Genomic DNA, 49,976 nt, shown 5'->3' on the forward strand with positions numbered 1-49,976 from the left:
TCCATCGTCAAAATTTTGGCAATCTTGGCGATGATTGGCTTTGGTTCCTATTTACTTGCAACGGGTACAGCAGGACCACAAGCAAGTATTACCAATCTTTGGGCATTGGGCGGTTTCTTCCCATTTGGTGTTGAAGGGTTGATCATGGCAATGGCAGTGATTATTTTTGCTTTTGGCGGTATTGAATTATTTGGAATCACTGCCGCAGAAGCGAGAGATCCTGATAAAACTTTGCCTAAGGCTGTGAATCAAATTATTTATCGTATTTTGATTTTTTATATCGCAACACTGTTTATTTTGTTTGCCTTGTTCCCTTGGAACAAAATGGCGGAAGGTGGAAGCCCTTTTGTCATGGTCTTTGCTTCGCTGGATAGTCAAGGCGTAGCGACTTTGTTGAACTTCGTGATTCTTACTGCAGCAGTTTCGGTCTATAACGGAACGAGCTATTGTAGCAGCCGTATGTTATTGGGCTTGGCTCAACAGGGCAATGCACCGAAATTTCTTAAACATATCAATAAACGTGGCATCCCAACCAATGCAGTGCTTGTTTCTGCATTTGTCACTGTTTTATGTGTATTGTTGAATTATGCATTTCCAGAAAAAGCATTTGGTTTGTTAATGATGCTCGTGGTTGCCGCGATTGTGATTAACTGGGTGGTGATTTCATGGACACATCTAAAATTCCGTAAAGCTATGCTAGCGCAAGGGCAAACCACCAAATTCCCTAGTATTGCTTATCCATTCAGTAATTATCTGTGCATGATTTTTATGTTCGGTATTCTTGTTGTGATGTCATTTACCCCTGATATGCGCATCGCCGTAATGATGATTCCTGCTTGGATATTGTGTTTGATGTTTGCCTACTATCTAAAACAAAAAAAGTTAAAGAATGCGCATCGCAATGTAGCTTTAAATTCAGATCTATAAGCAACGATTGGTTAAATCTTATAAAAAGGGTTAAATGAAAATTTAACCCTTTTTTGTTTTGATAAGATTGAGCCTACATTTTACTGATTGGTTTGATTTTTTAAGAATTGTATTAGTTGAAGTAGATCATCAGTCTGTAATTGCGCTCGCATTTTCAATATTTGCTTTTCATCAAGGTCATAAAGCCTTAGGGAGAGTAGTTGTGCAATCTCTTGCTCAGTAAAGCGATATTTAATGAGCTTCGCAGGTACACCGCCCACAATTGCATACGGTGGGACATCTTGGGTGACTACTGCACCTGTTGCAACAACAGCACCTTCACCGAGTTTTACGCCTTGCATGATCATGGCACGACTCCCAATCCAACAACCATCCGCAATGACTGTATCCCCGGCAGGTAAAAAACTACGGGTATCAAAAGGAAATGTTGAGATCCAGTCAGGACGGTGTAACTGATTCCCTCCCATCATGATTACGGATTCAGCACCAAAACAAACGAAGTTACCGATATACAATTGGTCAATCGGCTTTTCAGTAGTGGATGCTTTGTCATGTAAATAACGCACTACACAACGCTCAAAACCTTGATCCCAATACGCTGAGTAATAGGAGTAATTACCTTTTATATGAATGTTTGGATTTTTAACAGTTTTGGAAATAAATTCAAATTCACACCAGTGTTTTACTGGTGAATTTATCGAGTTAGGCATTCTAAAGGTTGCTTGATGTGCGGAGAGTGTTGTGACTATTTTATATGAGCTTTATAGGATTGAGCTATATAAATTCAATAAAATAGCCTAAGTAAATCAGCATCATTTCCATGTTCTATCTTTAAAAAGTGAGAAATATCTGAATGATATTTCAACTTGGTTTGTTTTAAATAAGTTTTAAATGAAGCAAATGCGAGCCATGCGTATGACGAATATGATCTGCACGATGGTTAAAATAGCGCTCAGTGATCTGTTGACCTGATAAATCTTCCAAGACTTGATATCCCATTTTGATCACTGCCTGATGTAAAGCATCTGAACCAAAAGCACCGATCAAAGGTTCTTTAAGAAATTGAGTAAATTGAGTTAAAGCAAACGCACCAAACCGTTCTATACCTTGTAATTCTCTATAATCAATCGAGTAGTCCATAACCACTTCACTTTGTTTATGTGCAATGGATGCAATATTTTTCAAAGTGGCTAATGTGGTTTGCGGTGTTAAATAATGCGTTGTGCCTAACCAAGAGAAAAAAGCAGGGTGTTTAGATTGGAAACCACTTCGGGTTAAAACTTCAGAAAGCTTTTCTTTTTCAAAATCAATGCTGACAAATTCAACATTTTCAGGCAATTGTTGGGATGTAGAAATCTTCTTTAACTTCTGTATTTTGGTCTTCTGTGTATCAGGATGATCAACTTCGAATATTTTAAGTTGCGGATATTGAGCTGCTAAACGTAAAACAAATGAATCTAAGCCTGCACCGACCAAGACATATTGATGAATTTGATGGTTCTCAATTGCATGTTGTAAAAGATCTTCACAATATCGTGAACGACCAACCACTTGCCCAGTCAATTTACCAAAGGTTTGATTCATCAACTTTGAATTAAGCGTTTTGCAAAACAAGGCATTATTCAGTAATACCCGCCAGCGACTATTGGTCATTGCTAAAGCGTACGGATCTGAAAATACAGGATCGCTAGCGTTCAAATGGTGGTTGGCACGCAGAGCAGCCGCTGCTTCTGCTGTGCGACTTACACGCCCAGCTTTCATATTGTTCCTCAAGAAATTTTTATTTTCCATCAATCTAATGCAAATAGATTATTTAACAATGGCAATAAATTTGGACAAGGTGGTGATAATTGCTATTTTTAAGGCATCAGATATTTCTCTGTATAGCCAATTTGTTAAAAACTCATCCAGGAAAATATAATTTATCCTGAGTGAAAAGATTAAAAAATTATAATATATAATTGAAAAATATATATTTTATTTTTTTTGTTTTAGCTCTAAAGTGTAAATTGATTTGCGCAAGCGATGCCTTCTTTACAATTGCATTTGAAGATTAGTTTTTGACAGGTTGTTTGAATTATTGTTGTTGTAGAATCAAATATTATTCTGGAAAAGAAAAAGGGCTGAATAATCAGCCCTCAATATGATGAGTAGTTTTACTTAGATATACTCAACACTGACCACTTCATATTCGACTTCGCCTTGAGGCGTGACGATTTTTACTTCATCGCCTTCATTTTTACCTAAAAGACCACGTGCGATAGGAGAGTTCACTGAGATTTTATTAATTTTAAAATCTGCTTCATCATCACCTACAATCTTATAGGTTTTCTTTTCTTCAGTATCTAAGTTTTCAATCGTAACTGTTACACCAAAAACAACACGACCTGTTTGCTCAAGTTCTTTTACATCGATCACTTGGCAAGCACCGAGTTTACCTTCAATGTCTTGGATACGACCTTCACAGAAACCTTGTTGTTCACGTGCTGCGTGGTATTCTGCGTTTTCTTTTAAATCCCCATGTTCACGAGCTTCTGCAATTGCAGCAGTAATACGTGGACGATCAACAGATTTCAACTGTTGTAATTCTTTCTCTAAGGCAACCTTGCCTTCGGGAGTCATAGGATAACGTTGCATTGTTGTCCCTCAGTTTCGTATTTAAAAAAATACTGGTTTAGAAATGAAAAAAGCCCGCCACCGATAAGGTGACGGGACTTATCGGAAACGAATTAACCTAGTGTTTGCAAATCTTGCAAGCGATATACATCCATTGGCAATTGAATTGCTAAAGCTTGGCATACAGCATCAGCACCATTCAAGGTTGTTGTGTAATACACTTTACCTTGGAGTGCAGAGCGACGGATTGAGAATGAATCCTGCTGAGCTTGTTTGCCTTCAGTGGTATTGATAATGAGGTGAATCTCGCCATTTTTCAAGCGGTCAACAATATTAGGACGACCTTCTGTGACTTTGTTCACACGTTCACATTCAATACCAGCGTCTTTAATGACATCATAAGTACCGCCAGTTGCGATAATTTTGAAGCCTAAATCCACCAATTGTTTCGCAATACCTGGTGCACGAGGTTTGTCTGAATCACGTACTGAAATAAATACATGTTTCACTTCACCTTCAGTCGGCTTTCCTGGTAAACGATCATTAGAGCCTAACACAGCTTTGTAGAAAGCTTCACCAAAAGTTTTACCAACACCCATAACTTCACCAGTAGATTTCATCTCTGGTCCAAGAATTGGATCAACACCTGGGAATTTATTGAATGGGAATACTGCTTCTTTTACTGCAAAATGAGTTGGGATAATTTCTTTTGTGAATCCTTGAGATTCTAAAGATTGACCCGCCATACAACGTGCAGCAACTTTTGCTAACGATTCACCAATACATTTCGATACAAATGGTACTGTACGAGATGCACGTGGGTTAACTTCAAGAATATAAACATCGTTGCCTTTTACAGCAAATTGAACGTTCATCAAACCAATAACGCCAAGCTCTTTCGCCATAGCCACTGTTTGACGACGCATTTCGTCCTGAATCTCTTGAGAAAGAGAGTAAGGTGGAATCGAACATGCTGAGTCACCAGAGTGAATACCTGCTTGTTCGATATGCTGCATAATTCCACCAATCACAACATCTTTACCGTCAGATACGCAGTCAACATCAACTTCTGTCGCATCATCAAGGAAGTGATCGAGTAATACAGGTGCTTCGTTAGATGCTTGAACCGCATCACGTAAGTAGCGCTTAAGTTCATCGTCATTGTAGACGATTTCCATTGCACGACCACCAAGCACATAAGAAGGACGTACCACCAATGGATAACCCACTTTAGATGCTTCAGCCATACCTTCTTCAGCAGATTTTACAATGCTGTTGCTTGGTTGGCGAAGATTCAAACGTTGAATCATTTGTTGGAAACGTTCACGGTCTTCTGCACGATCAATTGCATCAGGAGATGTACCAATAATTGGAGCCCCAGCTTCTTCCAAAGCACGTGCCAATTTCAATGGTGTTTGACCGCCATACTGTACAATGATGCCTTTTGGCTTTTCAGTACGCACGATTTCAAGTACGTCTTCCAGTGTGATTGGTTCAAAGTACAAACGGTCAGAAGTATCATAGTCTGTTGAAACAGTTTCTGGGTTACAGTTGACCATGATGGTTTCATAACCATCTTCACGCATAGCAAGCGCAGCATGTACACAGCAGTAATCGAATTCAATACCTTGACCAATTCGGTTAGGACCACCACCGATGACCATAATCTTGTCTTTGCTAGACGGATTAGATTCACATTCTTCATCATAAGTTGAATACATATAGGCTGTATCTGATTCAAACTCAGCAGCACAGGTATCAACACGTTTGTAAACTGGATATACACCCAAGTTCCAACGATGCTTACGGAATTGCTTTTGCGAAATACCCATTAAGTTTGCGATACGCAAATCAGATAAACCTTTACGCTTAAATGAACGGATATTGTCAGCGTTTAAGTCACCAAAACCTAAAGTTTTAATTTGTTCTTCAGTCTTGATGATGTCTTCGATTTGGATCAAGAACCAACGATCAATATTGGTTGCAGCGAAAACTTCTTCTAGAGTAAAGCCATGACGGAAGGCATCAGCAACATACCAAATACGATCTGGACCAGGTACTTTAAGCTCAACTAAGATTTTATCTTTTGCGCCTTCTGTACCCACAGCGATTTGTTCATCGAAACCACAAGTACCGACTTCAAGACCACGTAATGCTTTCTGTACAGACTCTTGGAAGTTACGACCAATCGCCATCACTTCGCCCACCGACTTCATCTGTGTTGTCAATGTTGCGTCAGCTTGTGGGAATTTCTCGAAGTTGAAACGAGGAATTTTAGTCACTACATAGTCAATTGCAGGCTCGAATGATGCAGGTGTAGTACCGCCAGTGATGTCATTTTTCAATTCATCAAGGGTATAACCGACTGCAAGTTTCGCTGCAATTTTTGCAATAGGGAAACCTGTTGCTTTAGATGCAAGAGCCGAAGAGCGAGATACGCGAGGGTTCATCTCGATCACGACCATACGACCGTCTTTCGGATTAATACCGAATTGAACGTTTGAACCGCCGGTTTCTACACCAATTTCACGAAGTACCGCTAAAGACGCATTACGGAGTAATTGGAACTCTTTATCAGTCAGTGTTTGTGCAGGCGCAACAGTGATTGAGTCACCTGTATGGACACCCATTGGGTCAAAGTTTTCAATGGTACAAACAATGATACAGTTGTCGTTTTTGTCACGCACAACTTCCATTTCGTACTCTTTCCAACCAATCAATGATTCATCGATCAACAATTGTTTAGTTGGCGAAAGATCGAAACCACGCTCACAAATTTCAATAAATTCTTCTTTGTTGTAAGCAATACCGCCACCTGAACCACCCATCGTAAATGATGGACGAATGATGACAGGGAAACCAAAACGCGCTTGAATTTCAAGTGCATGTTCCATACTTTCAGCAACATCGGCACGAGGACATTCTAAACCGATCTTACGCATTGCGATGTCGAACAATTTACGGTCTTCAGCTTTTTCAATCGCTTCTTTGGTTGCACCGATTAATTCAACATTATATTTTTTTAAGATACCGTTGGCATCAAGTGCAAGTGCACAGTTCAATGCCGTTTGACCACCCATAGTTGGAAGAACAGCATCTGGGCGTTCTTTCTCAATGATCGCAGCTACAGTCTGCCACGTAATCGGTTCAATATACGTTGCATCTGCCATTGTTGGATCAGTCATAATGGTGGCTGGGTTAGAGTTCACCAAAATAACACGATAGCCTTCTTCACGAAGGGCTTTACATGCTTGTGCACCTGAGTAATCGAACTCACATGCTTGTCCGATGACAATCGGACCCGCACCAATAATTAAGATACTTTTAATGTCTGTACGTTTAGCCATGGTCGCTTCCTTAATTACTTCTTAGATGCTTCAATAAGTTCGATGAAATGATCGAACAATGGGGCACAGTCATGTGGACCAGGGCTTGCTTCAGGGTGACCTTGGAAGCTAAACGCAGGTTTATCTGTACGATGAATCCCTTGTAGAGTTTGATCGAATAAAGATTTATGCGTTGCTTTAAGATTTGCAGGTAAAGTTTCTGCATCTACAGCGAAGCCATGGTTTTGAGAAGTAATCATCACTGTACCGTGGTATTGACTTTGGTCATCGATGTTTTGTACAGGATGGTTTGCACCATGGTGACCATGCGGCATTTTTACTGTTTTAGCACCAGATGCTAAAGCAAGAATTTGGTGACCTAAACAAATACCAAATACAGGCAGGTTTGTAGTTTCAACAATAGTCTTCACAGCTTCAATCGCATAATCACATGCTGCTGGATCGCCAGGACCATTTGAAAGGAACACACCATCTGGATTAAGTGCGAGCACTTTTTCAGCAGGGGTTTGAGCAGGAACCACAGTCAACTTACAACCGCGATCTACAAGCATACGTAAGATGTTGGTTTTGACACCATAATCGTATGCAACTACATGAAATTTAGTTTCAGGTTGAGAGAAGCCTTTGCCTAATGTCCATGAACCTTCAGTCCATTCAAAACCTTCAGGATCGCAACATTCTTTAGCAAGGTCTAAACCGTTTAAGCCACCAAAGGCACGTGCTTGAGCAATTGCTTCTTCTTCAGTGATGTTTTCACCTGCAAGAATACAACCGTTCTGTGCACCTTTGTCACGTAAGATTCGTGTTAATTTTCGTGTATCAATATCAGCAATGGCAACGACGTTATGTTGTTTTAAATATTCGCCAAGAGATTGATTTGCGCGGAAATTGCTGTGTAATAAAGGAAGGTCACGAATGATGAGACCATTCGCCCAGACTTTATGAATTCGACCTGATTCAGTGTCTTCTTCATTACAACCAGTATTACCGATATGAGGATAAGTTAAAGTTACAAGTTGCTGTGCATAACTTGGATCAGTCAAAATTTCTTGATAACCAGTCATGGCAGTGTTAAAAACGACTTCACCAGTCGTACTTCCCGTAGCGCCGATCGATGTACCTTTAAAAACAGTACCGTCAGCAAGGGCTAAAATGGCGGGGGTGCTCAAACCATAGCTCCTGAACTAAAACCACAAAAATAGGGCTGTAAAAAAGCGAGTAGACGAAAAAAAAGGAAGGCTAATTAAATCCTACCCTCCTCATGTCTGCTCGCTTATAACTTAACAGCGCATTATACGCATGAACTGATTAAAAGTCCATTTTATTTAGGTGGATATTGTGAGATAAATGCCTTGCTATTTTTTACTAGTTCTGCTTTTCATATGAATTTTTTGAAATTGTAAGTATTTAATAATTGTCAGACAAATCAAAATCTAAAATTTATTTCTTCACGCTATCTTATTGTTTCGTATTCTAGGGGGAATCAATATGACGATATCTAAAGAAAGTGTGACTGAAAAAGTAACAAAAGATACAGCAGCTTTGAAAGAGGTTGTAGCTGAAACTGCGGAAAATTTAGAGAAACTGGGCAAAGATGCGCAGCAAAAAGTCTCTCAAGCTGTGGCGGATACTCAGAAAAAACTGGAAGCTGAAACAGAGCAACTGAATGAACAGGTTCAAGATCAAGTCCAAAACTTCAAACAAGATTTGGTACAACGTCTTGATGTAATCAAAACCCAATTTTCTACTTCACAAAAAGACTTGGTTGAATTAGCTGATTTCTTAAAATCGGAATTAAGCCTTTTGGTGAAAGAGTTGACTGAAGTAGGTAAAGAAATTCGTGAAGATGTTTCACAAATTTCCTCTAAGCATAAAGTTCAGCTCACTGAAACACTAAAACGTTCTAAAGAGCATACGTTGGAAGTTTGGCATAAAGTTACGACAAAGCAATAAGTTGTTGTTTGGGCTGTAAATAAGCAACTATACCTAAATAAAAAGTGAGGCAAATGCCTCACTTTTTATTTAAAAGACAATTCAACAGTGACGATTAAAAGGTATGTAACCAGTCGCGTTTGTTGTGAAAGTCAGCTTGCTGTCCGCTATGCTGCATGGCGAAGAAGTGTTGACCTTGTGTGGTATTCAAAACAGCACTGAGTCCTATAAATAGATCAGACCACTTGAGTTTATGTGCAAGCATAAACTCAGTCAGATCTAAACTCACATTTAATCCATAATGTGTACGCTTAAGCTGATTTAATTCAATATCGTATGCAACTACAGGAGGCATATTCTCAGGATAGCGATATTCTTCAAATTGATAGGCTTGCCAAGCTTGAGAAGGGGAGAGGTTAACTTCTCGATATTGATCTTCGCCCTGCACGCCAATAAAAATTTCAAAACAGGTATTTTCCCAAAGAAAATCTTGACGCGGATGTGCTGTAACAGGTTCAGGGTATACAATAAATTGATTGGGATCTCTTAACCAATAACCTACATTTAAGGTGTAGGGATTGACCTGCTCAATCGCACCCACTAAAGAGATACTTTGAAAACGACGATCAAAAGCATTCAGTTCGTAACTTGCCATGAAAATAAATCTTAATTAGAAAGATGAGCGTGACGAACCAAATTAGAGAGTTTTTGATTTTGTTTGGCTGCTTTTTTGTAAAGCAAAGCAATTTTACCGATGGTTTGCACCACTTCTGCGCCAGTTGTTTCAGCTATTTCAGTGATGGTTGCTGTGCGTGCTTCGCGATCTTCGCCCGCAATTTTAACTTTAATTAACTCATGATCATTTAAAGCACGGTTTAATTCTTCAACGACACTTTCAGTCAAGCCTTTATCACCAAGCATTACAACTGGATTTAATGCATGTCCGATTTGACGTAAACGTTTACGTTCTTGGATAGATAGAGTCGCCATAAAAAATAACCTGATTTTAAAAACGACTTAGTATAACAAAAGCCATATCGCTGCGCTGTAAATTCTGTAGAAATATTCGATGAAGCTTATTCAAAAAAACATATCAATATCTATCGATTTTAATCCATATGTATACTGCAATGAGAATATTTTTCACGTACAATCACAAGTTAGTTATCTGTTTAGATCAAGAGAGTTATGGCTACACGCATTACCAACCAGAAGTTATCCAAAAGTAGTCGTGCGTGGATGAGAGAGCATTTAGATGATCCTTTTGTGAAAAAAGCACAAAAAGAAGGCTATCGTGCTCGCGCAGCATATAAACTTCTTGAAATTCAAGAAAAATATAAAATGATTAAACCCGGAATGACTGTAGTTGACTTGGGAGCTGCACCAGGAAGCTGGTCGCAAATCGCAGGAAAACTGGTCGGTGATAAGGGTTTAGTGATTGCTTCAGACATTTTGGAAATGGACGCTTTACCAGATGTTACTTTTTTACAAGGTGACTTTAGAGAAGAAGAAGTTTTCGAAAAATTGTTAAATATTTTAAATGGACGCACTGTAGACGTTGTAATTTCAGATATGGCCCCCAATACATCAGGTAATAGGGCTGTAGATCAACCTCGCCAGATTTATTTGTGTGAACTTGCGTTAGATTTTGCCAATAAAGTTTTAGGACCTAAAGGGCAATTTGTAGTTAAGGTTTTCCAAGGCAGTGGATTTGATGAGTTCCGAAAGCAAGTCGTGGACAGTTTTGATGTATTGAAAACAGCAAAACCTGCTGCTTCACGTGCACGTTCAAAAGAAGTTTTTTTAATTGGACAGGGTCGTAAAAAAGTTTCGCAATAGCGGGCATTTTTAAGGTATGTTCGTAGTTCGTAATGAATTGCCAACAAATGCTTGCCAAGTTGTTAAAAATTGTGCATTTTGTACCTTTTTAATCTTTATTGCGAAATTCATTACTCGCTTTTTGTTACGATCAAGCATGATTGAGCCTGATCAAAATAGTTATATATGGGAATAAAGCTTTGAGCGATTACTTCAAAAATGCCGTATTGTGGCTGGTCATACTGGGTGTGCTGATCTTAATCTTCAGCAATCTCAGTGACCGCAGTAAGCCTTCTGCGATGAATTATTCTGAATTCGTCACAGCGGTGAATGCTGGTCAAATTAGTAAAGTCACAATTGATGGTGAAAGAATAAGCGGCGAAAAAAAGAACGGTTCGAACTTTGAAAGTATTCGCCCAGCAGTTCAAGATCCTGAACTGATGCCTACACTCATCAAAAATAACGTTGTTGTTGAAGGTACTGCACCTCAACGTCAAGGTTTGTTGATGCAACTTCTCATTGCAAGTTTCCCTGTACTCTTAATTATTTTATTGTTCATGTTCTTCATGCGTAACATGGGCGGTGGTGCAGGCGGTAAAAATGGTCCAATGAGTTTTGGGAAATCGAAGGCAAAAATGCTTTCGGAAGACCAAATCAAAGTAACATTTGTTGATGTTGCAGGTTGTGATGAAGCGAAACAAGAAGTTGTTGAAATCGTAGATTTCTTAAAAGACCCTGCAAAATTCAAACGCTTAGGAGCAACAATTCCTAAAGGCGTGTTGATGGTTGGTCCTCCAGGTACAGGTAAAACTTTACTTGCGAAAGCGATTGCGGGTGAAGCAAAAGTTCCTTTCTTTAGCATCTCTGGTTCTGATTTCGTTGAAATGTTTGTAGGTGTGGGCGCTTCGCGTGTACGTGATATGTTTGAACAAGCGAAACGTCATGCACCATGTATCATCTTTATTGATGAGATTGATGCTGTTGGTCGTCATCGTGGTTCAGGTACTGGTGGTGGTCATGATGAGCGTGAGCAAACATTAAACCAGATGTTGGTTGAAATGGATGGTTTCGAAGGTAACGAAGGTATTATCGTTATTGCTGCAACCAACCGTGCCGACGTACTTGATAAAGCATTGTTACGTCCTGGACGTTTTGACCGTCAAGTGATGGTGGGTCTTCCTGACATCAAAGGTCGTGAACAGATTTTGGCAGTGCATTTGAAGAAACTTCCATCTGTGACAGGTGTTGATCTTAAAGTACTTGCACGTGGTACACCGGGCTTCTCTGGTGCGCAATTGGCAAACCTTGTCAATGAAGCAGCATTATTTGCTGCACGTCGCAATAAGAACACTGTCGATATGCATGACTTTGAAGATGCTAAAGACAAGATCTATATGGGACCTGAGCGTAAGTCGATGGTAATTCGTGAAGAAGAACGTCGTGCGACCGCTTATCATGAAGCAGGTCATGCGATTGTAGCAGAAATTCTTCCGGGTACAGACCCAGTACATAAAGTAACCATTATGCCGCGTGGTTGGGCGCTTGGTGTGACTTGGCAGCTGCCAGAACATGACCAAACCAGCCATTACAAGTCTAAGATGTTGAATGAACTTTCTATCTTATTCGGTGGTCGTATTGCAGAAGAAGTATTCATTAACCAGATGTCGACAGGTGCTTCTAACGACTTTGAACGTGCAACTAAAATGGCACGTGCAATGGTTACCAAGTACGGTATGTCTGACAAAATGGGTGTGATGGTTTACGAAGATGAAAACCAAAATGGTTTCTTTGGAAACGTAGGTAGTCGCACTATTTCTGAAGCAACTCAACAACAAGTTGACCAAGAAGTACGTCGTATTCTTGATGAACAGTACAAAGTTGCACGTGATATTCTTGAAAATAATAAAGATATTGCGCATGCAATGGTGAAAGCCTTGATGGAATGGGAAACTATTGATCGTGATCAAATCCGTGACATCATGGAAGGTCGTGAGCCGCAACCACCTAAGGTTTATGTTGCTGATAATCCAGTGATTGATGTGACGCCTACAGATGGTCCGTCAACTCCGCCACCATTACCGGCAACCTGATTGGAATAAATCAAAAAGAGTCTCATACGAGGCTCTTTTTTTATGCAAATACAATTTATTATTAAAAGAATTTATCTTGAAATGGAGTGTAATTGTTAAACTAATGCAAATTAATCATGGAGAAGCGACATGCAATTGGTGTCACTGCCGAATAAAATTTTGCGTTGCGGGCGTTTGAGTTTAGATCTATCAAAAGCGCATGTCATGGGGATACTGAATGTAACTCCAGATTCTTTTAGTGATGGTGGGCTACATAATCAAAAAGATCAAGCCATTGCATATGCTAGACAAATGATTGATGCAGGTGCAACTGTGATTGATGTCGGTGGTGAATCTACACGACCTGGTGCATCAACTGTAGCAATCACTGAGGAAATCCAACGCGTCATTCCTGTAATTGCTGAGCTTGCCCAATATGACGTGGTGATATCGGTTGATACTTCGCAACCAGAAGTGATTCGTGAAGCAGTCAAGGTCGGCGCACATATTTGGAATGATGTAAGAGCATTAACTCGTCCAAATGCATTGCAAACAGCTGCAGAACTAGATATTCCTGTGATTATTATGCATATGCGTGGTGAACCAACAACCATGAACCAACTGGACCAATATCAGGATGTAACTCTGGATGTAATTAAGGAACTTCAACAACGTGTCGATCAAGCGATACAATCAGGAGTTAAGCCTGAAAACATCATGATTGATCCCGGTTTTGGTTTTGCTAAAAATGCGCAACAGAACTTAAAATTATTGAATGAGTTTTATAAATTAAACGCAATGGGATATCCCATTTTATCCGCCTTATCACGTAAGCGTTTTATTGGAGAGGCTTTAGGTGGAGCAGATGCTCAAAATCGTGCGATAGGTAGTGTCGCTGCGCATTTGATGAGTATTCAGCAAGGTGCATGTATGGTACGTGCACATGATGTGAAAGCAATGTCAGACGCCATTCAAATTTGGCAGGCAATGCGTACCGCGATTTAGCGATAGGTGTTTTAAATTGAATTTGATTGGATCAAACGATCTTTCTTCAAAGATATAAGTATGACGATTGAAGCGCATTTCTCTCTCTAATCAGAAAAGTGATATAAAAAATAGCATTAAGGTCGCAAGTAGATTTGGTGAATTGTATGGTTTGTGTTATATAAGCGCGTGAATTGCTGTTTTATTTTAGGTTGCTATGTTTAACGATCTACTTCTCCCAATGTTCGATGATGAATATTATCCCGATATTCTAGTTGCCGAAATAAAGCAACTCATTGAACAATTTGCTAAAAAGGTGGCTAAAACCAGTTTTAGCGATGCTGAAATTTATTCTTTGGCAAATCTGACTGTGACTGAAATTAATGAAATGAAGCCTCAGTTTGAAGACTTAGACTCCTCACTGGATGATACTGCAGCAGATTATATTGCTGAAGCGTTGATGATGGTGATACAGGATCAAGGTTATCTTGATCTTGAAATGGAAGAGCTGGTTGCAAATAGAGAGTGGTAAACACTCTCTTTTTTATTGCAAGATTTGAATCTTGGAAACATTAAAATTCGATAGTTGCTATAGTGCTCTATGATTATAAAATTAGTTTGGGTCTTATTTTATTCAAACATCTTCATCTATAAAAAATTAAATCTTTAATTTAGCGACGATTAAAATATTGTAGGTAGATTACAGGATAATTTTATCGCTTGAATATGCTAATTTTCTGATAAAAACATAAATATGTATTAATTTTAAACATTTAAATATCAATTGTTTAAAGTGTGAGCATTAGTTTATTTAAGTGCTTGACGTAGGGTGTATAACTTTAGATAATGCGCACACAGTTTATGGCTATGTAGCTCAGTTGGTTAGAGCACCGCACTCATAATGCGGGGGTCACAGGTTCAAGTCCCGTCATAGCCACCATTTTTATAGACCATGCTCACCGCATGGTCTCTTTTTTTGTGTCCTCAAATTTTTTAGCGCGAAACCCTATGTCGAGCACATGAGTTTAAAAAATTTGTGTGATCAGGCTGAATTAAATCAAACATTATTTTAATAAAGCTTGAAATGTTTATAACGAAAACAAGAGAACTGAAATTGTTACATGAGGATGTTCAATTTATCCAACACATCGTAGTTATATATTAGCCTTTTACCAATGTATGTGTCGTGATGGTTTTTTAAATAAGGGCAAGCTTTATCAACCATGAAATTTCTAGTGCTACATATACATATCCTCAATCTGTTGAAAGCAGTTACAGTAAAATATAATTTGCTTTGACTCACAAAATCCATGATATGAAAATGTTGTTTGATGATATTAAGCTTTTATTAATGTAATGTGAATTCGATACAATTAAATCTTCAACTCATTGAAAGATAATAAATCTATGTGGATTTTTTCTGGATTTTCATCCGGTAATCCCCCCTCAAAATAATTGAACTCAAAAGTAGAAAATCGAATAATCCTGTTCAAGGAGATTTTTTATGAAAACATCTAAATATTCAGACAGCTTAATCATGAGTATTTTAAAACAAGCTGAATCAGGAACACCTTTGCCTAACTTATGCCGTGAACATGGAATGAGTTCCGCTACATTTTATAAATGGAAAGCGAAATATGGAGGTATGGATATTTCAATGATGACACGACTTAAAGAATTAGAAGCTGAAAATGCTCGTCTGAAACGTATGTATGCTGACGAACGCCTTAAAGCAGATATTCTTCAGGATGCACTGTCAAAGAAGTTATAAAGCCTGCACAACGTAAATCTCTTGCTCAGCGAGCCGTTGAACAATTTAAGATTTCAGTGAGTAAAGCCTGCCTCATCTTTCAACTTAGTCAAACCTGTTATCGTTATAAAGCTCAATTAGATGAGCAAAATAAGATGATTGCAGACTGGCTACTGAAGCTCACCAACGAGAATAAGACTTGGGGCTTTCAGCTTTGCTTCTTGTACCTACGTAATGTCAAAGGCTACTCATGGAATCATAAACGTGTTTATCGAATTTATAAGGAGCTTGAGCTTAACCTACGAATTAAACCCAACAAACGCATTCAGCGAATAAAGCCTGAACCGCTTACAGTTCCATCGGCACCAAATGAATCGTAGTCAATGGACTTTATGCATGACCAACTGAGTGATGGTCGCAGTTACCGAATCCACAATGTTATTGATGATTATAACCGTGAAGCATTGAATATATTGGTTGATTTTTCTTTGCCAGCTCAACGAGTACTGAGGGGATTGGATCAATTAATTGCATGGCGAGGTAAGCCAAAGCGTATTCGTAGTGATAATGGACCCGAATATGTTAGTGATTTGATGGAAGCATGGTGTACTCAACATGGAATTGAGCATGTATTTACCCAACCAGGACATCCACAACAGAATGCTTATGTCGAACGCTTCAACAGGACAGTTAGATATGAATGTTTGAATCAATATTTATTTCGAGAGCTTGAAGAAGTTGAAGACTATACAACGATATGGCAACACTTTTATAATCATGAACGACCACATATGTCAGTTGATGGTAAACCACCTAAATTTAAACAATGATAAGGGCTTTGGTTTTCTACTTATTAAATCAATTAAAAATGGGAGTATTACCATCCGATTTTGGATGAGGAGCGGAGCTCCGCAAGGGCTCGCCATACTTGTTTTGGTATGAGGAGCGAAGCTCCGTAAGCGCAACCATCAATATAGTTTTATTTCTCTTGATCAATAAAATGAAGGCGATCAATAGATTGTTTGATGATCTAAAGCTTGCACTGCCACACTTTAGTGCTAAAGTTTAAATTGTTTTGCGTAGGCGATGCCTCACTTTTCAGAGATGAAAAGTGACAAAAATCTTTCGTTGAGCGAGGGTTACATCCTTTACCCCCGCTCAACATGGCGACTCACGATAGCAAGACCATCAATGATTCAAAAAGTACAAAATAAATGAATCATCCAAATCACTTGTATGAATAATCAGGCGGTTTGACTGTATCATCTTTCATCAAGGATTTTTATTGAACTCAGGTTAATGTACTTTATATTGATGATTTAAATCGCTTAACTGAGACGTTGTCTATAGAAAGACGATCTATGTTTTATCAATGGTTAGGCTTTTTCAGCAAGAAAATTTTCTATAAAGCGCTGGGTTTGTGGATCTAAGTAGAATGGTGCAATCAAAGATTGGATGATGCTGTCTAACAAGCCGTGCTGTTCTAATGCACCTAATGTATGTGGAATAAAGCGATCTGCTTCAATGAATAAGTCATTTTTATCTAGACCTACAGAGTGTAATAATTCCTGTAGACTGTATTCACCAAAATATTCATAAAATGCTTCTACTACATTAAGAATAACCTGTTGCATATATTCTGTTTCGCGAAGCTCTTTCCATGTTTCATAAACCAAGATAAAGAACTCTTCAAAATCTATGGATTGAAGTTGAGAAAACGTTTCTTTTAAGGAGCGTTGTTTGATTTCAGTCCAGATGTGTGTCGCGATATCTGCTAAATCCTCATTGGGAAGCATAATAATCGTGCTGAGTTGTTTGCGTATTGCTGACGCAAGTTGGTTTTCTAATTTTAATTCAATATTTTGCTGTTGGTCTTGGATAAAGCTCATGACTTTGGAACCAAGACGATTTTGTTTAACTGTGTAGTGGCGAAGCTGATTAAGCCAAGGTGTGTTACTTTCAACAATTTGATTGGCGAGTTGCAAGCTGACCTGTTGAATCTGTGGATTATGTTGTAAATTTTCTTGAAGATAATCTCGGAGCTGTTCAAGTTCTAAAATTTTGAACATCCATAATTCAAATGATTCATCTGAAAGTAAATCATTGATAACGGTTTGGCTACCAATTGCATATTGATGAATTTTTTGCGCAACGACACCAATAAACTCAAGAATATCAGCGCCCAAATTTAGTTCAAATGCATATTTTTGAACCACTGAACAGAGTTGTTCAAGTTGTATCACGTCTTTTAAAAGAATTTTGTCAGCATTCTGATAAGTTTGAGAAATAAAATTTTGAATGAATTGAGGATTTTTTTGATCAAGTAATTGTTGTTTGGTATAACGCACTTGCTCAAGCAAAAGTGCTTGAGCAAGTTCCTGAGCAAAGCTCGCTGGGAGTGAATTATTCACATTCACGAGGCTTATACACCAGGTTTCCAGCCATTTACAATCGGGTAGCGACGTTCGCGACTAAATGCACGTGAACTGATGCGTGGTCCAATTGAACCTTGACGGCGTTTGTATTCATTGCGATCAACAAGACGAATTACTTTTTCGACCACTTCACGTTCAAAGCCCTTGGCGATGATGTCCTCTTGGCTTTGTTCTTCTTCGATATAGGCGTATAAAATCGCATCGAGTATATCGTAAGCAGGTAGTGAATCTTGGTCTTTTTGATCTGGACGAAGTTCAGCTGAAGGTGGACGGGTAATCACACGTTCAGGAATTACAGGCGTTTCAGAAATGCTGTTACGATACTTCGCCAATTCAAACACGATGGTTTTATAAACGTCTTTCAGTACTGCAAAACCACCCACCATATCGCCATATAAAGTACAGTAACCGACAGAAAGTTCAGATTTATTGCCTGTTGAAAGCACTAAATTACCAAATTTATTAGATAAACCCATCAACAGTGTGCCACGCGCACGAGCTTGAAGGTTTTCCTCTGTTGCATCAGCAGGTGAGTTGCCAAAGAAAGGATAGAGCGTTTGCATGAAACTGTTTACAATTGGATGAATTTCAGCAATACCAAATGTCACTCCCATACGCTTTGCTTGCTCAGTAGCATCTTCAACACTGATTTGAGAGGTATAAGTATAAGGCATCATTACCGCTTGAACTTTATCCGCACCAATTGCATCAACAGCAATTGCAAGCGTTAAAGCGGAGTCAATACCTCCTGATAATCCAAGAATTACACCAGGGAAGCCTGAGCGTTGCACATAGTCACGTGTTGCTAAAACTAAACCTTGGTAAATCTCAGCCATGGTACTTAAAGCAGGTGCAGTTTCGACGACTTGATAGCTTTTGTTTTCGATTTGGTATTCTGTAAAGTAGAGGTCTTCAATGAAGCTCGGTGCTTGTAATGCAACTTCGCCTGATTGGTTAATCACAAAACTTGTACCATCAAAAATCAGATCGTCTTGCCCACCGACTTGGTTGACGTAGACTAAGTGCAAATTCAATTGTTTCGCTAATTCTTTCAGCGTTACGATACGGTGTTGAGGTTTACCAACTTCATAAGGTGAAGCATTGAGTACCAATACGCTTTCGACATTCAATTGAGTTAACTGTTGAACTGTATTGAGTGACCAGACATCTTCACAGATCAATACACCAAACTTATGACCCAAGTATTCAAAAACGAGGTGTTGATGACCTTCATTAAAATAACGCTTTTCGTCAAATACACTATAGTTAGGTAAATTTTGTTTGTTATAAATACCGAGTACCTGACCATCTTTCATGACAGCAGCAGCATTATAACGTTGACCATCATCTGTAAGATTTACAAAACCAAATACCAAAACAATATCTTTGATCGTGGCTAGTTTTTCAAAAGCTTGAGCTGTACGTTTAGCTAAGCTTGGGCGTAGAAATAAATCTTCAGCTGGATAGCCGATAATAGAAAGTTCGGGGAAAACAATAATTTCAGCATTCTGTTTTTTTGCTTCATTGGCTTGCTCAATCATCTTTTGAACATTTGAATCAAGATCACCAATGAATGGAGAGAATTGCGCAAGAGCAATTTTAAAACTTTTCATTTAAACCAAATCCTATTCCAATAGGGTAATTTATATACATTTTGTTGATTTTTAAAATGTAGTTATTCAACGTATGTATATATAGACACAACAAAAACTGCCAAAGGGCGAAGCTATAAAATCATCAAAAAATCATCAAAAATCTTTATTTTTTTGCAAGGCAAAAATTTCAGACATTGAGTATTTTAACTAAAAAAATGTCAGAAGCTAGTGATTCATCAAGTTTATTCAGTGCAGCATCAATGACACCATGAATTTAGAGTATTTTTTTTGTAGAAACTAGTGATTTTTCATTATTTTTTGCTTTTTACATCGGAATTAATGTTCTTTTTAAAAAAATCATGAAATAGATCACAAAAAAGTCCGAAGCAAAGCGAAAAGTGTCAAATTTTAGCTTTGATTTAATTCAAAATGATATTTTCAATTCGATTTAAATAAATGTCTTTAGCGATGTCTCCTTGTTGCTCGATATTATAGTCAAAATAAGACTTTCCTTGAACCAAAGTATAGCGATAAGGGTTATAGCGACCAAAACTAAGATACATTGCAGACTGCAAAATTGCACCTTTTAGCAGGACTTTTTCATGGCGTTGGTATTGATAGATATGGGCCATTTCATGAATGAATACAGCTTGATAGGCTAAACTCATGCAAGAAAAATCTTCACAATAATCGGCATCTTTTAAATGAATATAGCCATTAGGTGCCATTAAGATGCCAACGGGTTGCCAAGGCAAATATGGGTGATTCATGATTTTTACCTGATCATAATCAATCAAGTCACCAAACACAGTTCGGCTAATTCGAATTTCTCCATTTGTTAATGGGCGATATTTAAATTGATCAATTTTGAGTATTTTTGCCAAGCGCCAAAAGTAATTCAACATTGTTAGCAGGGATTAAAATAAAGTTAGAATCAGTTTAGCATTGAATATAGGACAGCCAAATAACAATCAATTTTATAATGATGAGTAAGTCCAACGAGATCATCTGTATCAATTAAATATGCTTATCTGTGATTCACAAATCTTCTAAGAATCTTGATAAAAGTATAGGGTCTGTGGACAATTCGTCTATGTTTGCGACTAGGTGTGTTTTTTAGGCGATTCTAGGCGCGAAATACGAAATTTAGTCATTCTAAATAAGTAGTTCGTAACGACGAAGCGACAAAAAACACGCTAGTCCCCGCTGCGCCTTGCGCTGCAAACAAAGCAGTGCTTTGTTCTGGCTCAGGGTTGTGGCTAAAATTATCTCAGGTTACGTTATGAAACTTAAAAATAGTCTCGCTATTCTCTTCATTTCCTTGCGGAGTATACTCCTCATACCTGCTCAATTTTAACCTACAACGCAAGCCATTTATGAAATGTCCACAGACCCTAAAGTTCATTGGATTGAATGAGATTGAAATCAAATCATTTTTATGAAATGACGCTATGCAATTTCAAGTCCTACAATAAAAGTATGAATAATATTTAATATTTGCTGAGGATTTTCTTTATGTGGCATATGCTTTGCACCTGCAATAATTTCTAATTGAACTGTTTTAGTTGCATAATCGATAAACTGTTGAGGTTGAGCCAAAGAGCCATATTCATCCAGTTCTCCATGAATGACCAAGAGAGGACATTGTATTTGTGTTATCGTGTCTCTTAACTGCCAATGGCGGAATTGGGAAGATAACCATGTTTCAGTCCAAGCATTTAAAACCCATTGAGCTTTTTCTCCATGATATTTTTTAAGACGATTCATTTGTCCTAGATGTTGAAAGTTGGTTTTGGCATCTTGAATTCCAATAAGGGTTTGTTGTTCTACAAAAGCCTGTGCTGAAATGGTGATTAAGGCTTTACATTGCTTTGGATACTGAACAGAACAGTGAGTTGCCATCCCACCACCTACACTATGTCCCATCACCATAAAATCTTGAATTTTGAATTGCTCTAAAATGACTGAAAAACCTTCTATTGCTTCATTTTTCACAAAATCAATATCCAAGAAGTCGGGATGGGGAGATGATTGTCCAAAGCCTAATCGATCGTAGGCAATGATATGACGTCCTGTAATTTCAGCAAGTCGTTCAGGGAAGTCTCGCCAAAGTTCTACTGAGCCCAAAGAATCATGCAAAAGAATGATTGGTGTAGTTGAGTGCTGATCAGGCGACCATGACTTTACATAAAGTTTTGCGACGGAGGAATATGATTTTATATCTAGCCAAGCTTCAACAATTTTAATATTAGACACGTCAGTCTCATTTCTTCATCAAATCAATCTGTGACTCACCATAACGACTTTTTAAACTCAGGTCCAAGTTAAGTGGATGATTAAAAATGTCCTCTCGGGTCATTATTTATCAGCAAATACACTTGTTTCAGTTATTTGTCTGACACTTTGTTGGATAGTCATAAATTGCCAATCGATTGACCGTAAATGCTAATGGTATTTGATGCAATATGTCTTAATTTCGGCTGTATAAAAGCATGGTTTTGACTAGGAATGTGAATTTGTACTGGATTTTTAGACAAAGCTTTGCGCTATAGATAAACAGATGAGGTTTTATATGTTGCTTGCTAAACCAGTCAAAAAGGTCTTTGCAAAAGTTTTTCCCAGCCAATTGGTGAATTTAACTGAGCAGGTTGCTAATATTCCGATTCGTCATTTTGATTTTAAATTCAGCCCTGATGAGCTGGATGTCAAATTTTTTATGCAAAAGGAATGGGCGACTGCTTATTTTGCAGCACTTTCAATTTTTTTGACTTATGGCGAAGAATTGGTAATTGAAACTGCACGTCACCATCGTGACCAAATCAAAGATCCAATCTTGAAACAGCGTTTAACCAGTTTGATTGGGCAAGAGGCGATTCATTCTAAAGTCCACGAAGAATATAATGAAACGATGATTCCCAATCATTTGCCAGTACAACTATACCGTTTTCTTGCTGAACAAGTATTTAACAATACTTTTCTAAAATTTCCACAGCCATTGAAGCTTTCAATGATGGCTGGAATCGAGCATTTCACTGCTGTTTTTGCTCAATATGCCATGACACACCAAGATATTTTTAATCATTCACTTGATGAAAAAACACGTGCTTTATGGTTGTGGCATATGCTTGAAGAATCTGAACACAAAGATATTGCATATGATACCTATCAAGTTCTTTCAGCAAATTATAGTTTACGCATTTTAGGATTCTTTATTGCCTTGATTACGCTTGGAGTGGGTGTCGGTGCAGGTGCATTATTTTTGCCGTTTTTACGGCGCCCGCAAAATACCTTGAGTTTAAGCTTTTGGAGAGAAGCGAAGGGGAGTTGGGATTTACTCTTTGGCTTAAAAGATGGTGTGTTTGGCAGTAGTTTAGGGCATATTTTTGATTATCTGCGCCCAAGTTTTCATCCCAATGATCATGACACCAGTGAACTATTGGACTATTTCAAGAAAGAGCTACTTGATCCAGAGACAGGAACGCTGACTCCATATTTTATCAAAGAATTTACGCCAGCGATCCGCAGCTAAACCTGAGTGAATTGAACATCTTTTTAAACAAGAGTGACTAGGGGCTGTGGACAATTCGTCTATGTTTGCGACTAGGTGTGTTTTTTAGGCGATTCTAGGCGCGAAATACGAAATTTAGTCATTCTAAATGATGAGAAACACTGTTTCGCAAGGGAACGACGAAGCGACAAAAAACATGCTAGTCCCCGCTGCGCCTTGCGCTGCAAACAAAGCAGTGCTTTGTTCTTGCTCAGGGTTGTGGTTAAAATTATCTCAGGCTACGTTATGAAACTTAAAAATAGTCTCGCTATTCTCTTCATTTCATGCCTTACCTGCTCAATTTTAACCTACAACGCAAGCCATTTATGAAATGTCCACAGACCCTAAATGGTTGCTCTTTTTTTGTATTGCTTAATAGCACATTTGCCCCACTTTGATTTCTCAACACATCACAGAACTTATCTTCATGGGACATTTTCTATCTTGAAGAACAACACTGCAGAGTAATTGTTAGACAATCCATTGTGGTTGTCATAATTTGCTAATCGAATGTCTGCATATGCCAATGGTAATTGACAAAGCATGTCGTAATTTTTAGTGATCAAATTAGAGTTTTTACTCAAAAGGCAAGCTGTGCCATGTGTTAAATAGACCTGTGCATGGGTGACCAGATTAAATGAATAAAGAGTATTTTCTATGTTCGTGAAACCGTTAAAAAAAGCTGTCGCTAAAATGTTTGCTGCAGCGCCATTTAGTTTGGCAAATCAAACACCGATTATTCCTATTCGGCATATGAAATTTGATTTTGATCCAGCAAAACTCGATCACAGATTTTATATGGATGCCGAGTTAGCAAGTGCTTACTTTGCTTCATTGTCAATTTTTTTGACACGCGGTGAAGATTTGGTGATTGATACTGCACGATATCATCGTGATTTCATCACTGATCCTTTGCTTAAGCAACGTGTAACATCATTGATTGGTCAAGAAGCCATTCATTCTAAAATGCATGAAGAGTTAAACGAAGCCTATTTAATGCGTGATTTGCCTGTAAAGCTTTTCCGTACTTGGGCAGGATGGGCGTTTGAATATGGATTTGAACGTCTTCCTCAGCCAATGAAACTTTCATTGATGGCGGGAATTGAACATTTCACGGCTGTTTTGGCGGAATACATGATGAATCATGAGGAAATTTTCTTCCGTTCTCAAGATGAAAAACAGCGTGCGATCTGGATGTGGCATATGCTTGAAGAATCTGAGCATAAAGACATTGCCTTTGATGTTTTTCAAGAATTATCAAATAACTATTTATTACGTATTGCTGGATTTTTCCCTGCTTTGATCACGATTCTTGTATTGATTTCAGCAGCTTCATTTTTGGTTCCTTTTTATCGGAATCCAAAAAATTTAATCAGCTTACGTTATTGGAGTGAGATTCCTTACAATTTTCGCCTGATTTTTGGTTTAAAAGATGGTGTTTATGGCAGTAGCTTTAAGCATATTTTTGATTATCTACGTCCAAATTTTCATCCAAATGATCATGATACCTCTGAATTTTTGGAATATTACAAAGAAAAGTTGCTGAACCCTGAGAACGGTATTCTTACGCCTTATTTAACGAAAGAATTTTACCCGACATTGCGTTCGTAAAATAAAAAAATAGATGGATTGAAGTGATATGGGATTTTTTTCTAAAAAAGTAAAACCTAGCCAAAATGCTTATGCAGTGGTGACTGGTGCTGGCAGTGGAATTGGTCGTAGTTTTGCCTTGGAGCTTGCCAAGCGTGGTGGAACGATTGTTTGTGCCGATATTAATTTAGACGCTGCTCAAGAAACGGTAAATTTGATTGAGTCACAAACTTCAGGAAAAGCCTTTGCTGTGCAATGTGATGTTGGATTGAAAGAGCAAGTCAAAGCGCTGGCTGAACAGGCTGAAAAATTAATGAATCATCCTGTGAGTTTGGTTATTAATAACGCGGGTGTCGGTTTAGGTGGCAAGTTTGATGAAGTTTCTTTAGAGGATTGGCAATGGTGTATGCATGTCAATTTGTGGGGAGTGATTCACGGCTGTCATTACTTTGTCCCAAAGTTCAAACAACAAGGTCGTGGCGCAATTATTAATGTGGCTTCAGCGGCTGGTTATACCGCAGCACCAGAGATGACGGCTTATAACGTGACCAAATCCAGTGTATTGGCTTTGTCAGAAACCCTATCCGCTGAACTTCGCAAAGACAATATTCGTGTCAATGTGTTATGTCCAACATTGGTACCAACCAATATTATGAAAAATGGTCGTTTACCGGGACATTATGCAGGGCTAGCCGATGATTTGCTAATGAATCATGCATTTACCACCAGCGATCAAGTTGCTATCAAGACCTTAAATAATCTGGATGCAAACAAGCTTTATACCATTCCGCAACCCGACGCAAAGCTGTTCTGGATCATGAAACGTGCTTCGCCAGCATTGTATGCCAAGGTGTTGGGTATTGGTTATCCATTATTTAATAAATACGTAAAATAAGATTTGAGTAGACGACTATGACGACTGAAACCACTTTAGATACACATCCAGAAGATAAAAGCGTGAAAAAGACGACAACGCAAACAACGTTGGAAGAGATTAAGCATGTGACTCAACCGAGCACAGCACAATCTGCAAATGTAGAAGACAAAGCATTGGAAGTAAAAACCGTATCCAAGCCTGCGAAATCCAATGCTGCGAAAGTTGGCGCTGCTAAAGCGGAGATTCAAAAAACGGCTAAAGCTGCGGTAAAGTCGACTCATCCAAAAGCTACAACTCAAACAACAGCGAAACCAGAGAGCGCTGAACAGACTGCTGATAAAAAAGTAACCAGTGCTCAGAAAAAACAGCCCGTCCATACCTACGATACTATTGTAGTCGGGGCAGGTATTTCTGGAATTGCTGCGGCTTATCAAATGAATCAAGTGGGCTATCATGACTATGTTGTACTAGAAAAAGCCAACCGTGTTGGTGGTACGTGGCGTGATAACAATTATCCAGGTTGCGGTTGTGATGTGCCATCTGCGCTTTATTCTTTTTCATTCTCTCCTAGTCATAAATGGAGTCACCTGTTTGCCAAACAGCCTGAAATATTAAGTTATTTAGAAGAGGTGGTGGAAAAATACGACCTTGGTGAGAAAATTGAATTTAATAATGAATTGATCAGTGCCAAATGGGATGAAGTACAACATATTTGGCACTTAGAAACATCTAAAGGCGCTTACCAAGCAAAAACAGTGATTTTTACTACAGGTCCAATTACTGAACCTTCGATGCCTAAATTAAAAGGTATTGAAACATTCAAGGGGGAAATGTTTCACTCTGCACGTTGGAATCATGATTATGATTTAACAGGTAAACGTGTGGCTGTCATTGGCACGGGCGCTTCAGCAATTCAATTTATTCCACAAGTTCAACCTTTAGCGAAACAATTGATTGTGTTCCAGCGCACAGCACCCTGGGTACTTCCTAAGGCTGACATGGAATTGAATGAAACTGCGAAAGGGATTATTTCTAGGTTTCCAGTCATTCAACAAACTTGGCGCAACAGTATTGCTCAGATTTTAAATGGGATTAACTTTGGGTTACGCAATCCGAAAGTACTCGAACCTGTCAATTTTTTAAGTAAGCAATTACTCAAATTACAAATTAAAGATGAAAAACTGCGTAAAGACGTGACCCCTAACTTTACCATTGGATGTAAGCGTTTATTGTTTGCGAACAATTATTATCCAGCCTTGCAACAAGACAATGTTGACCTTGTACCTCATGGTTTGGTGGAAATAGACGGTAATACGGTGATTGCAGCCAATGGTGAGCGTCATGAAGTTGATGTGATCATTTGGGGAACAGGTTTTGAAGTTTCTCATCCGCCGATTGGTAAACGTGTTTATGATGCCAATGGTCAAGTCCTTGCAGAGCGATGGAAAAACAGTTCTCCAGAAGCGTATTTAGGTGCAAGCATTGAACATGTTCCCAATGCATTCTTGGTCTTGGGTCCAAATATTCTGGTCTATGATTCATTTATTGGTATTGCAGAAGCGCAAGTCGGCTATATTGTTGATGGTTTATTAAAAATGCGTGATCAGAAGTTCACCCGTTTTGAAATTAAGGGGGATGTGATTACCCAACATAATCGACGTCTACAAAAGCACCTAAAAACAACGGTATTCAATGCAGGTGGCTGTAAGTCTTATTATCTGGATGAAAATGGACGAAATTTTGCGGCATGGCCTTGGTCATTGCAAGAGCTTCGTAATCAGTTAAAACAACTGGATTTAAATCATTACACGGTGACGCGAAAAGATTAAAACGTTCGCTAAATTTTAGAAGGTGATTCGAAAGCCCTAAATTTATTTAGGGCTTTTCTGTCTTGTATAAATGCAATTTGAAAATAATGATCTCTGCGATAATTAAATTAACCACCCAACCTAACCAAGACTCCAATTGATAGATATGCACAGGTGTCAGCCAATCAAAATAGGGCTGTAAAGTGTAAAGTCCCATTTTCCATGTTCTTAAACTTAATGCAGAAAGGCTGAGAGCGAAGCTCCGAATCATCCAGTCACGATGTAAAATCCAACGTTTTTTCAATAAAAAGTACAACGCGGATAGGGTGGTAATCGCCCAGAGTGAACTTAATAAGACAAAGCTGATTTGGGTAGATAATCCTCCAGCTGCTGAAAAAGCTAGAATTAAACCACTGGGTAAAGAAAACCCTAAAATGGTGATCAGATACAGCCAACCACTCCAGCGATGAATTCGGGGAAAACGCGTGCGAAAGACACGGAAAAACTGTGTAAATCCAGCGATGAGTACAAAGCTACTGCTGATCACATGGATTTTAAAAGCCGTCTGCCAAGGTTGAGTATTGACTACATCTTGCTTAAGCAATAAAAAATGCTGTTCTGTGTTCCAAGGAAAATATTGCAAACATATTGCGACCATGAGGTAACACAGATAGGCATAGACCAAGAGAGAAACTATACCTAAACTTATCGTGGGCAGATTGTTTTTTATTTTTGCCATACTGTTATGTAATAAAACGGGTTCAGTAAATTATAATCAAAGATATATCCAAACACAGTGTTTATATTTGGATTGAATTTGATTTTTTTGCATCATGTTGCACCACAAATACGATAATTTGTTTTAAAATTACCGTGAATATGTATCACTCATCGTCATAACAAATAGGAATAACAATGAATAAGCGATTAATAACATGTATAGGGCTTTCCGCAATTTTTACTCAAAGTGGCTATGCACTGGATATTCAACAATTACAGAAATCTTGGTCTGGAAAATATGATGAACAAAAAATCGGTGTTTTTATTCAATCAATAGATCGAAATCAGGTCAAAGGTTACAGTATTTTGGGTAAGAACAAACAGAACTTCACAGGTAGGGTACAGAACACAGCTCAAGGCTATAAAATTACCGCAACTGAAAGCGGTGCACCTTCAAGCAGTGGAGTATTTACTTTTGTGGTAAGTCATAGTCAACCTAATCTGTTGGAGTCGAGTTGGGAGTCTACAACAGCAAAAGTAAAACCTAAATATTTTGACTTAAAACCGCAACAATGTCGTTATCAAAAAGATGTGGGTGATTATCCTGTTGCTTCTCAACGTTTATTGAAAGATCAAGATATACAAATTCCCGCAGAAGAACTGGATTGGATGCGTAATGAAATTTATGCACGACATGGTTATTCATTTGCAAATCGTGAAATTGCCAATCAATTTGCTGATCAAAACTGGTATATGCCATGTAGTACCAATGTAGAAAACCAATTAACTCAGATTGAAAAAACCAATATTCAACGAATTAAAAAAATACGTCCATACATGGCTAAAATGGAATGGGGACGTTAAGCACACAATCCATCACAAAATTTGAGCGTTTATTTTATGCTTTACTATTCTTCAGTTCGATTGAGTACTATGGTTTTTGTTCTAAGTGCATCTGCCCTGAGTTTTGCAGCAACTCCTACAGATCAAGCAGTGATCAACAGTATAACGAACCTAAACGATTCTCAAGCGACACCCGCCAAAGCGATCATGATTGATTATATGAAAGAGGTTCATTTGTTGTCTGGAGAGCTGGCTTATCTCTCTGGTGTAACATTTGAAAATGCAGGACGAAATTTTTGGGGAGGCTATATATTAACGCGCCCAAAGTTAAAACAATCTCGAATACTTGAGTTCGGTGGTCAAGCCAATGATTTCACAGTACATACGGTGCAATATCGAGCAAAACCAATCGATTTGGTTGAAATAGAGTCTGCAGGCTCGGGGCAGGGGCAAGTTTCCCAGACAACTGATTTAGTCTATTTTGATGGGTGGAAAGCTAAAATTATTGCAACTGCTGAATCTTCGAGTCATCCGGGGCGTTTTAGTGAGAAGTTGGGTGAGGAAGATTGTAAAACGGGTGGGGAAATTGTTTCAAGTTTAAAGATTTTACCCAGTCGCAATGAAGTGATTAAAACTATTCAATCATCCAATGCATGTAAAAATGCAAAAGTCACAACCCAAACAGAAAGAATCAAAATCGTACTATAAGTGCTCTTGTTGATTGCAGTGCTCGGTGATTCGATCAGATCAGATTCACTTTTTCCATCTCTGAAGAAATGAAGCATCATCTGTGCAAAGTCATTAAACTTTAAACATAAGGCAGGGTGGTCACAACACTCATATCATCACCCAATATATTCGATGATTAATTTTATTATTGAAGATAAACGATATTTTATTGTATGTGTTTTTCATAAACTCACTATGCAATAAAGTACGGGATTTTATATTTATTATACGCATCAATGGCATATAGCTTTTCAAAAAAGCGCACAGTCAAAAGGCTCTGCGCTTTTTTGATTGATATGGGAGTTAAATTGCTTGGGTATTTTCATTTAGCCAGTTTAAAACATCACCTTCTAAGTGGGGCGCTAATCGTTCTCTGACTATTTGATGGTATTGATTCAGCCATGCTTTTTCATCATCATTTAACAACTCTAAAATAATACAGCTTCGGTTAATCGGGCACAGTGTGAGTGTTTCGAATTCTAAGAACTGACCATAAGTCGTATCTTCAAAATGCTTAATTTTGTTGACGACAAGATTTTCAATTCGAATCCCATACTTTTCTTGATGGTATAAGCCTGGCTCATTAGAGCTAATCATGCCTTCACGCATCTTGGTAAAAGCTGTCGCTGGCGCATAATAAGAGATGACTTGAGGTCCTTCATGAACATTCAATGCATAGCCTACACCGTGACCTGTACCATGACGATAATCCAAACCATATTTCCACAGGGTTTGACGTGTGATCGAATCTAAAAGAGGTGATTCAATGCCTTCTGGGAAGACAGTTTGAGCAAGCGCAATATGACATTTCAATACCAGCGTATAATCACGTTTTTGTTCAATACTTGTGTTTCCGATAGGGACAACTCGGGTGATATCTGTCGTACCATCTGCATACTGCGCACCTGAATCAATCAGTAACAAGCCGTCACCCGTGATTTCACTGAAACTTTCTTCAGTTGCTCGATAATGGGGTAGTGCCCCATTGGCATTGAAACCTGCAATCGTTGAAAAACTTAGTCCTAGAAAGTCCTTTTGCTTGGCGCGGAAACCAGTGATCATCTCATCAATCGTCAATTCATTGATGGATTCATTATTTGTTAGCGCTGTATCTAACCATTGAAAAAAATGACACAAAGCAACCCCATCTTTGATCATGGCATTGCGGACATGCTGAATTTCTGAGGGGTGTTTCTGGGATTTAAATAATGTGCTGGGATTGATTTCTAGAATCAAGTGATTATGGTGTTCAATCGCCTGTGTATGGGCAATCGATGTTTTTGCTGGATCAATTAAAATATTTTGTTGTTTAAGTTCGACCAAAAACTCGATGCTTACGTTATAAGGTAAGATTTCGATGTTATCCAAAGCAAATCTTCGCTGCATTTCAGTCGAAAGTTTTGCATCATCAATGAAAAGCACAGTTCGAGAATGATCTATATATAAGTGTGCTAAGAACACGGGATTATATTCAACATCACTGCCTCTACAATTTAAAATCCAAGCAATATCATCGAGTGCAGAAATAAAATGCCCCGTTGCTTTTTTCTGAATAAGTTTGTCACGGATCGCAATTATTTTTTCTAAACGTGTTTGTGCATTGAAATCATCTGCCATTTGCCAAATGGGTTGTAGGGGCAGTGCTGGGCGTTCAGTCCAAATTTCATCAATTAAATCGAAGTCTGTTTGGATAAAGAAATTGTGTTCTCTTGCAAGCGCAGATAATGCGCTATATTGTTGAGTTGAAATGGTATTTCCATTGACACAAATTTTTGCATCTTTGGCTAAATGTTGTGAAAGCCAAGACAAATGTGTTGAAGCAGGATCAGGTGTCTGCTTTTGTAAAACGTAACCTGTATTTTCCAGTTGCTGTTCAGCTTGTACCCAATATCGACCATCTACCCATAAACCTGCAAAGTTTTGAGTGACTACAATTGTGCCAACTGAACCTGTAAAGCCTGTTAGCCATTGGCGTATTTTCCAATAATCAGGTAGATACTCTGACATATGTGGATCTGCACTCATGGCGATAAAAGCATCCTGCTGATATTTCTTCATAATTGTACGAAGGTTTTCTAATTTGTTGGCAGGTGATAAAGCGTTCATACTTTTTCCAATTGCATATCAAGAGATTTTTGAGAGGGAGTCGATGATTGATTGAGTAATTTACGAATCGGTTTTTTCATTAACCATAGAACGAGTGCGCCTAGAAGTAAAGCGATGACACATCGCATAAATAGGAGGGGTAATTGCTCAACTTCATTGATAGAAACATGACCACCGATTAAACCTGCCATCAAATTCCCTAAAGCAGATGCTGTAAACCAAAGTCCCATCACTTGTCCACGAATGATGGTTGGAGCAAGTTTGGTCATCGTTGAAAGCCCAACAGGGCTTAAGCATAATTCACCTAGCGTTAAAAGCAGAAGGCTTGATGCGATCCACAATGCAGAAACAGTTCCACCATTTTGGGTGATCAAGTAACTGGCAATGCTCATCACGAGGAAACCACCCGCAGCGAGGAGTAAAGCAATAATGAATTTGGTGATATAGCTAGGGTCACGATTTTGTTTGCCCAATTTAACCCAAAGCCATGCCAGGATTGGTGCGAAAATAATAATGAAAAGCGGGTTAATCGATTGAAACCAAACGGCGGGTATTTCAAAGCCAAAGAATTGGCGATCTGTAAAGTCTTGGGCGAAAAGATTAAAAGATGTTGGCTTTTGTTCAAATGCTGACCAGAACAGTGCAGCAGTGATGAGTAAAATAAAACAGATGATGATTTGTTTTTTCTCGGTATTATTCAAACCTGCAAAGAGCAATAGATAGCAGAAATATAAGGCAATACAAATACAAATTGTGATTGTGAAATATGTGGCGATCTGAATTGGATTGATGTTGATTATTCCAAAAGAAACTAGAGCGATAATCAAGCCAACAACTGCAAGAAATCCTATGATCATTTGGGGTGCTTTAGGATTGTAATGTACAGGACGAGCCCAGTTATTTTCATTGCCACGCACATGATTAAATTGTTTTAATTGAGGCACAGTGATTAACTTAAAAATCAGTAAGGCGATTAACATTCCAACCCCACCGATGCCGAATCCCCAGTGCCAACCATGTTCTTTTACCAATAAACCAGTCAATAGTGGGGCAGTCAATGAACCTAGATTAATTCCCATATAAAAAATGGAAAATCCTGCATCACGCCGTGAATCTTGAGCCTGATATAAAGTGCCAACAATGACGGAAATACAGGTTTTAAATAAACCAGAACCGATCACAATCAAAACTAAACCAAAATAAAAAAAGAAATGTCCAAATAAGGCTGCCAATGCAATGGATAAATGTCCGAGTGCGATGATCAGTGAGCCATACCACACAGCGCGCTCTTGACCGAGATAATTGTCAGCAACCCATCCACCCAATACGGTCATTAAATACATACTGCCTGCAAATAAGCCGACAATTGCTGATGCTGTTGGACGATCTAAACCGAGACCGCCATCAGCAACTAAAGCCGCCATATAGAGGATTAATAGAGGGCGAATACCATAATAGGAAAAACGTTCCCAAAGCTCGGTAAAAAATAAACCTTTTAATGGTTTAGGGTGACCAAAAAAAGCTTGGTCTGGGTCGTGCACTTGTTTGGATAAATGTTGAGGCATCTTCAATTCCTTTGAAAATGTATGATTAAAAATTTTTAAACAATATATAAAATAAAGTTATTTGTGGGTGTTTTATAAAGTAGTGATTTGTAAGCTTTATCGAGAACATATGAATTTGAGCTTTCAATACTTATTATTAATATTGTTATATTTTGATTTTTAAAAGAATTTTAAAATAAATAGATTGTGCCAGCTGGTATGAATATGTAATAAAAAACCACCCCAAAGGGTGGTCTCTTGTTCGATCTGAACGCGTAACGAATTAACGTTTGATATCGCGTTGAGTTTCGCCAGTATAAAGCTGACGAGGACGACCGATCTTGTAAGGTCCGCTGTGCATTTCTAACCAGTGGCTGATCCAACCCACAGTACGTGCAAGCGCAAAGATTACAGTAAACATTTCTGTTGGGATACCAATCGCTTTAAGGATGATACCTGAGTAGAAGTCTACGTTCGGGTAAAGTTTACGTTCAATGAAGTACGGGTCGCTTAACGCAATACGTTCAAGTTCCATTGCAAGCGCAAGTTGTGGATCATTGATACCAAGTGCACTTAACACTTCGTCACAAGTCTCTTTCATAACTTTCGCACGTGGATCGAAGTTTTTATAAACTCGGTGACCGAAGCCCATAAGTTTAACTTCTTTAGTTTTAACTTTTTCCATGAACGGCGCAACGTTTTCTACAGTGCCAATTTCATCAAGCATCTTAAGAACGGCTTCGTTTGCACCACCGTGAGCAGGTCCCCAAAGCGCAGCAATACCTGCAGCAATACAAGCGTAAGGGTTAGCACCAGTAGAACCAGCTAAACGTACTGTAGACGTAGAGGCATTTTGTTCATGGTCAGCATGAAGCGTAAAGATACGGTCCATTGCTTTAGCAAGAATAGGGTTAACTTTATAGTCACGATCTGCTGGAGTAGCAAACATCATGTATAAGAAGTTTTCAGCATAGCTTAAATCGTTACGTGGATATACGAACGGTTGACCGATAGTATATTTGTAAGTCCAAGCAGCTAAAGTAGGAATTTTAGCAACTAAACGAACTGCAGTGATTTCACGGTGATCTACGTTTTCAACGTCAAAACCATTGTGATAGAACGCAGATAACGCACCTACCACACCACACATCACAGCCATTGGATGAGCATCACGACGGAAACCATTGAAGAAACGGCTTACTTGGTCATGAACCATAGTGTGGTTGCGGACTTTGTTTTCGAAGTCTGATTTTTGTTCAGCAGTTGGAAGCTCACCGCTTAACAATAAATAGCAAGTTTCTAAGTAAGAAGCTTGAGTCGCAAGTTGAGCAATAGGATAGCCACGGTGTAAAAGAACGCCTTTATCACCATCGATGAAAGTGATTTTAGACTCGCAAGAAGCTGTCGCCATAAAACCAGGATCAAAAGTAAAGTGACCTGAAGCCAACACATCCTTAACGTCGATTACATCTGGGCCCAATGTGCCGCTGTAAATTGGTAATTCAATTTTTTTGCCATCAAGCTCTAGAACGGCTTTCTTGCCAGTTGCTGCAGACATTCAATAGATCTCCTGTCCTGGTGGATATTTTATCTAACTTGCTTAGTCATCTTGTAATGCACAAGTCAGACGGATCAAAAATTGCTATTTAGCTTAGTGAGTACTGAAATTTTGTCAATTATACTTATGGATGAAAAAGTCATGTTTTCATCTACAGTTAGTCCAACTTTAACCAGTTAGATTGAGCATCAAATTTCAGAGTCGGTCAGTATAATAAGGTAAATTCAGAGTTAGGTGCAGAAAAATAATTAGGATTGCTAGACAGGAAATGGCATTTTAGACCAATATTTTGATGTTTTTGTAAGCCAAATTCCTTAGATTCCATGTTTTAAAAACTTCTAAATTTCACGACTTACATAGCTTTTAATGTAATGGCAGTATGAAAAGCATCCAAATGAAATGATGAAATATTTATTTTCATTTTAGTGCTTAATTGATTAAAAAATAGTTTTTGCAATCTAGTTTTTGGTACAAAAAACACCCAAAACAACCGTTAAATCAGGTTTTGCATGTTGTTAAAACAAGCAAATGTGCGGAATATTGAGCAGTCAAAATTGAATTATTCACAAACTAAGTCGTTCTTTCTTATTGTAAAGCTTTAAATTAAATCACAGAATAAAATAATGACCATTAAAAATGAAAATAAAGCGATATTTAGAAGCGACATAATGGGTATCTGTATAGGGTTAACTTGAATACAGAATTTAAAATTCTAGGATAATGGTAGGAGAGGACGCTTTTGTCCGTATTGTTGTGCTTTAGTCTAAATTTATGAAAATAATATCCACCATTATGATGTCGAAAAGTATTATGTTTAAAAATCATAAAAAATAAAGAGATAGCGCTAAATGCTTGATTTAAAATATTGATATAAGCTTACAAATGAATGTAAATGATTCTTATTTGAGTGTTTTTTAAAGAAAAAGCCAATTTCGACAGTTTGTAATTTGACTGTTCACGTTTTATAATTCAGTGTCGTTTAAAGTTCAGACAATTTAACTTGTCTGACAATGCTAGCTTTCCTTCGAATTAATTCCAACAAACTCCGGATGGAGTTTTTACTTACAGGATGCCCGCTGTGAAAAGCAACAGACCTGTCAATTTGTCCATGGGTCAAGTTTTAGATGTAAACTTAAAATCCCCTGTGGCTATTGCATCAATTCTACACCGTCTTTCAGGTGTCATCGTATTTTTACTCGTACCGGTACTTTTGTGGCTTTTAGACAAGTCTTTGTCTTCGCCTGAAGGTTTTGCTCAAGTTCAAGCAATCTTTGGTGGCTTCGTTGTACGCTTCATCGTATGGGTATTTGTCGCTGGTTTATTATTCCATTTCATTATGGGTATTAAGCATCTACTTGCTGACCTAGGTTTTGCTGAAGAGTTGCAAAGTGGTCGCGTAGCAGCAACTATTGCATTAATCTTGGCTGTGATAGCAATTATCGCATCATTCGTATGGATTGTTCTCTAATGAAAAGTGCTACAGGTTTAACGGGGTCAGGTTCTCGTGATTGGTATATCCAACGCGTAAGTGCTGTTGTTCTAGCTGTTTATACTGTTGTGGTATTAGGTTGGATTCTGTGCAATGGCGGATTTAACTATGAGCAATGGTTCGGCTTTATGATGACACTTCCAATGAAGATTTTATCTTTATTGGCAGTCTTATCTCTTGTTGCGCATGCTTGGATTGGCATGTGGCAAGTATTCACTGACTATGTGACTACTCGTCAAATGGGGCCTTCAGCTTCAGGTTTACGCATCGTGTTAACTTCAGCAGTGATTATTGCTGTAATTGCATATGCGATCTGGGCAATCCAGATTTTTTGGGCGAATTGATAGGAAGATGTCATGGGCGCTTTAACCCCTAAAGAAGATTATTCAAATATTCCAAGCCAGTTCTTCGATGCAGTCATCGTTGGTGGTGGTGGTTCAGGTATGCGTGCTTCATATCAACTTGCTCAAGCAGGTTTGAAAGTTGCAGTGCTAACTAAAGTATTCCCAACACGTTCTCATACTGTTGCGGCACAAGGTGGTATCGGTGCATCACTTGGTAATATGCAAGATGATAACTGGCACTATCACTTTTATGACACAGTAAAAGGTTCTGACTGGTTAGGTGACCAAGATGCAATCGAGTTCATGTGTCGTGAAGCACCTAAAGTTGTTTATGAACTTGAACACCTAGGTATGCCATTTGACCGTAACGCTGACGGTACAATTTATCAACGTCCCTTTGGTGGTCACTCTGCGAACTATGGTGAAAAACCAGTTCCTCGTGCATGTGCTGCTGCTGACCGTACAGGTCATGCGCTTCTTCATACGCTGTATCAAAGCAATGTGAAAATGGGTACTCAATTCTTTGTTGAGTGGATCGCATTGGATTTAATTCGTAACGAAGCAGGTGATGTACTTGGTGTAACTGCAATTGACCAAGAAACAGGCAAGATTGCAGTATTTCAAGCAAAAGCAACTTTATTCGCTACGGGTGGTGCTGGTCGTGTTTACCGTGCATCGACCAATGCTTATATCAATACGGGTGATGGTCTAGGTATGGCTGCACGTGCTGGTATTCCATTACAAGATATGGAATTCTGGCAATTCCACCCAACGGGTGTTGCTGGTGCGGGTGTATTGTTGACTGAAGGTTGTCGTGGTGAAGGTGCAATCCTTCGTAACAAAGACGGCGAACCGTTCATGGAGCGTTATGCACCAACTTTGAAAGACTTGGCACCACGTGACTTCGTATCACGTTCAATGGACCAAGAAATCAAAGAAGGTCGTGGTTGTGGTCCTAAAGGTGACTATATTCTTCTTGATATGACGCACTTAGGTGCGGACACGATCATGAAACGTTTACCTTCAGTATTCGAAATTGGTAAGAAATTTGCCAACGTGGATATTACCAAAGAGCCTATTCCAGTGGTACCAACAATCCATTATCAAATGGGTGGTATTCCAACGAATATTCATGGTCAAGTGGTTATTCCTGAAGCAGCTAAAAATGAACCAGGCTTCTATGCTGGATTTGATAAAGCAGCCAATGAATATACAACCAATGGCACAATGAATTACACAGTACCTGTAAAAGGGTTCTATGCAATTGGTGAATGTTCATGTGTATCTGTACATGGTGCAAACCGTTTGGGTACTAACTCACTTCTTGACTTGGTTGTATTCGGTAAAGCTGCTGGTGAGCACATCATTGATTATGTGACAAAACACCACGGTGATGATTATCAACCACTTCCAAATGATGTGCTTGAAAACACTTTGAAGCGTATTCGTCATTTAGATGATTCAACTTCTGGTGAAAATGCCCAAGAAGTTGCAGATGCGATTCGTGACATCGTTCAAGACCACGCAGGTGTATTCCGTACTCAAGCATTGCTTGATGAGGGTGTTAAACAAATCCTTGCGATTGAACCACGTGTACGTAACATTCATTTGAAAGACAAATCAAAAGTATTTAATACAGCACGTATTGAAGCTTTAGAAGTTGAAAACTTATATGAAGTCGCAAAAGCAACCTTGATTTCTGCTGCTGCGCGTAAAGAATGTCGTGGTGCACACACAGTTGTGGATTATGAATTGCCTGCTGATGATGAGCACTATTCATATGGTCGCCGTGATGATGAGTGGATGAAACATACGTTATGGTATTCAGCAGATAATCATCTTGAATACAAACCTGTACGTTACAGCCCATTGTCTGTAGACCCAATTGAACCTAAACCACGTACATTCTAATCGGGAGAGATAAGATGAGTAGAGGTACTCGTACGTTCGAAATCTACCGCTATGATCCTGATAAGGATAAAGCGCCGTATATGCAAACTTTTAAACTAGAGTTGACAGATAAGCATCGTATGTTGCTTGATGCACTTCTAGCATTGAAAGTACAAGACGAATCATTGACATTCCGTCGTTCTTGCCGCGAAGGTATTTGCGGTTCTGATGGTGTGAACATCAATGGTAAAAACGGTCTTGCTTGCTTATGGAACTTGAACGATTTACCTGAAAAAATCGTCATTCGTCCATTACCTGGTTTGCCAGTGGTTAAAGATTTAGTTGTGGATATGAATCAGTTCTACGATCAGTATGACAAAATTCAGCCATTCCTGATCAATAATCAACCTGCGCCACCTAAAGAGCGTTTACAATCTCCAGAAGAGCGTGAACACTTAAATGGTTTGTATGAATGTATTCTTTGTGCATGTTGTTCAACTTCATGCCCATCATTCTGGTGGAACCCGGATAAATTCTTGGGTCCTTCAGCATTGTTGAATGCATATCGCTTTATCATTGACTCTCGTGATACAGCGACTCAAGACCGTTTATCACGTCTTGATGACCCATTCTCATTGTTCCGTTGTAAAGGAATCATGAACTGCGTATCTGTATGCCCTAAAGGTTTAAACCCAACAAAAGCAATCGGTCATATCCGTAGCATGTTGCTTGACCAAGCAGGTTAATACGACGTCAATAAAGAGCGCACATCCTAGATGTGCGCTCTTTTTTTTATGCAAATTCATTGAGGAGAGAGCAGGAAAAGAGAATGTTGTTTTTTATTGTGATGATTTGCGATAAAAGCGTTGAAAACAGAACAACTGACCCGATATAAATGGAGGGATAATAATTGATTATTTCTTGTATGTATTTCGCTAATTTATAGATGGTATGTGTCAAAAAAATCAATTGAAGTGGCAGATCATGTTACGATTTAACAAACCACTATATGTGAAAAAGTGACTTTGTTTTTGGTACATTTTTTCAACATAAGTGTGACTCAGATCGGTTTATAAATCTTTTTTATAGATGCCGTTTAGAACCGCTTTAGAAAAAGCAAAAAGTCTTTTGTTTTTTCTAAGTCGATTTGCAAAAAATTGCTCAGCCTCGGTTGAGTATATAAGTGAGTGATGATGCCAATGAAGGCGTTATGATTCATTGTATGCATTAGTAATAAGCTAATGTTTATAACGCCCCATGGTCATTAGTACCTGATGGGTGAATGTCAATTTACCGATTTGGCATTATCAATCATGGGAGTGCTTAAAAAGCACCCTCTAATGTTTTTGCAATAGGAAATGGGTCCACAAATGCAAGAAGTTGCTGACGCATTGCGTCTTGATACTGAACTTTCCGCTGACAGCGCAGCGTATATTGAAGAGCTTTACGAACAGTACCTTTCTTCTCCAACCTCAGTAGGTGAGGATTGGCGTCAATATTTCGATAAATTCCCTAAAGGCGACCAACCACACGGAAATATTCGTGAGCAATTCTTATTATTAGGTCGTAATTCAAGTCGTGTTCAGCCAGTGGTTCAAAGCGAAGTAAGTACTGAGCATGAACGTCGTCAAATCGGTGTATTGCAACTGATTGCAGCATATCGTAACCGTGGTCATCAAAAAGCAAAACTTGATCCACTTGGTTTGGCTAAACGCGAAGACGTGCCTGATTTAGACCTTGCTGCCCATGGTTTAACCAAGTCTGATTTAGATACGGTTTTCAATGCGGGTAACTTGGCGATTGGTAAAACTGAAGCCACTTTAGGTGAAATGGTTAACGCAATGGAAGCGACGTATTGTGCTTCTATTGGTGTAGAATATATGCACATCGTTGACACAAAAGAAAAACGTTGGATTCAGCAACGCCTTGAAAGTGCGCGTGGTCAATTTGGCTTTTCAGCAGATCAAAAGAAACATGTACTTGAACGCTTAACAGCGGCTGAAGGTTTAGAAAAATTCCTTGGCAATAAATATGTTGGTGCTAAGCGTTTCGGTGTGGAAGGTGGTGAATCTTTCATTCCTATGGTGAACGAACTGATTCAACGTGCAGGTTCTGTAGGTTGTAAAGAAGTCGTTATCGGTATGCCTCACCGTGGTCGTTTAAACTTACTTGTCAATATCATGGGTAAAAACCCTGCTGATTTATTTGGTGAGTTTGAAGGTAAAGCACTGAATAAAAAAGGTTCAGGTGACGTAAAATACCATCAAGGTTTCTCTTCAAATGTAATGACACCTGGTGGTGAAGTTCACTTGGCTTTGGCATTTAACCCATCACATTTAGAAATCGTTGGACCTGTTGTTGAAGGTTCTGTACGTGCTCGCCAAGTCCGTCGTAAAGACATTGGTGGTGATGACGTATTGCCAGTGATTGTTCACGGTGATGCTGCATTTGCAGGTCAAGGTGTCAACCAAGAAACCTTCCAAATGTCACAAACTCGTGGTTATACCGTAGGTGGTACAGTTCACATTGTAGTGAACAACCAAGTGGGTTTTACAACCTCTGATCCACGTGATGCGCGTTCAACAGAATACTGTACTGATATCGCTAAAATGATTCAGGCACCGATCTTCCATGTCAATGGTGATGATCCTGAAGCAGTATTGTTTGTTTCTCAATTGGCACATGATTTCCGTCACACATTCCGTAAAGATGTTGTGATTGACATGTTCTGTTACCGTCGTCGTGGACACAACGAAGCGGATGAGCCAGCAGCAACTCAACCGATGATGTATCAAGTTATTAGCAAAAAGCCGACGACCCGTACGCTTTATGCTGACCAATTGGTACAAGAAAAAGTATTAGACCGTGCATCTGCTGATGCGATGGTTGAAAAATACCGTGAAGATCTTGAAGCAGGAAATCACGTTGCAAATGCATTGGTGCTTGAGCCAAACAAAAAAATGTTTGTTGATTGGACACCATACCTTGGTCATGACTATACCGATGATTGGGATACAACATTCCCGATTGAGCGTTTAAAAGAACTTGGTACAAAAATGCGTGAGCTTCCAGAAGGCTTCGTGATGCAACGCCAAGTTTCAAAAGTGATTGATGATCGCTTTAAAATGCAAACAGGTGAAATGCCACTCAACTGGGGTGCAGCAGAAACTCTAGCATATGCTTCTATTCTTGATGATGGTTATTTGGTTCGTTTGACAGGTGAAGACGTTGGTCGTGGTACATTCTCACACCGACATGCAAAACTACATAACCAAGTTGATGGTTCTGTTTATATCCCACTTTGTCATATCAAAGAAAATCAACCACGTACTGCAATTTATGACTCTTTATTGTCTGAAATGGCGGTTCTTGCATTCGAATATGGTTATGCAACAACATTGCCAAAAAGCTTAGTGATTTGGGAAGCTCAGTTCGGTGACTTTGCAAACTGTGCGCAAGTGGTAATTGACCAATTTATCTCATCTGGTGAAACCAAATGGGAGCGTGTTTGTGGTTTAACACTTCTTCTTCCACATGGTTTCGAAGGTCAAGGTCCAGAGCATTCATCTGCACGTCTTGAACGTTTCTTACAGTTATGTGCTGAAGAAAACATGCAAGTGATTACACCAACAACACCTGCACAGATTTTCCATGCAATGCGTCGTCAAGCGGTACGTCCAATCCGTAAACCGTTGATTGTGACTTCGCCTAAATCATTGCTTCGTCACAAACTTGCAACATCTACTTTAGATGAGCTTGCAACTGGTACGTTCCAGACTGTGATTGATGAAGTGGATCAAATCAACAAACAAGATGTAACACGTGTTGTACTTTGTGGTGGTAAAGTTTATTACGACTTACTTGAAAAACGTCGTGAAGAAAACTTGAACATTGCAGTTGTACGTGTTGAACAGTTATATCCGTACCCAGAAAAACGTCTTGCAGAAGTTCTTGCGACATATCCAAACGTGAAAGAACTCGTTTGGTGTCAAGAAGAACCGAAAAACCAAGGCGCATGGTTGTTCATTGCTCCTCGTTTATATGAAGGTGTAATGAAATCTGGTCTACAAGTTCAAATTAGCTATGCAGGACGCGAAGCTTCAGCTGCACCTGCATGTGGCTCACCATATTTGCATGCAAAACAACAAGCTCAGCTCGTAAATGACGCTTTAGCGATCGTGGCTGATCAATCAGGAGAATCTAAATAATGGCAACCGAAATTAAAGCACCTGTGTTCCCAGAGTCAGTTGCTGACGGAACAATCGCAACTTGGCACAAACAACCAGGTGAAGCAGTATCACGTGATGAAGTGATCTGTGATATTGAAACGGATAAAGTTGTTTTAGAAGTTGTTGCTCCTGCTGATGGTTCTATTTCTGCAATCATCAAAAATGAAGGTGATACAGTTCTTTCTGCTGAAGTAATCGCAACATTTGAAGAAGGTGCAGTTTCTGGTGCAGCTCAAACTCAAGCAGTTCAATCTGAAGAGAAAGTTGAGCAAGCTGCTGCACAAACTCAAGCAGGTAATGCACCTGTTGTTGAGCGTGCTCAAGTGCAAGATCAAGCACCTGCAGTACGTAAAGCACTTACTGAAACAGGTATTGCTGCTGCAGATGTTGATGGTACTGGTCGTGGTGGTCGCATCACCAAAGAAGATGTTGCCAATCATCAAACTAAACCAGCTGCTGCACCTGCAACCCCATTGAGTGTTGCTGTAGGTGAGCGTATCGAGAAACGTGTTCCAATGACGCGTTTACGTAAACGAGTTGCTGAGCGCCTTCTTGCTGCAACTCAGCAAACTGCAATGTTGACTACGTTTAACGAAGTGAACATGAAGCCAATCATGGAAATGCGTAAGCAATACAAAGATGCTTTCGAAAAACGTCATGGTGCACGTCTAGGCTTTATGTCATTCTTCGTTAAAGCGTGTACTGAAGCGCTTAAACGTTATCCAGCTGTAAATGCATCAATTGATGGCGATGACATCATCTATCATGGTTATTATGATATCGGTGTTGCGGTTTCTTCTGATCGTGGTCTTGTTGTTCCAGTTCTTCGTGATACTGACCGCATGAACTATGCTGAAGTTGAATCTGGTATTGGTGCATATGCTGCTAAAGCACGTGAAGGTAAATTGTCTATCGAAGAAATGACTGGTGGTACGTTCACAATTACCAACGGTGGTACTTTCGGTTCATTACTTTCAACGCCTATTTTGAACCAACCACAAACTGCAATCTTAGGTATGCACAAGATCCAAGAGCGTCCTATGGCAGTGAATGGTCAAGTTGAAATTCTTCCAATGATGTATTTAGCGCTTTCTTATGACCATCGTATGATTGATGGTAAAGAAGCTGTTGGTTTCTTGGTAACGGTTAAAGAGTTACTTGAAGAGCCAGCTAAACTTATCCTTGACCTTTAATTCTTTAGAATAACATCACAAGCTTAGGGCGATCCTCTAGGCTTGTTCTTGGAGATAAGCATGTCTCAACAGTTTGATCTTGTTGTAATCGGCGGTGGACCAGGTGGTTATGAAGCGGCAATTCGCGCTGCACAACTTGGTTTTAAAGTTGCGTGTATCGAAAAACGTGTACACAAAGGTAAGCCATCTTTAGGTGGTACTTGCTTGAACGTGGGATGTATTCCTTCTAAAGCATTATTAGATTCTTCACATCACTATGAAGACACACTTCATGGCTTAGATGTACACGGAATCTCAGTTGAAAATGTACAACTTGATCTTCAAAAGCTTCTTGCTCGTAAAGACAAAGTTGTTGACAATTTAACTGGCGGTGTTGCGCAGCTCCTTAAAGGAAACGGCATCGAATGGTTACAAGGTACTGGTAAATTACTTGCGGGTAAAAAAGTTGAATTTACACCATTAGAAGGTGGTGACGTTCAAGTTTTAGAGCCTAAATATGTGATTCTTGCGACTGGTTCTGTTCCTGTAAATATTCCAGTTGCAAAAGTAGATGAAGACTTAATTGTTGACTCTACTGGTGCACTTGAATTCCAAGAAGTACCTAAGCGTTTAGGTGTGATTGGTGCTGGTGTAATTGGTCTAGAACTTGGTTCAGTATGGCGTCGTCTGGGTTCTGAAGTTGTTGTGTTTGAAGCATTAGATACATTTTTACCAATGGCGGACAAAGCTTTGGCAAAAGATTATCAAAAACTTTTAACGAAACAAGGTTTAGATATTCGTATTGGCGCTAAAGTTTCTGGTACTGAAATCAACGGTCGTGAAGTGACTGTACAGTACAACCAAGCTGGTGAAGACAAAACTCAAACTTTTGACAAATTGATTGTTTGTGTGGGTCGTAAAGCATATGCAGAAGGTTTGTTGGCTGAAGATTCAGGCATTAAATTGACTGAGCGTGGTTTGGTTGAAGTAAACGATTGGTGTGCAACATCTGTTGATGGTGTATATGCGATTGGTGACTTGGTGCGTGGTCCAATGCTTGCACATAAAGCAATGGAAGAAGGTGTAATGGCTGTTGAGCGTATGCACGGTCACGCTGCACAAGTAAACTATGACACCATTATTTCTGTGATCTATACACATCCTGAAGCGGCTTGGGTGGGTTTAACTGAAGAACAGGCTAAAGAAAAAGGTCACGAAGTTAAAACTGGTCAATTCCCGTTTGCTGTGAATGGTCGTGCTTTAGCTGCAAATGAATCAGCAGGTTTTGTGAAATTCGTTGCGGATGCTAAAACAGATCGTTTATTGGGTATGCATATCATCGGTCCTGGCGCTTCAGACATCGTACACCAAGGTATGATTGCGCTTGAGTTTGTATCTTCTGTAGAAGATTTACAATTGATGACTTTCGGTCACCCAACATATTCAGAAGTCGTTCACGAAGCTGCTCTTGCAGTTGATGGTCGTGCGATTCACGCCATCCAACGTAAACGTAAATAAAACAAAAAAGAGCGGTTTCGACCGCTCTTTTTACTTTTGATGGTTGTTTTTAATTGAATAATCATCTAAGAATACAACAACAATTTTTAATAAATGCCAATAGTTATTGTGATGGAAGTCTAGGTATTGGTGTGTCATAACAATGTGAAAAGTAGTAAAAGGTAAAAGATGAATCTACATGAGTATCAAGCGAAAGCGCTGTTGAAAAAATATGGTATGCCAGTTCAAGAAGGCATTTTAATCACTACTCCAGAAGAAGCATCAGCAGCATTTGACCAGATTAGTGGCAAATTCGCGGTGATGAAAGCCCAAGTTCATGCAGGTGGCCGTGGTAAAGCGGGTGGTGTGAAAGTTGTTAAGTCAAAAGAAGAAGCAGCTGAATACGCAAAAAATTTATTAGGTACGCGATTAGTCACTTATCAAACTGATGCAAATGGTCAGCCTGTAAATAGTATTCTTGTTTGTGAAGATGTATACCCAGTAGAGCGTGAATTGTACCTCGGTGCAGTTGTTGATCGTTCTAGTCGTCGCGTGACCTTTATGGCATCGACTGAGGGTGGTGTGGAAATTGAAAAAGTTGCAGAAGAAACACCAGAAAAAATTATTAAAGTTGAAGTTGATCCATTGGTAGGTTTATTGCCTTTCCAAGCACGTGATGTTGGCTTCCAATTGGGGCTTAAAGACAAACAAATCAATCAGTTTGTAACGATTATGACAGGTGCATATAAAGCATTTGTTGAAAATGATTTTGCATTGTTTGAAATTAACCCACTTTCAGTTCGTGAAAATGGTGAAATTTTGTGTGTAGATGCAAAAGTTGGCATCGATTCAAATGCGTTATATCGTTTACCTGAGATTGCTGCAATGCGCGACAAATCTCAAGAAAATGAACGTGAGCTAAAAGCATCTGAATTTGATCTAAACTATGTTGCATTAGAAGGTAACATTGGTTGTATGGTGAATGGTGCAGGTCTTGCGATGGCGACCATGGACATTATCAAACTGTACGGTGGTCAGCCTGCTAACTTCCTTGATGTGGGTGGCGGTGCGACGAAAGATCGTGTTATTGAAGCATTCAAAATCATTCTTTCAGATAGTTCAGTACAAGGTGTTCTGATCAATATCTTTGGTGGTATTGTTCGTTGTGACATGATTGCTGAAGCGATTATTGCAGCGGTTCAAGAAGTAAATGTGACTGTGCCTGTGGTTGTTCGTTTAGAAGGGAACAATGCAGAGTTAGGTGCAAAATTACTTGATGAATCAGGTCTAAAATTAATTTCTGCGAACGGTTTAGCCGATGCGGCAGAAAAAGTTGTTGCTGCAGTGAAAGCGTAAGGAGTATCAATCATGAGCGTATTAGTAAATAAAGACACAAAAGTATTGGTACAAGGCTTTACGGGGAAAAATGGTACATTCCATTCTGAGCAATCAATCGCATATGGCACAAAAGTTGTTGGTGGTGTAACACCAGGTAAAGGTGGTCAAACGCATATCGGTTTGCCTGTATTTAATACGATGCGTGAAGCAGTAAAAGAGACAGGTGCTAATGCAACCTCGATCTATGTTCCAGCTCCATTTGTATTGGACTCAATCGTTGAAGCGATTGATTCAGGTATTGAATTGATCGTTGTGATCACTGAAGGCGTACCGACTTTAGACATGCTTAAAGCAAAACGTTACCTTGAAACTTATGGTAATAATGCACGTTTAATCGGTCCTAACTGTCCAGGGATTATCACACCGGGTGAATGTAAGATTGGGATCATGCCAGGTCATATCCATCAGCCAGGTAAAATCGGGATTATTTCACGTTCTGGTACATTGACTTATGAAGCAGTTGCACAAACAACCAAGCTTGGTCTAGGTCAGTCGACTTGTATCGGTATCGGTGGTGACCCAATTCCGGGTATGAACCAAATTGACTGCTTAAAACTTTTCCAAGAAGATCCACAAACTGAAGCAATCATTATGATTGGTGAGATTGGTGGTTCTGCGGAAGAAGAAGCTGCTGAGTATATCCAGTCAAATGTAACTAAACCAGTGGTGGGTTATATCGCTGGTGTTACTGCGCCTAAGGGTAAACGTATGGGACATGCTGGTGCGATTATCTCTGGTGGTAAAGGTACTGCTGAAGAGAAATTCGCTGCATTTGAAAAAGCAGGCATGGCATATACACGTAGTCCTGCTGAACTCGGTTCAACAATGCTTGATGTATTGAAAAAGAAAGGTTTGGCTTAATCCCAGTATTTCAAAAATGATCTAAAAATGAGAGCCTTAAGGCTCTCATTTTTGTTTTAACTATTTATTATATTTGCTTCAATCTTCGCTATATCATTAACCTTTGACTAAGCCACCGTCAACGATGAGGTTTTGTCCTGTCACTGCTCTAGACCAAGGCGATAAAAATAACAATATTGCATCTGCAAACTGCTCAGGAGTTGTGACTTCTTGTAATGGTGTCGATGCAGCAATTAAGTCAAAAACTTGATCTGGTGTTGCACTACTGGCATCAGTCTTACGTAATAGACCACCTGAAAGCATATTGACATTGATTCCATACTGCCCAAGATCATGTGATGTTGTTCGAGTAAAAGCCAAAAGTGCTGCTTTCGCTGCTGTATAATCATGATATGGAACCACAGGATTTTGTACGAGGTTTGTTCCAATATTAATAATACGACCAAAATGATCTTTCTTCATATCTTCTAAGGCAGCTTGAGTTGTATTTAAAGCTGCTTTAACAGCACTATCTAATTGCTGTTGCATGCTATGCCAATTCAGGGCTTCGACTTTAGGACGTAAGTCTCCATCAAATTTAAAAGACAAAAGCGCATTATTAATGACTGAAGTAATGGCATGTCCATAATGCAATTTAGCTTTTTTGAACATCAAATTCACTTGGTCTTCATCAGTCACATCTGCTTTATAAATAAATACTTGTTCAGCATGTTCTCTGGCAAGTTGTTGTGCGGATTCTTCGCTATTGAAATAGTTTACAACAACCCTTGCACCTTCTCGTATTAAAGCATGAGTAATGGCAAGACCTAAGCCACGTGCACCACCCGTAACGAGAATAATTTGATCACGTATTTCCATGCGAATCATCCAGTGATTTGAAATAAGTTAGAGTTTAGCATTTTTATACTAAGCATTTAAAATGGGTTAATCTTGTATAAATTTTGATATTTTATTTTTAAATATTAGCCTAAAGGTTTTTGCATTAGTTAAACAATGATCAACATTTCATAGTTGAAAAAGTTTCACTACTTCTAAGAAATTATCTTAAAAGCATCATTTCCTAAGAACAACAAAATTATAGATATAAGCGCCGAAATTCTCTTGTGTATTTACGACAAGATGGTGGGTATAAGAAAGATGGATGTTTGGTTAAAAGTAAACTTATATTTTTTAACATTTCATTCTTAGATTATTTGAATTTGATTATTTATTTAATGTGTTTTATTTTGCATTAATTGTGGATATTGTGTTCTATTTAATATTGAAAATTAAATGTATTTTATAACGATGATTATTTAATTTAATAGATTATTAAATTTGATAAAAACAATAAATAATAAGATATTGAAAAATATTGATTTAAATTATTTTATTTAATTTTTGATTAATTTTTTTTATAAAATCATTAAAAAACATGAGTATATATTGTGACTTTTTATATTAGTTATTTTGTTTAGTGCGTTTTATATTTCAATAATAAAATACTAAAAAATAGTTCAATTCAATTAAAAGTGCTCTCAAAAACGTTGCAAATAAAAACATGAAATTCAAAACATTTAATGAAATTATAAAGGGAAAAAATTATGTTAAATATTCAAATAGTTTCTAAAGAAACTCATCAGGTTTTAGACTTAAAGGGCTCAACCGATGTGAAGTTGGTTGAAAATTCAGTTGTTATTATTAATGTGAAAAAAGAAGATATTGCATCAACAGAAAGAGTGGGAAATGCATTGGTCATTCTGTTAAAAAGTGGTGAGAAAATTTCAATTGAGAATTTTTTTGCTAGCCATTCAGATAATGACATTGTTTTAAAAGATGACCAGAATAAATTATTTTTGTTGGAATTAAATCAAACACAAGATGTTTTAGAAACTGTAAACTATATTTCTATCAATGATATAGAACCACTTCTATATCATGATGCAAATATTGAGATTCTACCTTGGGTGATTGGTGGTGCTTTAGGTATAGGTGCTATTGCTGCTATAGCCAATAACGATTCATCCAGTGATAAAAAAAATGGAGATGTGACTCCACCCAATCAACCGCTTGTTCATTCGACTAATGGTCGTTTAATTACAGGAACAGCAGAAGCAGGAAGCACAGTAAATATTACTGATAGTTCAGGTAAAGTCATTGGTACTACAACAGCAGGACCAGACGGTAAATTTACATTTACACCAACAACACCTGTTCCAGATGGTACAGCGCTTAAAGTGACGGCTGTAGATGCATCGGGAAATGTTAGTCCGCCTGCGCAAGTCATTGTTGATAGTACTGCACCAGTTCAACCCATCGTTA

General features: G+C 38.7%; 38 protein-coding genes, 1 tRNA gene and 1 pseudogene (1 of these 40 only partly in view). 24 read left to right on the forward strand and 16 right to left on the reverse strand.

What is annotated here, in order from left to right; all coding sequences use genetic code 11:
- Window positions 1–927, forward strand: partial view of an amino acid permease gene (locus AC1Z3T_RS18115; protein ID WP_005032980.1) — the 3' portion only. It extends 462 nt beyond the left edge of the window; the window shows 927 of its 1,389 coding nt (coding positions 463–1,389); the start codon falls outside the window, past its left edge; the stop codon is at window positions 925–927.
- 80 nt (window positions 928–1,007) lie between these two features.
- Here the strand turns inward: AC1Z3T_RS18115 and AC1Z3T_RS18120 are convergent, their stop codons facing one another.
- The 5 genes from AC1Z3T_RS18120 to carA form a co-directional block, all read right to left on the reverse strand.
- The gene (locus tag AC1Z3T_RS18120; protein WP_046760041.1) at window positions 1,008–1,637 is read right to left on the reverse strand and encodes a CatB-related O-acetyltransferase; all 630 of its coding nucleotides are present in this window, start codon (window positions 1,635–1,637) and stop codon (window positions 1,008–1,010) included.
- A 166-nt stretch (window positions 1,638–1,803) separates the two neighbouring features.
- Window positions 1,804–2,688, reverse strand: a complete 885-nt coding sequence (locus AC1Z3T_RS18125; protein WP_005032976.1) for a class I SAM-dependent methyltransferase — start codon at window positions 2,686–2,688, stop codon at window positions 1,804–1,806.
- 399 nt (window positions 2,689–3,087) lie between these two features.
- Window positions 3,088–3,564 carry a transcription elongation factor GreA gene (greA, locus tag AC1Z3T_RS18130; protein WP_004829465.1) on the reverse strand — a complete coding sequence of 159 codons (477 nt, stop codon included), beginning with the start codon at window positions 3,562–3,564 and terminating at the stop codon, window positions 3,088–3,090.
- 92 nt (window positions 3,565–3,656) lie between these two features.
- A complete protein-coding gene (gene carB / locus AC1Z3T_RS18135; RefSeq protein ID WP_009586339.1) occupies window positions 3,657–6,890 on the reverse strand; it encodes a carbamoyl-phosphate synthase large subunit in 3,234 nt (1,077 codons plus the stop codon).
- Window positions 6,891–6,904: 14 nt separating this feature from the next.
- Window positions 6,905–8,059, reverse strand: coding sequence for a glutamine-hydrolyzing carbamoyl-phosphate synthase small subunit (gene carA / locus AC1Z3T_RS18140; RefSeq protein WP_009586352.1), 1,155 nt, complete (start codon window positions 8,057–8,059; stop codon window positions 6,905–6,907).
- 319 nt (window positions 8,060–8,378) lie between these two features.
- Here carA and AC1Z3T_RS18145 point away from each other — a divergent pair, with 319 nt between their 5' ends.
- Entirely contained in the window at window positions 8,379–8,843 is a 465-nt protein-coding gene (locus AC1Z3T_RS18145; RefSeq protein ID WP_004829462.1) for a hypothetical protein, read from the forward strand.
- Between the two features lie 94 nt (window positions 8,844–8,937).
- Here the strand turns inward: AC1Z3T_RS18145 and AC1Z3T_RS18150 are convergent, their stop codons facing one another.
- Both AC1Z3T_RS18150 and yhbY read right to left on the reverse strand, forming a co-directional pair.
- Window positions 8,938–9,477, reverse strand: a complete 540-nt coding sequence (locus AC1Z3T_RS18150) for a DOMON-like domain-containing protein (RefSeq protein WP_004829461.1) — start codon at window positions 9,475–9,477, stop codon at window positions 8,938–8,940.
- A gap of 11 nt (window positions 9,478–9,488) precedes the next feature.
- On the reverse strand, window positions 9,489–9,812 hold the full coding sequence (yhbY, locus tag AC1Z3T_RS18155; protein ID WP_004829460.1) for a ribosome assembly RNA-binding protein YhbY: 324 nt from the start codon (window positions 9,810–9,812) through the stop codon (window positions 9,489–9,491).
- A gap of 198 nt (window positions 9,813–10,010) precedes the next feature.
- Here yhbY and rlmE point away from each other — a divergent pair, with 198 nt between their 5' ends.
- The 6 genes and pseudogenes from rlmE (at window position 10,011) to AC1Z3T_RS18185 (ending at window position 16,273) form a co-directional block, all read left to right on the forward strand.
- Window positions 10,011–10,661 (forward strand): 23S rRNA (uridine(2552)-2'-O)-methyltransferase RlmE, encoded by a 651-nt coding sequence (gene rlmE / locus AC1Z3T_RS18160; RefSeq protein ID WP_004829459.1) that lies wholly within the window; start codon window positions 10,011–10,013, stop codon window positions 10,659–10,661.
- Between the two features lie 179 nt (window positions 10,662–10,840).
- Window positions 10,841–12,730 carry an ATP-dependent zinc metalloprotease FtsH gene (ftsH, locus tag AC1Z3T_RS18165; RefSeq protein WP_004829458.1) on the forward strand — a complete coding sequence of 630 codons (1,890 nt, stop codon included), beginning with the start codon at window positions 10,841–10,843 and terminating at the stop codon, window positions 12,728–12,730.
- A 129-nt stretch (window positions 12,731–12,859) separates the two neighbouring features.
- A complete protein-coding gene (gene folP, locus AC1Z3T_RS18170; protein ID WP_100885700.1) occupies window positions 12,860–13,714 on the forward strand; it encodes a dihydropteroate synthase in 855 nt (284 codons plus the stop codon).
- Between the two features lie 196 nt (window positions 13,715–13,910).
- Complete coding sequence (locus AC1Z3T_RS18175) at window positions 13,911–14,225, forward strand: DUF5713 family protein (protein WP_004829456.1); 315 nt, start codon at window positions 13,911–13,913, stop codon at window positions 14,223–14,225.
- A gap of 331 nt (window positions 14,226–14,556) precedes the next feature.
- Window positions 14,557–14,633, forward strand: a tRNA-Met gene (locus AC1Z3T_RS18180).
- 564 nt (window positions 14,634–15,197) lie between these two features.
- Window positions 15,198–16,273: pseudogene (locus tag AC1Z3T_RS18185) on the forward strand (IS3 family transposase).
- Window positions 16,274–16,819: 546 nt separating this feature from the next.
- Here the strand turns inward: AC1Z3T_RS18185 and AC1Z3T_RS18190 are convergent.
- From AC1Z3T_RS18190 to AC1Z3T_RS18205, 4 genes are all read right to left on the reverse strand, one after another.
- Window positions 16,820–17,860, reverse strand: a complete 1,041-nt coding sequence (locus AC1Z3T_RS18190; protein WP_005032964.1) for a hypothetical protein — start codon at window positions 17,858–17,860, stop codon at window positions 16,820–16,822.
- Between the two features lie 5 nt (window positions 17,861–17,865).
- Complete coding sequence (locus AC1Z3T_RS18195; protein WP_151797984.1) at window positions 17,866–19,491, reverse strand: NAD+ synthase; 1,626 nt, start codon at window positions 19,489–19,491, stop codon at window positions 17,866–17,868.
- A gap of 401 nt (window positions 19,492–19,892) precedes the next feature.
- Window positions 19,893–20,378 carry a hypothetical protein gene (locus tag AC1Z3T_RS18200; protein ID WP_004829453.1) on the reverse strand — a complete coding sequence of 162 codons (486 nt, stop codon included), beginning with the start codon at window positions 20,376–20,378 and terminating at the stop codon, window positions 19,893–19,895.
- Between the two features lie 544 nt (window positions 20,379–20,922).
- Window positions 20,923–21,729, reverse strand: a complete 807-nt coding sequence (locus tag AC1Z3T_RS18205) for an alpha/beta fold hydrolase (protein ID WP_483396835.1) — start codon at window positions 21,727–21,729, stop codon at window positions 20,923–20,925.
- A 316-nt stretch (window positions 21,730–22,045) separates the two neighbouring features.
- Between AC1Z3T_RS18205 and AC1Z3T_RS18210 the strand changes: the two genes are divergently transcribed.
- From AC1Z3T_RS18210 to AC1Z3T_RS18225, 4 genes are all read left to right on the forward strand, one after another.
- Window positions 22,046–23,002, forward strand: a complete 957-nt coding sequence (locus AC1Z3T_RS18210) for a metal-dependent hydrolase (protein ID WP_058971985.1) — start codon at window positions 22,046–22,048, stop codon at window positions 23,000–23,002.
- Between the two features lie 675 nt (window positions 23,003–23,677).
- Window positions 23,678–24,631 carry a metal-dependent hydrolase gene (locus tag AC1Z3T_RS18215; protein WP_121774307.1) on the forward strand — a complete coding sequence of 318 codons (954 nt, stop codon included), beginning with the start codon at window positions 23,678–23,680 and terminating at the stop codon, window positions 24,629–24,631.
- Between the two features lie 28 nt (window positions 24,632–24,659).
- A complete protein-coding gene (locus AC1Z3T_RS18220) occupies window positions 24,660–25,505 on the forward strand; it encodes an SDR family NAD(P)-dependent oxidoreductase (protein WP_009585084.1) in 846 nt (281 codons plus the stop codon).
- Between the two features lie 17 nt (window positions 25,506–25,522).
- Window positions 25,523–27,316, forward strand: a complete 1,794-nt coding sequence (locus tag AC1Z3T_RS18225; RefSeq protein WP_483396836.1) for a flavin-containing monooxygenase — start codon at window positions 25,523–25,525, stop codon at window positions 27,314–27,316.
- Window positions 27,317–27,362: 46 nt separating this feature from the next.
- Here the strand turns inward: AC1Z3T_RS18225 and AC1Z3T_RS18230 are convergent, their stop codons facing one another.
- Window positions 27,363–28,034: a DUF2306 domain-containing protein gene (locus AC1Z3T_RS18230; RefSeq protein ID WP_042090059.1), complete on the reverse strand. Its 672-nt coding sequence runs from the start codon at window positions 28,032–28,034 to the stop codon at window positions 27,363–27,365.
- Window positions 28,035–28,210: 176 nt separating this feature from the next.
- Here AC1Z3T_RS18230 and AC1Z3T_RS18235 point away from each other — a divergent pair, with 176 nt between their 5' ends.
- Both AC1Z3T_RS18235 and AC1Z3T_RS18240 read left to right on the forward strand, forming a co-directional pair.
- Window positions 28,211–28,879 (forward strand): YARHG domain-containing protein, encoded by a 669-nt coding sequence (locus tag AC1Z3T_RS18235; RefSeq protein ID WP_474045677.1) that lies wholly within the window; start codon window positions 28,211–28,213, stop codon window positions 28,877–28,879.
- A 69-nt stretch (window positions 28,880–28,948) separates the two neighbouring features.
- Window positions 28,949–29,566, forward strand: coding sequence for a hypothetical protein (locus tag AC1Z3T_RS18240; protein ID WP_009585086.1), 618 nt, complete (start codon window positions 28,949–28,951; stop codon window positions 29,564–29,566).
- 324 nt (window positions 29,567–29,890) lie between these two features.
- Here the strand turns inward: AC1Z3T_RS18240 and AC1Z3T_RS18245 are convergent, their stop codons facing one another.
- The 3 genes from AC1Z3T_RS18245 to gltA all read right to left on the reverse strand — a co-directional run bounded on the left by AC1Z3T_RS18245 (window position 29,891) and on the right by gltA (window position 34,795).
- On the reverse strand, window positions 29,891–31,693 hold the full coding sequence (locus tag AC1Z3T_RS18245) for an aminopeptidase P family protein (RefSeq protein WP_483396837.1): 1,803 nt from the start codon (window positions 31,691–31,693) through the stop codon (window positions 29,891–29,893).
- Window positions 31,690–33,258, reverse strand: coding sequence for a peptide MFS transporter (locus AC1Z3T_RS18250; RefSeq protein ID WP_198261470.1), 1,569 nt, complete (start codon window positions 33,256–33,258; stop codon window positions 31,690–31,692). Before AC1Z3T_RS18250 ends, AC1Z3T_RS18245 begins: the two co-directional genes overlap by 4 nt.
- Window positions 33,259–33,520: 262 nt before the next feature.
- Window positions 33,521–34,795: a citrate synthase gene (gltA, locus tag AC1Z3T_RS18255; protein ID WP_004829431.1), complete on the reverse strand. Its 1,275-nt coding sequence runs from the start codon at window positions 34,793–34,795 to the stop codon at window positions 33,521–33,523.
- Between the two features lie 1,078 nt (window positions 34,796–35,873).
- On the opposite strand from gltA, the gene sdhC reads away from it, so the two are divergent.
- The 9 genes from sdhC (at window position 35,874) to sucD (ending at window position 47,675) form a co-directional block, all read left to right on the forward strand.
- Window positions 35,874–36,263: a succinate dehydrogenase, cytochrome b556 subunit gene (gene sdhC / locus AC1Z3T_RS18260; RefSeq protein ID WP_004829430.1), complete on the forward strand. Its 390-nt coding sequence runs from the start codon at window positions 35,874–35,876 to the stop codon at window positions 36,261–36,263.
- Window positions 36,263–36,628 (forward strand): succinate dehydrogenase, hydrophobic membrane anchor protein, encoded by a 366-nt coding sequence (gene sdhD / locus AC1Z3T_RS18265; RefSeq protein ID WP_004717289.1) that lies wholly within the window; start codon window positions 36,263–36,265, stop codon window positions 36,626–36,628. The genes sdhC and sdhD overlap by 1 nt, the downstream gene beginning before the upstream one ends.
- Before the next feature lie 12 nt (window positions 36,629–36,640).
- The gene (locus tag AC1Z3T_RS18270) at window positions 36,641–38,539 is read left to right on the forward strand and encodes an FAD-binding protein (protein WP_005032935.1); all 1,899 of its coding nucleotides are present in this window, start codon (window positions 36,641–36,643) and stop codon (window positions 38,537–38,539) included.
- Between the two features lie 14 nt (window positions 38,540–38,553).
- Entirely contained in the window at window positions 38,554–39,264 is a 711-nt protein-coding gene (locus AC1Z3T_RS18275; RefSeq protein WP_004829428.1) for a succinate dehydrogenase iron-sulfur subunit, read from the forward strand.
- A 624-nt stretch (window positions 39,265–39,888) separates the two neighbouring features.
- Window positions 39,889–42,726 carry a 2-oxoglutarate dehydrogenase E1 component gene (locus AC1Z3T_RS18280; RefSeq protein ID WP_005032931.1) on the forward strand — a complete coding sequence of 946 codons (2,838 nt, stop codon included), beginning with the start codon at window positions 39,889–39,891 and terminating at the stop codon, window positions 42,724–42,726.
- Window positions 42,726–43,940: a 2-oxoglutarate dehydrogenase complex dihydrolipoyllysine-residue succinyltransferase gene (gene odhB / locus AC1Z3T_RS18285; RefSeq protein ID WP_004829426.1), complete on the forward strand. Its 1,215-nt coding sequence runs from the start codon at window positions 42,726–42,728 to the stop codon at window positions 43,938–43,940. Before AC1Z3T_RS18280 ends, odhB begins: the two co-directional genes overlap by 1 nt.
- 60 nt (window positions 43,941–44,000) lie before the next feature.
- On the forward strand, window positions 44,001–45,437 hold the full coding sequence (gene lpdA, locus AC1Z3T_RS18290; protein WP_005032929.1) for a dihydrolipoyl dehydrogenase: 1,437 nt from the start codon (window positions 44,001–44,003) through the stop codon (window positions 45,435–45,437).
- 168 nt (window positions 45,438–45,605) lie between these two features.
- Window positions 45,606–46,772 carry an ADP-forming succinate--CoA ligase subunit beta gene (sucC, locus tag AC1Z3T_RS18295; protein ID WP_004829424.1) on the forward strand — a complete coding sequence of 389 codons (1,167 nt, stop codon included), beginning with the start codon at window positions 45,606–45,608 and terminating at the stop codon, window positions 46,770–46,772.
- Between the two features lie 12 nt (window positions 46,773–46,784).
- Entirely contained in the window at window positions 46,785–47,675 is an 891-nt protein-coding gene (sucD, locus tag AC1Z3T_RS18300) for a succinate--CoA ligase subunit alpha (RefSeq protein ID WP_004829423.1), read from the forward strand.
- A gap of 96 nt (window positions 47,676–47,771) precedes the next feature.
- Here sucD and AC1Z3T_RS18305 read toward each other — a convergent pair whose 3' ends face one another.
- Window positions 47,772–48,533 carry a 3-oxoacyl-ACP reductase gene (locus AC1Z3T_RS18305; RefSeq protein ID WP_100885691.1) on the reverse strand — a complete coding sequence of 254 codons (762 nt, stop codon included), beginning with the start codon at window positions 48,531–48,533 and terminating at the stop codon, window positions 47,772–47,774.
- 725 nt (window positions 48,534–49,258) lie between these two features.
- Between AC1Z3T_RS18305 and AC1Z3T_RS18310 the strand changes: the two genes are divergently transcribed.
- Window positions 49,259–49,976 (forward strand): BapA/Bap/LapF family prefix-like domain-containing protein (locus AC1Z3T_RS18310; RefSeq protein ID WP_483396838.1); only part of this gene is annotated, 718 nt, incomplete at its 3' end.

Source organism: Acinetobacter sp. B-6, assembly GCF_056930735.1.

Bases quoted from the DNA above. Each gene is read 5' to 3' on its own strand.
- AC1Z3T_RS18210 (WP_058971985.1), top strand. From the start codon at position 22,046: ATGTTGCTTGCTAAACCAGTCAAAAAGGTCTTTGCAAAAGTTTTTCCC.
- AC1Z3T_RS18280 (WP_005032931.1), top strand. From the start codon at position 39,889: ATGCAAGAAGTTGCTGACGCATTGCGTCTTGATACTGAACTTTCCGCT.
- greA (WP_004829465.1), bottom strand. From the start codon at position 3,564: ATGCAACGTTATCCTATGACTCCCGAAGGCAAGGTTGCCTTAGAGAAA.
- folP (WP_100885700.1), top strand. From the start codon at position 12,860: ATGCAATTGGTGTCACTGCCGAATAAAATTTTGCGTTGCGGGCGTTTG.
- sucC (WP_004829424.1), top strand. From the start codon at position 45,606: ATGAATCTACATGAGTATCAAGCGAAAGCGCTGTTGAAAAAATATGGT.
- AC1Z3T_RS18275 (WP_004829428.1), top strand. From the start codon at position 38,554: ATGAGTAGAGGTACTCGTACGTTCGAAATCTACCGCTATGATCCTGAT.
- AC1Z3T_RS18250 (WP_198261470.1), bottom strand. From the start codon at position 33,258: ATGCCTCAACATTTATCCAAACAAGTGCACGACCCAGACCAAGCTTTT.
- AC1Z3T_RS18305 (WP_100885691.1), bottom strand. From the start codon at position 48,533: ATGGAAATACGTGATCAAATTATTCTCGTTACGGGTGGTGCACGTGGC.
- AC1Z3T_RS18200 (WP_004829453.1), bottom strand. From the start codon at position 20,378: ATGTTGAATTACTTTTGGCGCTTGGCAAAAATACTCAAAATTGATCAA.
- AC1Z3T_RS18225 (WP_483396836.1), top strand. From the start codon at position 25,523: ATGACGACTGAAACCACTTTAGATACACATCCAGAAGATAAAAGCGTG.
- AC1Z3T_RS18125 (WP_005032976.1), bottom strand. From the start codon at position 2,688: ATGAAAGCTGGGCGTGTAAGTCGCACAGCAGAAGCAGCGGCTGCTCTG.
- AC1Z3T_RS18235 (WP_474045677.1), top strand. From the start codon at position 28,211: ATGAATAAGCGATTAATAACATGTATAGGGCTTTCCGCAATTTTTACT.
- AC1Z3T_RS18145 (WP_004829462.1), top strand. From the start codon at position 8,379: ATGACGATATCTAAAGAAAGTGTGACTGAAAAAGTAACAAAAGATACA.
- gltA (WP_004829431.1), bottom strand. From the start codon at position 34,795: ATGTCTGCAGCAACTGGCAAGAAAGCCGTTCTAGAGCTTGATGGCAAA.
- rlmE (WP_004829459.1), top strand. From the start codon at position 10,011: ATGGCTACACGCATTACCAACCAGAAGTTATCCAAAAGTAGTCGTGCG.
- AC1Z3T_RS18195 (WP_151797984.1), bottom strand. From the start codon at position 19,491: ATGAAAAGTTTTAAAATTGCTCTTGCGCAATTCTCTCCATTCATTGGT.
- sucD (WP_004829423.1), top strand. From the start codon at position 46,785: ATGAGCGTATTAGTAAATAAAGACACAAAAGTATTGGTACAAGGCTTT.
- AC1Z3T_RS18270 (WP_005032935.1), top strand. From the start codon at position 36,641: ATGGGCGCTTTAACCCCTAAAGAAGATTATTCAAATATTCCAAGCCAG.
- AC1Z3T_RS18175 (WP_004829456.1), top strand. From the start codon at position 13,911: ATGTTTAACGATCTACTTCTCCCAATGTTCGATGATGAATATTATCCC.
- yhbY (WP_004829460.1), bottom strand. From the start codon at position 9,812: ATGGCGACTCTATCTATCCAAGAACGTAAACGTTTACGTCAAATCGGA.
- AC1Z3T_RS18230 (WP_042090059.1), bottom strand. From the start codon at position 28,034: ATGGCAAAAATAAAAAACAATCTGCCCACGATAAGTTTAGGTATAGTT.
- AC1Z3T_RS18240 (WP_009585086.1), top strand. From the start codon at position 28,949: ATGGTTTTTGTTCTAAGTGCATCTGCCCTGAGTTTTGCAGCAACTCCT.
- AC1Z3T_RS18245 (WP_483396837.1), bottom strand. From the start codon at position 31,693: ATGAACGCTTTATCACCTGCCAACAAATTAGAAAACCTTCGTACAATT.
- carB (WP_009586339.1), bottom strand. From the start codon at position 6,890: ATGGCTAAACGTACAGACATTAAAAGTATCTTAATTATTGGTGCGGGT.
- sdhD (WP_004717289.1), top strand. From the start codon at position 36,263: ATGAAAAGTGCTACAGGTTTAACGGGGTCAGGTTCTCGTGATTGGTAT.
- AC1Z3T_RS18120 (WP_046760041.1), bottom strand. From the start codon at position 1,637: ATGCCTAACTCGATAAATTCACCAGTAAAACACTGGTGTGAATTTGAA.
- AC1Z3T_RS18215 (WP_121774307.1), top strand. From the start codon at position 23,678: ATGTTCGTGAAACCGTTAAAAAAAGCTGTCGCTAAAATGTTTGCTGCA.
- odhB (WP_004829426.1), top strand. From the start codon at position 42,726: ATGGCAACCGAAATTAAAGCACCTGTGTTCCCAGAGTCAGTTGCTGAC.
- lpdA (WP_005032929.1), top strand. From the start codon at position 44,001: ATGTCTCAACAGTTTGATCTTGTTGTAATCGGCGGTGGACCAGGTGGT.
- AC1Z3T_RS18220 (WP_009585084.1), top strand. From the start codon at position 24,660: ATGGGATTTTTTTCTAAAAAAGTAAAACCTAGCCAAAATGCTTATGCA.
- AC1Z3T_RS18150 (WP_004829461.1), bottom strand. From the start codon at position 9,477: ATGGCAAGTTACGAACTGAATGCTTTTGATCGTCGTTTTCAAAGTATC.